Genomic DNA, 57,671 nt, shown 5'->3' with positions numbered 1-57,671 from the left:
AACTTTAGAGATGGTTTTGGTTCTGAAGGTGCTAGTACCATTACTCAACAGGTGGTTAAAAACTTTTTCTTTAATCAACCTCAAAAAACATTAAACCGTAAGGCACAAGAAGCGTGGCTTGCACTAGAATTAGAGAGAAAATACTCTAAAGAAGAAATATTTGAAATGTATGTAAATAAGATTTTCATGTCTGAAAATATGAGTGGTGTAAAAACAGCAGCAGATGTCTATTTTGGAAAACCACTTGACGAACTCACTTTACCTGAAGCTGCATTACTTGCAGGGATGCCACAAGCACCTAATGCATATAATCCATTCAACAATCCTGACAGAGCAGAGAAACGTCGAAACATTGTGTTATCTCTTATGAATCAGCATGGCTATATCACGAAAGAAGAGATGGAAGAAGCTCAACAAGTTCCAGTAGAGGATTCACTTGTCGCAGTGGAGAATCGTAAGTCAAATGATATGCCTTATGACCCATATATCAAACAAGTAATCGCTGAAATTGAAGAAAAATATCCAGATGTAAATGTATATACAGATGGACTAGAGATTTATACAAATATGGATGTAGAGGCTCAAAAATATGTAGAACAGGTAATGTATGAGGGGCAAATTGTTCCTTTCCCTGACGAGGAATTCCAAGCTGGAATTACCCTATTAGACACAAAAACTGGAGGTATTATTGCTTTAGGTGGTGATAGAGACCCGAGTGTTAAATTAGGAACAAATTATGCTACAGATGTTACAAGACAACCAGGTTCAACAGCTAAACCAATTTTAGACTATGGCCCAGCAGTTGAATACTTAAAATGGGGAACTTATCAAACCTTAGTAGATGAACCTAGTACTTACTCTAATGGAGACTCCATTGGTAACTGGGATGGAAAATATAAAGGCTCACTAACGATGCGTAAGGCTTTAGAAATGTCTAGAAATATACCAGCACTAAAAGCTTTTCAAGCAGTTGGTGGTGAAAAAGCGAAAGAATTTGCTGTAAATCTTGGTATTCCATTAGAACACGCTTATGAATCTTATTCTATCGGGGCTTTTGAAACAACAACTTTACAAATGGCAGGAGCATACAGTGCATTTGGTAATGAGGGCGTTTATAATGAACCACATGCTGTTAACTCTTTTAAACTAAATGATGGTACGAAAATTAATATGGAACCTAAATCACAAGTAGTAATGCAGGATTATACCGCCTTTTTAGTAACTGATATGTTAAAAGGTGTGCTAACAAGTAGTGATGGTACTGGAGCTCAAGCAAATATACCTGGTCTTGCTGTAGCAGGTAAAACGGGTACAACCAATTATTCAGATGAAGATCGTAAAAAGTTTGGAATTACGGACAAAAATAGTGTGCCAGATGCTTGGTTTGCTGGTTATACAACTAACTATACGATGGCTGTTTGGACTGGTTACAAAGATAGAAAAATTCCAGTTAAATCTGGAAATGATCAAAAGATTGCCCAAAAGATCTTCAAAGCTGTAATGAGTCATATTTCGGAAAATGTAGAAACAGCTGACTTTACTAAGCCAAGTAGTGTAGAAACAGTAAAAATCGAAAAAGGAACCTACCCAGCTCGCCTTGCAAGCTCCTATACACCGAGCGATCAAGTGATAACGGAATACGCTGTGAAAGGTAATAAAATAGATAAAATATCTGAAAAATACAATAAACCAGATGCTCCTACAGGTGTTCAGGCTGCATATGATGCAAATACCGATGAAGTAAACGTATCATGGAGTTATGGTGATACCGCAAATGTTAAATTTAATGTTAGTGTTAGTGTGGATGGAGCACAAGCAGAGCAGCTAACTGTGACATCAGATACTAGCTTAAAAATTGCCAAACCTAACCCAGGAAGTAGTTATACCTTTAGCATTACTGCTATTAAAGATGAACAATCAAGTGACCCAGCGTCGTCCAGTGTTACTATTCCAGAAAAAGAAGTAGAAGATCCTGCTCAAACACCTGATGAAAATGAAAACGAGGAAGAAGAGGAATCTTCTGATGAGAACACAAATCAAGGTGGAAATCAAGGCAATACTAATGGAAATAACAATGGAACACAAAATGGAAATGGCACTAACAACGGAAATAATACCGGTACTACAAATGGAAATCAAGGCAATACCGGTGGAACAGGTAATACCAATAATCAACAAAATAATAACCAATCTAATAATACAAACAATCAGAATAACAACAATACACCAACACACTAATAATAAGAAAGAAGGTAGAGCACAATTGTGCCTACCTTCTTTCTTTGTAAATACATTTAATCAGCTAGCTGATTAAATGTATTTATACCGTTTATTACGGTGATTGTTTTAATCGACTTATTCTTATTGGTTTGATAGAGTACTGTTTTTCTAATTCTTTAAATAATTCATCTAATTGACGATACGAATGATAGCCATCTAATCTTTTCATAATAAAAGAAAGCCTATCTTCCATATTAAACGGTTTTATAGCTAATTTATTTAATTGTAAACCATCTTTTATATGGACTGGCTGTTCATTCACCCAATAAATACCTTCTATAAAATACTGTACTGCTTTTGTTATACCAGCTTTAAGTCGATCCTTCTCTTTACCCTTTATATCTATTTCTAATTGTGGTTTAAGTTGCTTCCATTCTTGAAATATTTCTTCCATACTCACTTTTAAGTTCTCGCTATCCCATGGTTTAAACGTATCTAATTGGTTATAAAAATGGACTTCATGTATGAATGGAATAGAACTAACAAAATCCTTGCTCAATAAACAAGGAAATATGTCTTCTATTAATATGGATTTATTTATAAGCTCTTGAGGAATTGATAATGTACCTTTCATCAAACTACACCACGCGTTTTCATTCTTTTTTTCCCCTCTCTACATAAAGGTAATAGAGGACATTCTACACATTGAGGATTTTGGGCTTTACAATGATATCTTCCGAAAAAAATCATTCTATGATGAGTAACAGACCATTCCTCTTTTGGAACCTTTTTCATCAATGTTTTTTCAACCTCTAATACGGAATCTTTCCATCTACATATACCTAGTCTCTTACTAACTCTTTCCACATGCGTATCTACTGCAATAGCGGGAATATCATAAGCGACAGAAACTACCACATTTGCCGTTTTTCTGCCTACTCCAGGTAAATTAATTAATTCATCTCGATCCTTTGGGATTTCCCCATGATACTTTTCAAGTACCATTTGACAAAGCTTTTGAATATTTTTCGCTTTATTTCGATATAGACCAATAGATCTAATATCGTTTTGAAGTTCCTCAAGGGAGACTTGGAGATAGTCTTGTGGTGTTTTATACTTTTTGAATAAAGAACTAGTAACTTTATTAACAAGGACATCTGTACACTGAGCGGATAATGCTACTGCAATCACCAACTCAAATGGATTAGAATGAACTAGTTCACAATGAGCTTCTGGAAACATATCTGCCATTGTATCTAGACAATATCTAATTTCATCTTTCTTTAGCATCTATTTGTAGAACTCCTTATTATTTTATAGGTAAAAATAGTAATACTCTGTTGGCGAAGTCCTAAATCCTCCATTTAGGACTTGGTCAAGTAGTTTAATCATTCATACTTCTAAAAGTGATTTCCTATTATTGATCCAACCAATTATAGAATGGAACTGTCTTTTTGGGCAGTTCATCATCTGTTTCTTTATAAATGGTATTAGTTCCTTGATGTTGTCTAAATTTCTTCCCTTGATTTTTTGCTTGTTCTGTTGTTTTAATACCGTTTTTCTTCCACTCAAATAAAATTCTATCAATATAGCGAAAGTTGAGTTTTCCCGAGATGACGGATTCTCTAAGAGCAGCTTTAATTAATGCTACATCATGTTGATCATCATCTATCCACATATTTAAGGTTTCAATCTCAAATGGGGACAATGGTCTTCCAAATTCTTGTTCAAAGCAAGAGTATAAAGATTTTTCTTCTTTCTCAAAAACTGCTTCTTCTTCCTTTTTGTCTAGTAAGAATAATAAATCTATTAGCTTATTCCATAATGGCTCTAGTGAATATCGCTCAAATCGTATTCCACTATCATGATTACCATCTATAATTTCTATAAAACCATGCTTCATTAATTGTCTTAATAAATTGTGACACTCCATCATATCGATCGTCATTTGCGAAGCAAGTTCTTCTGGTGTTGGAAAGTCATTACCTTTTTCTAAGAAATAATGCACCTGCAGTAATAACACTAATTCTTTTTCATTTAATTTTAAATGTTTATAGTTAGTTAGGAGTATAGTAGGGATACTGACATTTCCTTCTTGGACCCATTTTAATAACATAGTTCTATTCATTAGTACACCTCTAATCTAGTATATCATGGGGTATATTTTGTGAGTATGATGAATATCAGCCAATACTAGTAATTGTTTACAATAAAAATTCATCATTAGAAAAGAAAGAAGGGAGAAATAAGAGGATGTTCTCGACTATTTACGAAACATCTCTTGCTTCTTCCCTTTTTCTTAGTAGATTTTAGTCTACATCATGTGTAATTAAGGATATAAACGGTTTAGTAATCTTGGGAATGGAATCGTTTCACGAACATGTTCTACTCCTGAAATCCAAGCAACCGTTCTTTCTAAACCAAGTCCAAAGCCTGAATGTGGAACTGAGCCATATTGTCTTAACTCTAAATACCATTTATAAGTCTCTGGATCTAGATTATGTTCTTCTACTCTTTTACCTAAAAGATCCATATCATGTATACGTTCAGAGCCTCCGATAATTTCTCCATAACCTTCTGGTGCAATTAAATCAGCACATAATACAACATCTTCTCTTTCTGGATGTGGCTGCATATAGAAAGGTTTTAAAGAAGTTGGATATTGCGTAATAAAGACTGGTTTGTCATAGCTTTCAGCAATTGCTGTTTCATGTGGTGCACCAAAATCGTCTCCCCACACAATATCATTGAAGCCTTTTTCATGTAAGAAAGTAATAGCATCATCATACGTAATTCTTGGGAATGGTGCTTTAATATGCTCTAGCTTTGTAACATCTCTTCCTAATGTTTTTAATTCTAATGAGCAATTTTTTAGGACAGATTGAACAACATAAGATACATATTGCTCTTGTACTTCTAAGTTTTCTTCAAATTCTACAAATGCCATTTCAGGCTCAATCATCCAAAACTCAATTAAATGACGGCGAGTTTTAGATTTTTCTGCACGGAAGGTTGGACCAAAAGAGAATACTTTTCCTAATGCCATAGCAGCAGCTTCCATATAAAGTTGTCCACTTTGTGAAAGATAAGCATCTTCATCAAAATATTTAGTAGCAAATAGTTCAGTCGTACCTTCAGGAGCACTTCCTGTTAAGATAGGTGGGTCTACTTTCACAAACCCATTCTCATTAAAGAATTCGTAAGTAGCACGTATAATCTCGTTTCTCACCTTCATCACAGCATGTTGACGTTTCGAACGTAACCATAAATGACGATTATCCATTAAGAACTCAGTTCCATGTTCTTTAGGTGTAATAGGATAATCTGTAGAAGCATGAATTAACTCTACGTTTTTCACTAATAATTCATATCCAAAAGGAGATCGCTCATCTACTTGAACGGTTCCTGTCACATATACAGATGATTCTTGTGTAACAGACTTTGCTGTTTGGAAAACTTCTTCAGGTACATCGCTTTTCACGACTACTCCTTGAACAAAGCCTGATCCATCACGAAGCTGTAAAAAAGCAATTTTTCCACTTGAACGCTTATTTGCTATCCAAGCTCCGACTTTCACTTCTTGATCAACATACTTTGATAATTCTGCTATAGTAGCTTTATTCACAATTAACTCCTCCAAAAACAAATAAAATAAATATATGTACTAACTTTAGTGATTTGTTAGCTTCACTATTCTAATAAAATAAAACGGTATAAAACCGCAATTTATCTAATCAAAAAAACCTTTAACCTACAAGTAATAAAACATGTTAGAAAAAAAACTCACTACCAAATCATTATACTCTTACATAGAAAGACAATCAATAAGATAGAGAAATTCCAACAATTAATAACACATCACATTTACTAAAACATAAAGGATGTCTTAAATAGAGTACAGAAACCTCTTTATTAGAAGACACCCTTTTCTATTATTATTGATTTACCATCATTTTCTTTTCCACAAATTGATGCATTCTTTCTACTGCTGCTTCTAGATTTTCAAGGGAAGTAGCATAAGAAAGCCTCATATAATCATCTGTGCCAAAGCCAGATCCAGGTACAACTGCTACTAATGCCTCTTCTAACAGTGCCTCTGCAAAAGAATCAACAGAAACATACCCTGTAAGTTCTGCAGCTTCTTTCACGTTAGGATATAAATAAAATGCACCTTTTGGTTTTAAGCAATGAATACCAGGGATTTTATTCAATTTTTCATGAATAATAGTCAGTCTCTCTTCGAAAGCCACTCGCATTTCTTCTACTGAATCTTGTGGTCCCGTATATGCTTCAATTGTCGCAAACTGAGCCGTAGTTGTAGGGTTAGAAGTACTGTGACTGGCAAGATTCGTCATTGCCGTAATAATTTCTTTATTACCTGCTGCATACCCAATTCTCCATCCCGTCATAGAATGGGATTTTGAAACACCATTTATAATAATGGTTGCTTCTTTTAATTCAGGAGATAAAGAAGCGATAGATACATGCTCACTATCACCATATACTAATTTTTCATATATTTCATCTGAAATAATTAATATATTATGCTCTAAACATACTTGACCAATCTCCACTAATTCTTGTTCTGTATAAATCATACCTGTTGGATTACTTGGGGTATTAAGCACAAGTGCTTTTGTCTTAGATGTAATCGCCGCTTTTAGTTGATCTGATGTTATTTTGAATTCGTTCTTCTCTGAACCTTCTACATAAACAGGAACGCCTTCAGCAAGCTTTACTTGTTCCGGGTAACTTACCCAATATGGGGTTGGAATAATTACTTCGTCCCCTTTGTTTAATATTACTTGAAATAATGTATATAAACCGTGTTTAGCACCATTAGTAACAATGATTTGATTTACATCATAGTCTAAATTTTGGTCATTCTTAAATTTAGACACAATTGCTTTTTTTAATGCTGGAATACCTGCAGAAGGAGTATATTTTGTATATCCCTCATGCATACTTCTTGTAGCAGCATCCAAAATATTTTTAGGTGTATTAAAGTCTGGTTCCCCTGCTCCAAGACCAATAACATTATGCCCTTCTGCTTTTAAAGCAGCAGCTTTTGCTGTAATAGCTAAGGTTGTTGATGGAGTTAATGCATTAACTCTTTCAGCTAATTGAATTTTCACGTTTCCCACTCCTACCCCTTAATAATTTTCAATGGTTAAAAGAATTTCACCAGTTTGAAAATCAATATAATGATAATTAATTGAATCGTTATTCGTATAAGAGTATATCTCCCATACAGGTAAATCATCATACATCCCAAGTCGAACTGAATTCACTTCTTCAGGTGACTGTTCTGATAATAATATATTAATTGCTTCTTCTTTGGTTATCCCATTTTTAGTCTGTTTGGTGGTAATTTTCTTTGATTTTTCCTCTATCCAAACGACAATGCTTTGATTTTTCGTATTTTCACCTTCAACAATATAATAGGTTTTCTTTCCATTATATATACTGAATTTACTTACACTTTCTAAATCAGCTTTGTCTGTTGCAATAGCTACCGCTTCCTCTTTTGCAGTGTTATAAGGCTTCATAGCTTGCACATAAGTATGTACGCAAAAAAAGATAATCATTACAACAAATAAACTACCGATCCATATCCATTTCTTCATAAACATCTCTTCTTTTACATCAATTTTTGTTGCTTCCGTATATTATAACAGCATTTGACATTAGATAGAAATTATTTTTCACACAAAAATATAAGTTTTAACTAGATTAATCATGCTTTACAACCATTCTTCCATAAATGCAATTAATTCATGAATATCTTTTTTTCTAACAGGAACATTCGGTATTGATTGCATGAATATGTCGCCATATGATGTAGTAACAATTCTACGATCAAATACGATTATTAACCCTCTATCATCCTCTGAACGAATTAGTCTTCCAAATCCCTGTTTAAAACGTAAAACAGCTTCTGGTAAACTATTTTCTAAAAATGGATTTCCTCCATTCATTCTTATTCTTTCATTTTTTGCTTCTGTTAAAGGCTCTTCAGGAGATGAAAATGGTAAGCGCACGATAATTAAACATGTTAAATCCTCCCCTGGAATGTCAATTCCCTCCCAAAAACTATTTGTACCTAGTAAAATGGCTTTTTCATATCGTTGGAAATTTTTTGTTAACCTCATTCTACTTCCAGTTGTGATACCTTGAGCTAAAATCGCATATTCCTCTAATTGTCCGCTATCTTTTAATAACTCATAGGATTTTCTTAGCATATCATTAGCAGTGAATAAGATTAACATTCGCCCCTTTGTTGTTTTAGCCATCTTAATAATATGCTTACAGATAGCTTCTGTGTATTCATCAAGTGTCACTGAATTAATTTCTGGAATATCATTTGGAATTAATAATTCCACTTGTTTATCATACTGGAATGGAGAGTCTATCTGTAGTTCTATATGGTTCTTATCAATTAATCCAAGTAGCTTGGCATAATACTCAAATGAATGGTTTACAGTAATAGTTGCTGAAGTAAAAATAACACTCTTCTTTTTCTGAAAAAAAGTTTCTTGTAAAATATTTGCTATAGAAAATGGCTGTGTATAGAGTGCCGCATTATTAGGAAAATTCTTCACATCTCCCTCTAGCCATGCAATATTGCTACTATCCTTAATAAACGTTTCCCGCAGTATATTTCTATATTCTTCCCATTCATTTAATAAATGCTGAATTCTTTCTATTTGCAATATTTGATAAGAGGATAACGTCTTTTTCTCTATCAGCACAGCAGATAGATTATCTTGTATCATACGACTACTATCCTTCCAACGAAACAACATTCTTTCTGCCACCATTTTTATATTGGTCCAGCTTCTACTTCCGTCGTCTACTAAGCGAGTACTTAATTTCCCATCTTTTGTCTTACTTTTATACTGCTTTACATATCGATACATGGAACGGAATAATTCTTCTAACTCCAATTGTAGCTCTAATATACTTCTACTTAATTCATTTTTATCATAAATCAAGGAATTGGCTTCCATTATTGTTTCTAATTTTGCAAATAGCTGTCTTTGATCTAGTGTTCCGAAATAGTTAAGGCTTTGTCGGACAGAAGGATAAGAAAATTGGCAACCTATATGCTTATTTGCCGTTTTTTCAAAATGATGGCCTTCATCAATTATGGCATAGTCATATGCAGGTAATACTTTTTGCTCAAGTGTAAGATCTTTCACCAGCAAAGAATGATTGGTAATTATAATATTTGCCTTTTGAGCTGCATTACGTGTTTTTCTGTAAAAGTCTTTAGCAGCCCATTCTTTAGATATTGGTAAAGAGAAGCTTCCATCGTTTTTTATCTTATTCCAAAATTGAATTCCACCATTAGTAAGATTTAATTCGTCTTTATCTCCAGTAGTTGTTTCAGTTAACCAAATTAATAATTGCATCTTAGTCATAATAACATCGTAATTATCTTCTTGTTCTCGTAGAGCTACTTCAAATTTATCTAAGCTAATATAATGATTTCTCCCTTTTAAAACTGTAAACGAAATAGGAAAAGGTAGTATCTCATTCAATAGCGGAATATCCTTTTGGATTAATTGCTCCTGCAACTGTGTCGTATGTGTACTAATGACAATTTGCTTTTGTTTTTCTATTGAGAAGTAGCTAGCAGGAATCAAGTAGCCTAATGTTTTTCCTACACCAGTTCCTGCTTCAATTAGGCCATGGACTTCCTCTGTAAATGCATCGAATATGGCTTTCATCATCTTCGTTTGACCAGATCTATTTTTATAAGAAGCTAAAACAGATCTCATCCTACTTTCTAGAAAATCCATATCAAAGGAATAGGTATCATTATCCATCAAACCATGCTTTTTTATGCTAGTCACTTTTTTTAATGTTAAGCCTCTATAGGTTTCCAAATGATCTGGTATGTATTCCGTTTTGGTTTGTTTATCTTGTATTAATGCATATAAGTAATCATCTAGATCACTTTTCAAGCTTGCGCTTAGCACTTCTAATTGCTTTAATGTTTGAAGTGGAAGGTCTTCAAGCTTATTCAATAGGATCAATAATAATTCAGCGGTAACATATGCATCACTATCTGCCTGGTGTGGCCTACTATGGACAATTCCTTGTTGTGTAGCAAGGTCTGTTAGCTTATATCCATCCGCTGTGGGAAATAGAATTCTTGATAGTTCAACTGTATCAAGGAATGGCCCCATAAAGCGACGAAATCCCGCTTGTTCTAATTCCTCATTTAAAAAGGAAAGATCAAAAAGAACATTATGTGCGACAAAATAAGCATCTTCCAAGAGATCCTTCACCTTATCTGCAATTTCGTCAAATATAGGAGCAGTGTCCACCATATCATCCGTAATTCCAGTTAATTCAGCAATAAAAGGATTAATTGTTTGTAAAGGATTCACAAAGGAAGAATACTCTTCTACAATTCTGCCCTCTTCTATGACAACTGCCGCAAACTGAATAATTCGATCACCTTTTTTTGGAGAATTACCGTTTGTTTCTAAATCAACTACTACAAATTTGTTACTCATCAAGCCCACCTCAAACTTTCAGTCAATCAAACGGTATCATAAAAAAGGAAAAAGGAAAAGACATTACTTTCAATCTGTCCGCACTAATCATGTTTATTATTATTTTTTCCAAACGGTAAGAGATCAATACAATTTCATTTTATAGAATATAGTTAGTAATATTAGGTTGAATTTAAGAAGATGATGGATTATCTTTCTTAAATTAACAGTGAGTTGAAACGAATGATAATTTTCGTCCGTATAGTTGGATAGAATGAATGAGATAAAAAGGAGATGTTAGAAGTGGATAAAAAAAGTGGGAAGAACTCAATAATACCATGGACAATAGTTGGTGCTATGCTCGGAGCTAGTTTTGGAGCCATTTTAGGTATTATTGCGTATAATTATAATTGGTTAGGCTAGATAAGTTATTTTCTTTATCTGCATAATCTTCTAAGCTTATAAGATTACTGAAAAGGCATTTATATATAGACTAATGCTAATAAAAAGCTTTAAGTAATACTTCATAGAACGAATAGGTTTACCGGTCGACTATCACAGGACATGCGAGAAAGTCCAGAAAGAAAGTGACCGGTAGCCTCGAAAAACAGCGATTAACTAGATAAAATGTGGGCATTTTCCCTTACTTTTTTAGTGCTCAAAGTAAGCAATAGAAATTTATGCATTTCCTCTGCTATCAATAGAAGCCGAGCATATTGCATATTTTTCCTTTCAAGAATCTTTTCAAAAAGTACATTATAAAATCGTTCTTTCTAGCTCTTGATGAAGAAGAGATTTGATACGGTTATTCTCATCCATTATAGCCACTTTTGGTTGATGCTTACTTAGCTCTTCATTGGAAATCATGCAATAGGAAATAATAATAACTATATCTCCTACCTGCACATGTCTTGCAGCAGCACCATTTAAACAAATGGTTCCTGTTCCTCGTTCACCAGGAATAATATACGTTTCTAGTCTTGCTCCGTTATTATTATTCACAATCTGTACTTTTTCATTTGGAACCATGCCGACTGCATCTAAAATATCTTCATCTATTGTTATACTTCCCACATAGTTTAAATTGGCTTCTGTAACAGTTGCACGATGAATCTTTCCGTTCATCATTGTACGGTACATATGCTTATCCTCCAGTTTTGATCATTCATAATAAGTCAAAAGTAATATTATCAATTAACCTAGCTTTACTAAATTGGACAGCTCCTGCAACAATGATTGATCCAGATCGTTCCACTATTTCTTCTAAGGTTGGGTATGTTAAGATCTCTAAATAATCTACACTCCCACTTGTGTTAGCCTCTATAAACTCTTTTAGATGTAGCGTAATTTCTTGGATAGGTGTATTCCCTTTAATCACTTCTTCTCTTGCACGAGCCAATGATTTATATAAAATACCTGCTTCCAGTCTTTCCAACTCTGTAAGACGAACATTTCTAGAACTCTTTGCTAAGCCATCTTCTTCGCGAACTGTATTTACTGGTACTAAATTAATCGGAAAATTAAAGTCGTTTATTAGTCCATCTACTACAGCTACTTGTTGGGCATCCTTTTTCCCAAAGTATACATTCGTCGGTTGAACTATATGGAATAATTTTGTTAATACAGTTGCAACACCATCAAAATGACCTGGTCTTGAACGTCCACAAAGGCAATCTGTTCTTCTTTCCACTTTTACTGTAACAGACATGGAAGTAGGGTACATTTCTTGAACAGAAGGATGAAAAAGAACATCTACTCCTTCGTCAATAGCCACTTGCTTATCGTGTTCAAAATCTCTTGGATATGATTCAAGGTCTTCATTTGGTCCAAATTGAAGAGGATTAACAAAAACACTCATAATTACCTTGTCATTCTCTTTCCTAGCCTCTTTCAGAAGTGCTCTATGTCCTTCATGAAGGTATCCCATAGTAGGTACAAAACCAATATTCACATCTTTTTTCAAGCTCCCTAAATAATCTTGAAGTTCCCTTGGATTTGTTAATACTTTCATGATTTTATTCCTCCATAAAGGTTCTCTAGCTCTTCTGCAGTCATTGTAAAGCTATGTTTCTCCTCCGGAAATGCACCTGATTTTACTTCTGCTATATATTCCTGCAGGGAAGGTAGAATTTGTGCATTAACATCAGTATATTGCTTAACAAACCTAGCAACACGATCAACTCCATAAGTGATCACATCATGGTAAACTAAAACTTGACCATCTGTAGCTGAACCTGCTCCAATTCCAATTGTTGGAATAGTAAGTCTTTCACTAATCTCCTTAGCTACCTGCATTGGTACACATTCTAATACTATTGCAAACGCACCCGCTTGTTCACATTTCAAAGCATTATCTAAAAGTAGCTTTGCTTCTTCAGAGCTTTTCCCTTGAACTTTATATCCTCCTAATACACCAACTGATTGTGGAGTTAAGCCAAGGTGTGCCATTACTGGAACACCAGCATTCGTTAATCGATGCATTGTGTTAATTACCTCACCTGCTCCTTCGAGCTTTACTGCGTTTGCACCTACTTCTTGCATTAATTTTGCTGCATGTAACAAGGTATCTCGGTTAGATAGGTGATAAGTCATAAAAGGCATATCTATTACGATAAAAGTATCCTTTGCTCCACGCTTAACCGCTTTTCCATGGTGAATCATGTCGTCAAGAGTGACAGGTACTGTTGAATCATATCCTAATACAACCATTCCTAGAGAATCACCTACAAGTATCATATCCATTCCTGCTTGCTCTACTGTTTTAGCAGAAGGATAATCATATGCGGTCATCATGGTGATTTTCTCCTTTTGTTGCTTCATTTTAAGAAATTGGGTAGTACTTTTCAATTTTGCTCCTCCTTAAATGGAAGAGGAATGATGATAATAAAGAAAAATCCTCTACAAAGTTATAGAAGGATTTAAGTCAATCATGATTCATTTCATCCCTCTGTCCTTGTCCGTTTTTTTGGATCTAGGCAGATATAATTATTATTTTGCACATAAATATAGGTGCAGTTCTATATAGATACTGCCCGACAAAAGCATTATATCAAAAACCCCATGGCCGTGACCATGGGTATCTTTACGATTCTATTAAAATATCCGCTGAATAAATGGAATGAACTTCTCCATGTTCGTCTTCTAGCAGAAGCACTCCATCATCTGTAATTCCTTTGGCAAAACCCTTAATGCTTCCATTTAAGGTGTTAGCAATAACGGTTGTACCTATACTAACAGAATAGCTTTCCCATAGTAGCTTAATTGGATAAAAACCTTTATCTAAATATAATAGATATAATTTCTCTAACTGTTGCATAATCTCCTGAATGATAATAGAGCGATCCCAGCTTTTGTTCGTTTCAATAAATAAAGAAGTGGCACTTTCTTGTAGTAACTGTGGATAATCCTCTATTTGTTGATTAACATTAATTCCAATTCCGATAATTAATGAATGAATCCGATCACTGTCTGCTTGTACCTCTGTTAGTATTCCAGTCATTTTCTTCCCATTAATCAACAGGTCATTTGGCCATTTTATATGTGCTTGTACACCAGTGACCTCTTGAACACCTTGTACAACTGCTACGGCCGTTAACAACGTTAATTGTGGAGCTCTCATCATGGGAATATTCGGTCTTAAAAGAAGGCTCATCCATATCCCTTTATATTTTGGAGAATGCCAGCTTCTTTCTAACCTTCCACGACCACCAACTTGTTCTTCGGCTAATACTAAAGTACCTTCTTTAGCTCCATCTAAAGCTAATTTTTGTGCTATTGTTTGGGTAGAATGTACAGAATCCTCGAAGTGGATGTTTTTTCCCATGAAGGCAGTGTTTAAACCAAAGAGAATTTTATCGGACACAATCTTTTCTGGCACACCAATAATACGATAACCTTTTTTACGAACTGCTTCTAATATAAATCCATCTTTTCTAAGTGCTTCAATATGTTTCCAAACAGCCGTTCGGGAGCAACCTAAAAGGGATGCTAGTTCTTGACCAGATAAATATTCTTCTGGATTATTAGTAAAAGCCTCCATTAACTTACCTCTTAAATCAGATGACACTTTTCTAGCCACTCCTTTATTTGTTGCTTTTCATTCACTAATTGTTGATTTACTACTGCTGTCTCTATTTGTTCTAGTAGTTGCTTTAGCCATGGTCCTGGTTTTTTTTCTGACCATTGAAGTAAATCTGAACCAGTTATATGAAGGTCTTCTTTTCTTCTTATTGCTAAATTTTCATATTGTTTTTCTAATACATCTACTTCTCTGTAACTTTCAAAATGATTTCTCCGTTGATAAATTCTTTCTGCGCTCAAAGCATGACCTAAAGTAGCATAATATAAATCTAAATTAGACCATGTTAACCTAGCTTCTCGGTGTTTAGACCAAAAGATTATTTTCTGTATCTCCTTTATTTGCTTCACTGCTAACTTCCATTTTCTTAACATTGTATCTATTTCTACTTTCTCTACTACATTGATTGATAGAAGGAGAATAGCCCAGCGCTCACCCAATTCTAAGCCACTTAAATTATAGGTAGAGAATGTTTCTAACCCGCTCTTTTGTTCAGCTAAACCTGGCAAATAAGAAAAAATACCTGTTTTAATTAAATCCTTTATTGCATCCTGAACAGCATTCCCCATTAATAGTTTCTCAAATTCATTGGAGATCCTTTCAACCGCAATATTTAGTAGGAGATGATTGTTTTCTTCCATACTTGCTCTTGTATCCTTATCAAGCTGGAATTCAAGTGTACTAATAAATCGAATGCCTCGCATCATTCTCAAGGCATCTTCTTGAAAACGCTCTGTTGCATGGCCAACGGTTTTTATTTCTTTTAATGCTAAAGAATCTTTTCCTTTAAAATAATCATATATATGACCACTTGTATCCATGGCCAGTGCATTTATCGTAAAATCTCTTCTTTTTAAATCCTCTTTAAGTTGCCGAACAAAAAAAACCTGTTCAGGTCTTCGAAAATCCACATATGCTGATTCAGTACGAAAAGTCGTCACTTCATATGTATTATTTTCCCATAACACCATAATTGTTCCATGCTCTATACCAACATCAACTGTACGAGGAAATATTTTTTTTATTTCATCTGGAGTTGCAGATGTAGCTATATCTATATCGTTAATAGTTTTATTCAATAAATAATCTCTTACTGAGCCACCAACAAAATAGGCTTCATAGCCAGCAGACTCTATTTGCTTCATCATTGGGATAGCGTCTTGAAAGGCTTTAAACATATTATTCACCTTTTTCAAGTAAGGAGTAATAGATTTCTTCATATTGACTCACAATTAAATCTGCACGGAAAAAATCTCTCACTCTATTGATAGAATTTTGGGCAAGTTGCTTATGTAATTGATCATCTGATAGAACGAGTAAAGACTGTTTAGCAATATTCTCAATATCACCAAGTTCAGAAATATAACCTGTGACACCAGGAATTATTACTTCTGGAATTCCACCTACATTTGTGCCTATAACTGGCACACCACAGGCCATTGCTTCTAAAGCTACTAAACCAAAACTTTCTTTTTCTGATAATAATAACATCAAATCACTTAAAGAATAGAGCTCTTCGACATTTTCTTGTTTGCCTAAGAATAAGACTTTATCTCGTAGTTGCAAATCATCTACTAATTTCGTCACTTTAGACATTTCCGGTCCATCTCCAACTAAGAGTAGCTTTGCAGGTATAGATGCTGTCACTTTTTCAAACGCCTTTACTACATCTAACACCCGCTTTACTGCTCGAAAATTTGATACATGGATTAGGACTTTTTCCTCTTCTTTAATAGAAAGCTCCTGCTTAAGATGATCTGTATTTACTCTTTGATAAACTCTTTCATCAATGAAATTATATACAGGCACAATTTCCTTTTTTGGTTCAATTAATTCATGTGTTTGTGCTATTAGAGAATTAGACACTGCAGTCACGATATCTGATTTTTCAATTCCAAATCGTATGCCCATTGTTAAGGATGGATCATAACCTAACACCGTTATATCTGTCCCGTGAAGAGTTGTTACAATTTTCACATCACGACCACTCATTTGGCGTGCTAAAATCGCACATACTGCATGTGGAATAGCATAATGAACATGCAATAAATCTAGTTCTTCTCGATTAATTACTTCTGCCATTTTGCTACTGAGTGCTAAATCATATGGAGGGAATTGAAAAACGGCATACTGATTAACTTCCACTTGATGATAATAAATATTGGGATACATTTTATTTAATCGAAAGGGAATGCTTGATGAAATAAAATGAATTTCATGGCCGTTCTCAGCAAGTTTTTTTCCTAATTCTGTTGCAATAACACCTGATCCTCCAACTGTTGGGTAACAAGTGATACCAATTTTTAGTTTCTTCATTTCTCTCCACCTAACAAATCTTTATGTAGTAATATCGGTTTACTTTTTATAAACCCTTCGGCATATTGTACACCAACTTCTTTACCAAATAAACGCTCTCTTGCTTCTATTGTTTCCATATACCCATTCGTTAAAGGAGTATCTACACCATCGTCATTTTTAACAAACTGACTCTTATAGCAATTTAAACTGCCTAGCTTTGTTTGCATAAAATCACTTGTATCAATAACAAAGTCCGGCTTATGGAACCCATTAATCATATAATAATAAACATTATGTACTTTATGAGGAGTAGCTATATTTCCTTGATAATTCTTTATACCTGCAGAAAAGACTGCTTCTTTTACTATTTTTGTACAATTCTCATGATCCGGATGGCGATCTTCCCAATAAGGTGTAAAAACAATTTTCGGTTGCACTAACCTAATAACGTCCACTACCTTTTGAATGGACATTTTCTCCAAAAACAACCCTCTATCAGGAAGCTTTAGTGCAATTCTTTCCTCTATCCCTAGCACTTTTCCTGCCTCAAAGGCTTCTTTTTTTCTCCGTTCTACTGTTCCATTTGATGAAAGATCACTATCTGTTAAATCACAAATAACAATCCGCTTTCCCATGCTTGCATATTTCGCAATAGTTGCACCCATGCCAATTTCTACATCGTCAGCATGGGCACCAAAAGCTAGTATATCTATAGGTTCAATTATTTTTAAGTTTTTCGTTAATATTATTTGTCTTTCCATGTACTACTTTTCTCCATTCTAGGTCACCTTGTTCTAATCCTCTAATTAATACTTCTCCTGTACCCATATTGGTTGCGAGAGGAACAGAATAAACATCACATAAACGGATTAATGCTGTTACATCTGGTTCATGTGGTTGTGCTGTTAAGGGATCACGAAAGAAGAAAACCATATCCATATTATTATTAGCAATATATGCCCCAATTTCTTGATCCCCACCTAGAGGACCAGAATGAAACCTAGTAATAGTAAGACCTGTAGCTTCATTTATCCGAGTTCCAGTAGTACCTGTTGCATATAAGGTATGCTTTGCAAAAATATTTTTATAAGCCAATACAAACGCAACCATATCATCTTTTTTCTTATCATGAGCGATTAAAGCAATATTCATTCGATTCCCTCTCCTTAATCCATTAGATTTTCAAGTCCATATACTAGTACATTTACTTTAAGTACCTCTTCAACCGCAAATTTAACCCCTGACATAAAAGAAACTCGATTAAATGAGTCATGCCTAATGATCAAGGATTCTCCTTCTGCACCAAACATTACTTGTTGGTGTGCTATAAGACCTGGAAGTCGAGTAGAGTGAATTCTCATTCCATCAAAATTAGCACCTCTTGCCCCTGAAATAGTCTCTTTTTCATTTGGATGTCCTTGTTTTTTGCTTTCTCTTACCTCTGCAATTAATTCGGCTGTTTTAACCGCTGTTCCAGAAGGTGCATCTAACTTTTGATCATGGTGCATTTCCATAATCTCCACATCTTGAAAATACTTTGCAGCTAATTTAGAGAATTTCATCATTAAAACAGCACCTATTGCAAAATTCGGGGCAATGATACAGCCTAATCCCGTGTCTTCACATAGCTTTTCTAATTCTTTCAAATTTTCGTTAGTAAATCCAGTTGTCCCAACAACTGGTCTAACACCATGATTTAATGCTGTTTTAGCATGATGCATTCCGTATTCCGGAGTTGTTAAATCAATTAGAACATCAGGTTTTTCTGTCGTAAAACACTTTTCTATATCTGTATAAATAGGTACATTATAAGCAGAAAAGCCATCGATTTGATTTAGCGTCATTCCACTATTTTTATGATCCAATACTGCCACTAATTCAATGCCTTCTGTTCTTCCTGTTAAATAAACCGCTTCTTTACCCATTCTTCCTCTTGGTCCAGCAATCACTACTTTTATTGTATTCAATTTATGTTCTCCTTAATATTATGTATTCTTTATAATAAGCTCAGTTATTGAAACTATTTATTCTTCTTTCCTTGTCCAACGATCTTTGTCTCTAGTATTAAACTTATGCATGACACGATTATGAGCTTCCTGTAAATCAATATCAAGAGAATTAGCTAAGCATGTTAAAACAAAAAGCATATCACCTATTTCATCTGTTATTTCTTTATCGGTTTCTGTCTCTTTTTTTGGCTTCTCTCCATAATAATGATTTACTTCTCTCGCTAGTTCACCTAACTCTTCCGTTAATCTAGCTAGCATAGCAAGAGGACTAAAGTAGCCTTCTTTAAATTGATTAATATATTGATCAACTTCATTTTGAATGTCTTTGACTGTTTTATCTTTTTTCACAGTAAACTCCTCCAGTCAGAAAGTGTATTATCCATATCCATGTTAGCTAATCTATTGCATTTTTACAAACAATTTTTACTGTAGACTCCTATAAATACCTGTTTTCCACCACTATTAATTGAAGTCGCTTCAATCAATGATGATTCACTAGTCTTTTCGCTTTAAAAATTGGGTAAACTATAATTAAGCACTTAAACTCGATTGCTCATCTTACTCGTATTCGTTATAATGAGTACGCTAATCAATAGTAGAATGGATAGAAGAAGGAAGGCGAATACATGTTTAAAGGAATTAAAGTTAAAAACGTTTTATTTATTCTTTTAGGTTCCGCTATTTTTTCATTTGGTATTGTTCATTTCAATATGCAAAATAAACTTGCCGAAGGTGGATTTACTGGAATCACGTTATTATTATATGCTCAATTTAAATGGGATCCTTCTATAACAAACTTAGCATTAAATATACCGTTATTTTTCATCGGATGGAAACTACTTGGAAGAAGTGTATTTATCTATACGATAATTGGGACGCTTGCTGTTTCTGTTTTCTTATGGTTCTTTCAATTACCCAACATCCAGCTACATATACCACTAAGACAAGATTTAACCTTAGCTTCTCTTTTTGCAGGTACGTTTATCGGTGTTGGTTTAGGGATAATTTTTAGATATGGTGGAACAACTGGTGGGGTGGATATCATTGCACGACTCGGTCATAAGTATTTAGGCTGGAGTATTGGAAAAACGATGTTCTTATTTGATGCATGTGTAATTACTGTATCCCTATTAACATACCTAACTTACCGGGAAGCCATGTATACATTAGTAGTCGTATTTATTGGAACTAGAGTGATTGATTTTATGCAAGAAGGTGCATATGCTGCAAGAGGTGCTATGATCATCTCAGACTTAAATGATGAAATAGCAAGTATTATCATGAGGGATATGGATAGAGGAGTGACAGTTTTAAAAGGGCATGGCTCTTTTACAAAACAAGATCGAGAAGTATTGTATTGCGTTGTTGCTAAAACAGAAATTGTTCGCTTAAAAAGTATCATAACAAGCATCGATCCCCATGCTTTTGTATCTGTTAGTGTTGTACATGATGTAATGGGAGAAGGCTTTACATTAGATGAATACAAAAGACCTATTGAAAAATAAAGTTTTTACAGTGATTGTTTATTTACGAAATAAAACACCCCAAAAGTTAGATTCTTTACTCTAACTTTTAGGGTGCAGTATATAATGGGGGTATTTCACTTAAAAAATATTTTTAACTATGCATTTCTCTAATAACTTTGTCTGTTGGAAGTAGGTAAGTGAACACTCCTAATAAAGGAAGCACACTACAAAACAGCATGATTGTATGAAGGCTATATAAATCACCAATCACTCCAAAAACTACCGCACCTAGTGCTCCCATTCCAAATGCCAAACCTACTATAAGCCCAGAAACTAATCCAATCATTCCTGGTAATAATTCTTGAGCATATACAACTGTTACGCTAAAGCTAGACTGCAAGATAAACCCAATGATAAATAATAAGGGACCAACGAACCAAGATGGAACATGAGGAAGCAACAAGGCAAAAGGAGCACAACCTATTAAAGAGAATAACAAAACTGTTCTCTTTCCAAAACGGTCAGCTAGCGGCCCGCCAAGAAATGTCCCAATAACCCCGGCTAATAAAAAAATAAAAACAAAAATTTGAGCTTTTTCAATACTAAAGCTAAACTTTTCAATTAAATAAAAATGAAAAAAATTGCTTATTCCTGCTCCGTACCACGATCGAGCAAATACAAGAAAAATTAACAAGCTAATGGCTAGTATTATTTTTTTATTAATAATAAAATCCTTTTTAGATTGTTGCTTATTTTTTGACAAACTTTGCTGTAGTTCTTTTTTATACCATTTTGATACTTGGAATAGAATAATAATCCCAATTGTTGCAAGCAATGTAAACCAAATGGTTCCAGACTGACCAGTATGTATAAAAATAAGTGCTGTAAACACTGGTGCTAATGATTGACCTGCATTACCACCCACTTGATAAATAGACTGTGCCAAACCTCTTCTATTCCCTGCTGCCATATATGATACCCTAGAGCCTTCTGGATGAAAAATAGCTGACCCAAACCCGATAAATAAAACGGACAATAATACAAAATAAAAATTAGGAGCTAATGCCAAACCAAGCATACCAATTAAACTAGAAAGCATAGCTACTGGCAATAAATAGGGTGCAGGCTTTTTATCTGCGATAATCCCAAACACTGGCTGTAAAATGGAAGAAGTAATATTTAAGGTAAATGCAATCCAGCCAACTTCTGTGTAAGATAGGTTCATAGATTGCTGTATAATTGGAAACAATGCTGGTACAACTGATTGCATACAATCATTTAAAAAATGCCCTATACTAATAGCAAATAATATTCGATAAACGGTTAACTGTTGCACTTTTTTCTCTTCAATTATTGGAGCAGTTTGCAAAAAGACCCTTCTTTCTCTACTTATTCGTTGTCATTATATGCATTGTTCATTATACACCTTGATGAAGATGTACGCTATATTATTAGAAAAGTCAAAATCCACACATTAAAAAAACTACAGTAGTAGCTTTTAGTAAGCAACCACTGTAGTTTTTTTACATATATTGATTAGTCATCTCTTTGCATACCAGTATAAATTAAAATTAGTCGTACTAATTCTAATACTGCTACTGCGGCGGCAGCTACATATGTTAACGCAGCAGCATTTAATACTTTCTTTGTTTCTCTTTCTTCATCATTGCGAATAATCCCTAAAGATACTACTTGATCCATTGCTCGATTGGAAGCATTAAATTCAACTGGTAATGTGACAAATTGAAACAGTACACCAGCAGCCATTAACACAATTCCTAACAATAGTAGTCCGGAAAGTTGAGTAAACATCCCTAATAAGATAAAAATCCAAGAAGCATTACTACCAAAGCTTGCAACTGGTACTAAAGCAGAACGGAACTTTAAAAAGGAATAACTTTGTTGATCTTGTATTGCATGACCTACTTCATGTGCAGCAATCGCTGCAGCTGCAACAGAATGACCATGATAGTTATTAGAAGACAATCTAACCACTTTTGACCTTGGATCGTAGTGATCAGATAATACTCCTCTCGTTTCTTCAATAGATACATCATAAAGACCATTTGAATCTAATATTCTTCTAGCTACTTCTCTACCTGTCATTTGTGAGGAAGTAGAAACTTTAGAATATTTCTTGTATGCACTCTTCACCTTCATTTGTGCCCAAAGAGGAACGAGAAGAATTAATATAAAATACGCAATAAACATGGTTTTCCCCCTATTTTATTCTAGTAGTATATATTTTTATTGTAAGCAGAGGAAAACTTAAAGTCAAATATTATCTCTTTTTTGCCGTGCGCGTCTTTTTTCCTCTTTATCTCCAAGGTATTTCCTAAATCCAACATAAGAGAGAGTTAGGATAATAATACTGCCTGTAGAAATAATAACCCACCAAAGAGAAGGATCTGCTTCGTCTTCATATACTTGATTAAAAACATCTTGCAGCTCTGCTTCTAAAGATTGTAATTCTTCTTGGTTTTGTTTATTTTGAAAAACTTGCAATCGATAAGTGCTAATAAATTCCACTAATGAATTTAGCTTTTGAAATTGAGCAATAGACACATCCAGCTTAAGACTAGGATAAATAATTTGATATAACGAAATAAACATATCTAGTTTTTCATTATACAGTTCTTTATCCTCCATAAGCACAGCATTTTCCATATCGCGATAGGTTGTCATTACCGTTTCTTCCATTTGCGTCCACATAGGCTCTTGGCCAGAAGAAACAGCATCAACAGCTAATCTAAATTTTTGTACAGAATGGAGTCTCTCATCCTCATTAAGAGAGGTATTTGTTATGGCTTCCACTGCTTCCTCGTGTGCCCCTGTTAAGATTCTACGCTCATCTATTGTAAAAGGACTCTCACTAACAGTAACCGAACTAAATTGATTAGAGAAATACTCTAAGATTTTCTTAGCATCATCATAGCGTTCCGAGCGAACTAGCTGTAGAACTTCATCTGATAGAGTATCTAATTCTTCTAAACCATATTTAGGCGATTGTTGGTTTGCATATACTGAAAATGTATAAGGCGTAAGCATAATTAACACTATTAATAACAAAACCAATTTTGCCTTCATTCTTGTCCCTCCTCTATATCCTAATAGAAATGTATGAGGAGTTGGACAAGGTTATACTATAAAATTATGATTTATAAGAAATCTTCCATTGCAATTCGTTCCCTTTTTTACTGGCTACGAATGCAATAAGTATGCTAATAATACTTAGCCAAAAAGTAAAATATCCTATATTATTCATATATTGATCCAATACACTATAATTAGGCATCATTTCAAAAATATAATCAATTACGTCATTATGAAGTGTCCATACAGCAGTTAAAACAATATGTATTAATTTAATTCGATAATATGGAATATAGAGTAAGCCTTGTAAAGCCATTGCTCCATGTGAGAATATAAGCATCCAGGAAGCTAACGATAGTTCACCTGTTTCTACATATACTAAAATATTCATGACAACAGCCCATATTCCGTATTTAAATAATGTTACTACAGCTAGTGCTTCTAGCAATGGCCAATTTTTATGTAATAAAAAAGCAATTAGTACAAACACAAAAAATAGACTGGCGGTTGGGCTATCTGGTACAAAAAGTAGAAATTTTGTTGGTGTTTCTGCAAGTTGAGATTTATACCAATAATATCCATAGATTGTCCCAAAGATATTAATTATTAATAATAACCATAGAAATAAGCGATTACTTAACAGTAAATAAATACTTCTCAATTTCTTCTCATCCCCCCTTCTTAATCTAGTATATTTTAGCACAGTTTATTATTTGGAGTAAAAATTCAACATCTTTTGTTTTTATAAAAAAAAGAAATCCTTCTAAATCAAAGGATTTCTTTTTTTATCTAATTTCTCTGCAAAAATTTCAATTGCTGTGTTAATGTTTGGAACATTTCTTTATCTCCGTTATCCAATGCTTCATCAATTAACTGGAGCAATCTATCTTTTTGAAACTTTTCAATGCTTGTTACTAAAAATTGCTCTGCAATAATTTTATCCTTTTCACTAATTTGGAGCTTTTTAGACATAAAAGGATTTTCTACAAGTACTGCTGCATAATGATGTGATTGGTTGGATGCATAGAAGTTCAATTGAATATATATATCTTCGTCTCTATTCAATCGAATATCATGAAAAGATTTTTCAGCATCTGTAGTCATTACATTCTCTTTATAAAATCGAAATGGCACTTCATCCACACAATGAGTGGACATAATAAGACCTCTTGGACATTTTTCCGCATTTTCCACAAAGTGAACTTTTTCCATTAGTTGATCATGGCTCATTAAGTAATTCAGAATCCAAACACATTCCCGTCTCTTTAGTTGATAATTATTTAAGAACCAACGAATGAAGTCTTTTTTTTCGTTGACAGATACAGGGGTTTTCATTTTGTTATTCCCTCCTCTGTTTACAACAGTTATAAAATTCTAAACTAACTTCTGAATTTCCCCACCATATACGTCTCATTAATAGGGTGAAAGTGTATTAATTATCTGTAAGTCGATGCATAATCTCAATATATTCTTCATTGCTTGGATCTAATTCTAAAAGCTTATTAAAAATTTCGGCAGCATCCTCTCTTTTTCCTTCTTCCAATAGAAAATAACCATAGTCATATAAAAAATCTGGGAGTTCTTTAAAGAAAGTATATGCTAACTGATATTTGTTTAATGCCTCTGAATATTTTTCCAGTCCATGAAATGCTCTTGCTGCATCCCATACAATTTGTGGTTCCTCGATATCTTGCTTTTCCATCATTTCGACAAGTTCCATAATGTCTTCAAATCTATCTTGAGTTAGAAATAGCTTATTTAATAAAGAAACAGCTTCAGTGAATTCTGGGTCTATTGCTAATGCTTCTCTAAAATTCGCTTCAGCGGATTTTTCATCTCCAAGCTTCAATCCTAATTTACCACCATAAAGAAATAAATCTTTATTAAATTCATCTTGCTTTATTCCCTCAACAACTGTATTATACGCTTCCTGCAATAATTCTTCATGCTCATATGCTCTTGCCAAATACAGGTAAAGAGAATGATAAGATGGATCCAAAGCTTTGACTTCTTCAAAACGGTTAATGGCACGAGTATATAATCCAGCTTGTAGTGCTGTTAACGCAAAATTAAATAACGTATTTATTTCCACCTTATCTTCTATTGCTTTTTCATAAAAGGTGAGTGCATCCTCAAATGCTCCGCCAGCACTTAAGTTATCAGCAATTCGTCCATTTATATTAACTCCCCCAACAACCGTTCCCTTTGGTAATACCAATTGGTAGGCTTGAATAGCATCTTTAATTCTGCCTTGCTCTGCATATAATTCTCCAAGTGCAAAATCAATAATTGGCTCCTCTGGAAGAATACTTTTGGCTTCTAATAACTTCCTTTCACTTACCTCATATAATCCATCCATTTGATACAGATCTGCAAGTAACAATAGACCTTGTGGGTAACTAGGGTCATTAGGATTCATTTTTTCTAAATAAGAGATAGCTATCTCTTCATTGCCAATTTCCATTTCTGTTTCAGCAATTAGTACTAATAGTTCTCCTTCTTCAGGGTATGCCTCTAAAAGCACAAGAAATAGATTTTTTGCTTCCTCTAAAAATCCGAGTTGTAGCAACTCTTCGCCTAACATAAAGCGCTCATCATTATTACCAGTATTTAAAATATCTTGATAATATTCTAGTGCTTTTTGTTGATCTCCATTTTCTAATAAATGTATAATTTCATTAACTCTTTCCATATTATAACCTCTCTAATCTCCTTCTAAATTCTTAGGAAAGAAGGTACTTTCACTTCTAATTGCTCCCCATATCCTGGGCGATAAAACACTTTGTCTAATGCTCGAATGCATGTCCCTTTGTGAATAGTTGCAAGAATGCTATCATAATGATAAAGAAACAATTCACTTTCATCAACAAATCTGTTTGCAGAGTCTAAGGGTAATAAATTATAAGAAACTTCTCCACCTTGGTTAATACTACCTTTAAAAGGGTAAATTCCTGTTTTCACTAAAATTTCATATGATAGTGGTATACCATTTTCAAGTTCCTGTTGAACTGATGGTATTTTAATATCTCTCATTAATCTTGACCATAAACTTTGCGCTAGCTTCTTTTTCTCTTCATTAGTTGAAGTAAAAACTGGAACTAGTGGTGCATTATAAGGAAAAAGGGAATCTTTTATCCATCCCCAAGGAATATCGTATAGTTCCTTGCCTTCTTCTACCTCTACAAAGATAACTGGAATTTTCTCTTTTTTACATAATCTCGCAAAAGAAGGAGTTAAACGTTTTAAAGCAACCTTTACACCAATTACGTAATCAATAGAACTATTAACCAATTGACTCCTCATTTTTCTTAGATTGACTAACCAATCTTTCTCCCATTTTAACTCTACATAACAAAGGATCGTTGTACAACCTTTTTTAATAATATTTTCTTCAATATATTGTTTTTGCTCTTTCCTATTCATGCATTTTACAACTTGATTGTCTAATATAACAGATGTTGGAGTCATAATAAAGGGGGAACCATCCATTCTCATATATCGATATTGCTGAAATGAATTCCTAATAAGTTCAATTCGATTATCTTCTATTAATAGCGAAGTTTTTTTTACTGTCTGTCTTTTTAAAATATGCGTGTTTTCAATAATATACTTGCACATCTCATCACCTACTACCTTTTTAAGACAAGCTATGAGAATAGGTATAAAAATATACCTCCAATTTATATGTGAGAGTATTCTTATGTGGTACCACTAATGGTTATTTGTGGTAAAATATTCAAAAAAAAGGGTAACGAGGAATGGGGATTTGCATAGCATTGCTTTTGGTTATTGGTTATTGGTTATTGGTTATTGATTCCATATTACTTGGATTTAAACTCAGTACTAATAAGTCGTCTAAAAGAAAAATAATTATTTGGGGACTACTTACTATGTTCGGAATATCCCGTTTTCTCTCATGGTTAATAAGTATTTCATATTGTTTCTATGTAGGAGATGAATTTGCAGCAGCAGGGGTATGAATTATATTATTTATTCTTCTTTTCTTAGTTGGTACAATAACGCTTCTTTATGGGGGGATTTAAAAGAAAGGAAGAAAACCTATAATTATTAATAACACTTAATAATAAGTTTAAGATATAGGAAAGCAGTGTGTATACTTAACCGAATACACACTGCTTTTCTAATTTAAAACATTTAAACATAATAATTATTTAGGATCCTACTCGTTTTCCAATTTTTTAAGATCACTAAAGAAAGTAGGATAAGACACAGAAATAGCAGCTGAATCTTCTAATTGCATTTCACCTTCGGAAATTTGAGCAGCCATTGCGAGCATCATACCAATACGGTGATCACCATGTGACTGAACAGTACTAGCTGTAAGATCTGTTCTGCCATGAATAATCATACCATCTTCTGTTGCTTCAATATTTGCTCCTAACTTTTTCAGTTCATTTACAACGGTATCAATTCTATTAGTCTCTTTTACTTTAAGCTCATGAGCATCTTTTATCACAGTTGTTCCTGATGCTTGTGTTGCCAATAGAGCGATAATAGGTATCTCATCAATTAACCTTGGTATGATATCTCCACCGATTGTTGTTGAATGTAGGGAACTTGTTGAAACAATGATTGTTCCAGTAGGTTCAAAGCTATCTTCAGAATCAGGTATCACCTCTATATTAGCTCCCATTTGCTGAAGGACATCTATAATTCCTGTACGAGTTGGATTTAATCCTACGTTATTCAATACAATTCTACTATTTGGTATGATACAACCAGCTACCAAAAAGAATGCTGCAGAAGAAATATCTCCTGGCACATGAATTTCAGCACCTTGTAAGTGTTGTCCGCCAGTTATTTCAATACCTGCATCAGATACATGAATGTCTCCACCAAATCTCTTAATCATTCTTTCGGTATGATCTCTGGTTGGTGCTTTTTCCTTTACAGTTGTTGTACCATTTGCCTGAAGTCCAGCGAATAGAATAGCTGATTTTACTTGAGCACTTGCTACAGGTAATTGATAAGTAATGCTTCTCAATTTTCCACCACGTACAGACAGAGGAGTAAAATTTCCGTTATCTCTTCCATCTATTTGAGCGCCCATTTCTTTCAATGGTTTTACTACTCTAGTCATTGGTCTTTTACCAATAGACGAATCTCCAATAAGTGTACTATGAAAATTCAAACCAGAAAGAATGCCAGTTAATAAACGGATAGTTGTGCCTGAGTTTCCAACATCTAATATTTCCTTTGGTTCCTGTAAATTCTTTAAGCCCTTACCATGTATAATTACTTGTTCCTCATTTTGCTCCATTTCAACACCTAATTTACGAAAACACGAAATAGTACTTAAGCAATCATCGCCTAATAAAAAGTTAGATACTGTAGTTGTACCTTCTGCAATGGAACCAAACATAATGGAACGATGAGAGATAGATTTATCTCCTGGTACAGATATTTCACCATTTAAACCATTCTTGTTTTTCTTTAAGGATTTCCTTTCCAATTGATTACCCTCCATCTCTTTCTAACCAATAGTACTATCATAATTAGAATAGCTAGCTATACAGTTTTGCGCTCTTTTTCTATCTTCCTCAGTTTGAAAGCTAATCACAAGAATTCCAAATATTTCTTCTCTTGTTTCTAGAATACGAATATTGGTTATACTAATATTTTCCTGTGCTAGATAGCCTGTTATTTCAGAGATAACACCTGGATAGTCTGGAACATCCACATAGAGATCGTAAAACGCAGGAATCGCCCCTTTTTGCCCCAACGGTAAACCATCTCTTACTTCTTTTGCACGATGAAAATAGTTAAAAATACCTTCTTCATCCTCTGTTTCTATCAAAGAATAAACACTATCCATTTCTTTTTTCCATATAACGAGTTGTTCTTTCAATACTTCTTTATTATGTATTAAAATGTCTCGCCACATTGCAGGACTACTTGAAGCAATACGGGTAATATCTCGGAACCCACCAGCAGCAAGTCTAGTAACAAGCTCATGTGACTCACTAGTATGATCTGCTTGATGAACAAGTGATGCCGCTACAATATGCGGGAGATGACTAATTACACCTGTAAGTAAGTCATGTTCTTCTGGGCTAATAACAATAAATTTAGCATTTGTTCCTATTAGCCAATCCTGTAGTTGATTTACTTTCTTGCTATCTATACTTACATGAGGTGTGAGTAAATAAAAAGCATTTTCGAATAGTATAGACTTCGAAGCAGACACACCGCTTTTATGTGAACCAGCCATAGGATGTCCACCAATAAATGTTATTCCTTTTGCTAATAATGCCTCAGACTTATTTGTTATCACAGTCTTTGTACTACCTACATCTGTGATAATTACATTTTCCTTTAAGTCTAGCCTTGTTAAGCTTTCTATAATAAGCTCTGTTTCTTTCACAGGTGTAGAGAGAATGATTAAATCTGCATTCTCTACACCTGCCTCAATAGAAGTAGCTATTTCGTCAATAACTCCCAGCATAGTTCCTAGTTTAAGGTTTTCTTGTGAAATATCAAATCCAATTATAGAGCTATTGGGATGTTCTTTTTTTATACATAAAGCTAATGATCCACCGATTAAACCAAGTCCTATTATGAAGACGCGACCGTTCATCCTAGCACCGCCTTCTCAAACATTATTTTCAATTTGTTACTTTCTTTTTTACTAAGAAGTCTGTCATAGCCTGCATTAGCCCATCGTTCTCTTCTTTTGATCCTACAGTAATACGAACCGAAGTAGGGAAACCAAGTGGTACTCCTGAACGAACGATGTACCCTTTACTCATTAAATATTGAAAAACTTCATTACCATCTACTTGGAAATCTACAAGGATAAAATTGGTTTGTGATGGATAGTAAGAAAGTTTGTTCTCTGTAAAGAATTGGTATAAACTTTCCAAACCTTCTCTGTTTTTCTGCTTACATGCTTCCACAAATTCCTGATCTTCTAGGGCAACCTGTGTCACAATTTGTCCTAATGTATTCACATTAAATGGCTCTCTTATAGGTTCTAAAGTTTGAAGCAACTCTTTATTTGCTACTCCATATCCAACTCGGAAGCTCGCAAGACCATAAATTTTCGAAAAAGTACGTAATACAATTAAATTATTATATTGTTTTGTTAATGCAATAGAATCATAGTAATTCTCTGCTACAACATATTCATAGTATGCTTCATCTAACACCACTAGCACATCTTCTGGAACTTGATTTAAGAAATCTACTAAATCATCGCCTGGTATATAAGTACCTGTAGGATTATTAGGACTACATAACCAAACCACACTCGTATTTTTGTCTATCGCCTTTAACATAGCAGGTAAATCATGCTCTGCTTGATCCGTAAGAGGTACTTCTCTTACCTCTGCACCATCAACAATAGCATTATGCTTATATTGACCAAAGGTATGACTTGCCATTACCGTATTTAAGCCTGGACTTAATAATGCTCTAGAAATCATCAAAATAATTTCATCAGAGCCGTTACCAAATACTAACTCTTCTTTTTCGATTTTTAAAAATTTCGCCAATTCTGCGCGTAGATTCGTAACATACCCGTCTGGATATAAAGCAAAAGAACTATCCATCTTTTGAATCGTTTCCATCACTTTAGGAGAGCTGCCGAAAGGATTTTCATTAGATGCTAATTTTACAATTTTATCTAAATTAAAAGCTTCTTTTACTTCATCGATTGTTCTTCCAGGCTGATATGGAGTTAAGTTTAGTAATTGTTTTTTCCATTTCATAATCCTTCACCTCTAATATGATTAAATTTCTATTACGTATTATTTAAAAGCAATTATTTTTGTAAATCAGGTCTTAATTGTTCTGCCTTTTCTAAATAGATATGCTGTATTTCTTGCTGTGACACGTCGGTATTCCAATGCATCATAATTCGAATACATTTATCTAACCCGTTCGGAACTGCAATTTCTTTCATGCACATTACTGGAACATATGTCCAGTTTTCCTGCATTCGAATTACTTTTGCAGGAAAAGTTGCATCTATATCATCTGTTACTGAAAGAAATACAGAGGCAACATCTTCTGCTAATATATGGTTAGATTTGATCATCTCTTCTACTAGTCTTTTGGTAGCTGTTAATATTTCTGCTTCCTCGTTATTACTAACAGTAATTGCTCCCCTAACCCCTCTAATCATTAACTTCTCTCCTTAAACCTTACTAATTCCCGCTTCAGTTCACTTTCTCCCACTTTTACTAATACTGGTTTTCCTATTTCTTCTAACAAAACGAAATTTATATTACCATTTATTGATTTCTTGTCTTGTCTCATTCTAGCAATTAAGTTTTCTACCTTTAAATGCTCAGGAACTCTAGTTGAGTAACCTAATGATACCAACCATTCTGAGAAATTATCGATAGAAAAATTCAAGTTATATTTATGTACACTCATCGATAAAGCAAATACCATGCCTATCACTACTGCTTCGCCATGTGTAACTTTTCCGTATCCCATTTCTGCTTCTATCGCATGTCCTAAGGTATGACCAAAGTTTAAAAATGCACGTACACTGTATTCTTTTTCATCTTGCTGTACGATTTTCCTTTTCACCATTATTCCTTTTTCAAGTAACTCTGACCAATACTCCTCTTTTACTTGATTCAGGTCTGAAATGGTATTACTTAATTGTTGATAAAAACCTAAATCACTAATAAGAGCATGTTTAATTACTTCACCAAAGCCTGATTTAAGCTCTTGAAATGGTAAGGAAGTAAGTAGAGCGGTTTGGTAAAATACTGCTTCTGGTTGATTAAAAACACCAATCATATTTTTTCCAAGCGGATGATTTATTGCCACCTTTCCACCAACTGCACTATCGTGAGCTAATATAGTGGTTGGAAGCTGTATAAACGGAATACCTCTCATAAAGGATGCTGCAACAAAGCCAGCTAAATCTCCGACAGCACCACCACCCAATGCTAAAAGGAGAGATTTTCTATCTAGTTGTTTTTCTAACGCATAAGATAAGCAATTATAGTATACTTCAAAGGTTTTCGCTTTTTCCCCTGAAGGAACCGTGTAGACTTCTACTGGAAATCCTTTGATACTATCCAAAACAGTTCCTAAATGTAATTTAGCAACTGTTTGGTCTGTGATAATAAGTATTTTCGAGCAACTCTTAAAGTTTTCAAGGATATATGGATTTAGCTTATCAAGGACATTTGTACCAATATATACTGGATAGCTTTTAGAGGTTGTCTCCACTAATACTTTTCTCATTAAAACTCCCTCGCATATTCATTATGTTTAGCAATATTGTTTACTAAACCTTCAAAGCGATCTGAATAAAATTGTTCAACAATTGCAGATGCCAACTCCCATGCAACGACACTTTCAGCTACAACAGCTGCTGCTGGTACTGCACAACTATCACTTCTCTCAATGCTAGCTGAAAATTCTTCCTTTGTATCAATATCCACACTTTTTAATGGTTTATATAAAGTGGGAATTGGCTTCATAACGCCTCTAACTACGATTGGCATTCCAGTAGTCATTCCACCTTCTAATCCACCTAGTCGATTTGTTCTTCTTGTATAGCCTTCTTCCTTATCCCAAATAATTTCGTCATGAACCTCACTACCTGGTTTTCTAGCAGCTTCAAAACCAATTCCGAATTCTACCCCTTTAAATGCATTAATACTCATAATAGCGCCCGCAAGTTTAGCATCTAATTTTCGGTCATAGTGTACATAGCTACCTACACCTATTGGCATTCCTTCAACTACTACTTCGACAATTCCACCAATGGAATCACCATTCGTTTTAGCATCATCAATTGCTTTCATCATCACTTTTTCAGCAATAGGATCTAAACAACGAACCGGCGAGTTTTCCGTTACTTCTTTTAACTCCTCTATAGAGCCGTATGTATTTACATTGGATTTAATCCCACCAATTTCTACTACATGAGAAGCAACTTTTATTCCGAGTTGAGATAATAGTTTTCTCCCAACAGCTCCTGCTGCCACTCTAACCGTTGTTTCTCTTGCAGAAGATCGCTCAAGAACATTACGCATATCTCGATGACCATATTTGATTGCTCCATTAAGATCTGCATGACCTGGTCTAGGACGAGAAATTTTCCGTTTAATATCTGCTGCTTCTTCCTCAAGTAGAGGTTCTTGTCCCATAATTTTTGTCCAATGCTTCCAATCATTATTGTCAACAATTAAGGAAACAGGTGAACCTAATGTATAACCATGCCTGATGCCTCCGCCTATTTCGACTGTATCTGTCTCAATTTGCATGCGTCTTCCCCGACCATGACCTTTTTGTCTTCTAGCTAAATCTTCATTTATATCTTCAGCTAATAAAGGCATTCCAGCAGGAAGTCCTTCAATTATAGTAATAAGTTTGGGACCATGTGATTCCCCAGATGTTAAGTATCTCATTTCCGACCCTTTCTCCCTTCAACGCTTTAAAGTAATTATGTTCCAATATAACATACTCGCTACTTATTGAATAGTATTTATAGAAAATTAGATTAGAAAATACTCATTTAATTCCTATGTTAGTGTTGTTTTTTATAGAAAAAAGTATCCTCTGTCTCAAGGCCATATTGACTTGGTGTAAATATTTGTTCTGTGCTACCTACAAATAAAATGCCACCAGGTCTTAGTGCATCTGCAAATTTTTGATATAAAATATCTTTTGCCTCTTCTGTAAAGTAAATCATAACATTTCTACAAACAATCAAGTCATAAGGTCCACCAAAAGAATCAGACAGCAAATTTTGTTGCTTAAAGGTTACATTTTTCTTCACTTCATCTACTACTTTATACATGCTTCCTGAAGACTGAAAATACTTCTTTTTTTGAGCTAAAGGAACCTCATTTAATGCCCTCTCCAAATATGTGCCATTTTTAGCCTTTTCAATAGCTTTAGTATCTAGATCTGTTGCAAGTATTTGAAAATCCATTGGTCGTAGTTTATTGGACAGAATCATGGACAAAGTGTAAGGCTCTTCTCCTGTTGAACATGCAGCACTCCATACTTTTAATGGCGTTCTATGTTTAATTAAAGTTGGTAAAATCTTATTCTCTAAAATTTCCCACCTTTTATAATTTCTATAAAATTCCGACACATTAATAGTCATTCTATCTAATAATTCATCTAACAGCTCTTTATCTTTGTTGATTGCTTGAAAATAATCTTTAAAGGAGTGAAACCCCCTTTTTTCAAATAATGAGGTTAATCTTCTTTTCATCTGTGCTTCTTTATAAAGAGAAAGGTCAATTCCTGACAATCTATAAAAGCTTTTAATAAAATCCTGAAAATCATTATCCATATATTAATTCCTCACAAATTCATCATGATGTAGTGACTTCTTTTTTATAGTATAAACGATTTATCCAAAAAAAGGCGAAAAAAATGGAAATGCAAAAAAGTTCTGTTTATTGTAGGGTTTTCGTTAAGTGGAGTGCAAATTAACGAGTGATTATAAAAAAAACAAGCAGCTGCTGCTTCTGCTTGTTGGTGATATGTATATTTACTGTAGCCAGTTTTGGCCAACTTTTTGGTATTCTACTAATTCTATTTCTTTAAAAAAGATAGAAATTTCTCTCGTTGCACTTTCCAAACCATCTGATCCATGAATAATATTTTTGTTTTTAACCATTCCAAAGTCTCCTCGAATAGTTCCAGGCATAGCATCTAATGGATCAGTTTTCCCCATCATTTGTCTTGCTTTCACAATAACACCTTCACCTTCCCATACCATTGCAAAAACAGGACCTGAAGTGATAAATTCAACTAATTCGGAGAAAAAAGGTTTTTCTACATGCTCTTGATAATGAGCTTTAGCTTGCTCTTCTGTTATCAGCATTAATTTCGCACCAACAAGCTGAAATCCTTTTTGTTCAAAACGTTGTACTATATTACCTATTAAGTTCCTTTGTACACCATCTGGTTTCACCATAAGAAATGTTCTTTCCATAAGAGTTCACTCCTACATTATGTATTGGTAAATATGATAGGTTGCTTAAAGGTAACATTAACATAGGCTATACAAATTTACAAACAATATAAAACGCTTTCACAGTTTGTTCATAATATGTTCACTTATTTTGAAAATGAAGGAAAATACATTCGACTCTTATTCAAGTAGAAAGCAGAAATAGTTAGTTATACAAACTGCCTTCTACTTAGTAAAATAGCCTTCTTATTTATATTTAGTATAAAAATACTAGCTTAGAATTTTCTTTTCCCCAGATATTTAGCAATATTTATAAGGGCAGATTTAGCTCTACCATTTGGTAGGTCTTTTATAGATTCTAGCGCTTTTTTCAAATATAAGTCACTTACTCTTAATGACCGTTCAATAGCATCAGAATTTTTTATTAAATCAATAATAACATTTAACTCCTCTTTATCCATTTTCTCATGGACTGTTAGGATTTTCCTTTTAATTTCTTCTTGCTCCATCGCATAAAATGCAGGCAAGGTTATGTTTCCTTGCAGCAAGTCACCACCAGCTGGTTTTCCTAATTCTTTCTCTGTACCAATAAAGTCAAGTACATCATCAATAATTTGATAAGACATCCCTACATAATAGCCAAAATCAAACAATTTTTTTTGATGTTTTACATCAACATCTGACACTATTGCACCTACTAAAGAACTCGCAGAAATTAACAAGGCTGTTTTTCTTTTAATACGTCTAAAATAATCCCGCAGTGATTGATCAAAACGGTATTTATCTTTAATTTGTTGTATTTCTCCTATGCATACTTCCACAATTGTATTTGCAAGCACACGATGAGCTTCTGGTTTGTTTATTTCGCTCATTATTTCCATAGATCGAGCAAAAATATAATCACCAGTATACATGGCAATCTTATTATCCCATCTTGCCTTAATGGTAGGTTGCCCTCTTCTCAAATCAGCATCATCTATTACATCGTCGTGCACGAGAGAAGCCATATGAATTAATTCTAATGAAACGGCTGCTTTTTTTATTTGATGTATATCATAATCCCCAAACTGACCAGCTAATAAAACAAATATAGGTCTAATTCTTTTCCCACCTGCTTTTAGTAGGTGTAAGGATGATTCTTTTAATAGTGATGAATTTGCTTGTACAGTTTCTTCTAATGTTTTTTCAATTACTTCTATATCCGAATTCAAAAATGAATACATCATTTTTAACTTCACTACGAACTCACCCAACTTTGAAATCAATATTTAAATTTTTTTACTGCCTCTTTTTATCTAGAAATAAAGAAGCTTATTTATAGCCCATATGAACGGCAGCCACTCCTCCAAAAAACGACTTGTAGCTTACCTTATTCAATCCAGCGACTTTGAACATTTCAGCAAGTTCGTTCATTCCTGGAAAATCCCTTGCAGACTCTTGTAACCACGAATACTCTTTATAGCTTTTCGCAAATAGCTTACCGAATAGTGGCATAATATATCGAAAATAAAAGTAATAACCTTGTTTAAACACTGGCATAGTAGGTTGAGATGTTTCGAGACATACAACCATCCCACCTGGCTTTACAACTCTCCTCATTTCTTTTAAGACAGTTAAATAATCAGGAACATTTCTTAAGCCAAATCCAATTGTAATATAATCAAAACTATTATCCTCAAAAGGTAACTCCATTGCATTTCCGTGAATAAGCTCGATATTTTCGTATTTTTTTGTTTTTTGTTTTCCGATACTTAACATATTTTCACTAAAGTCTAAACCTATAACTTTACCTGTTGAGCCAACCTTTTCTGCTAAACTGATTGTCCAATCTGCAGTACCACAGCATACATCTAGACATTTAGATCCTTTTGGAACATTCATTTTTTTCATTGTTTCTTTACGCCACAATTTGTGTTGTTGAAAGCTAATAACAGAATTCATTTTGTCATAGTTTCCATAGATCTTTTCAAAAACATTATGTACTTTTTCTTCCTTTGATTGCTGTTCTTGCATACTAATGATTACCCTTCTTCCACATACATTTGTTGTTGTCTACTACCAAATAGGAGTTGATTAATACTTTCTTTTAATTGTAGGTTGAGAGTAGGCAATTTGATCATTGTTTTCTCAAGTTGCATGTACGCCCATTTAGCATATTTGTCTAATATGTAGAGGTATCCGTTAGTTGTTTCCTGTTTTATCTCTTCGTATTGAACAAATGCATCTACCATTACGGATTTACCTGTATTCTTAAACTGTTCTCTTTCTAGCTCAATTCTATTTAATAATAAGTAATCTTCTAAAAATCCATTCCACTCTTCTAAATGGAAATAGTTTGTTACTTTTCTTAAGAGACTTGCTTCTATATTTATCAAACTACTCATTAATTGGGAGGAGTCAGTAGTATTTTCTTGATAGAAATAAATTTTACTTTCATTTACTTCTTTAATACCTTCAGCTAAGTTTTTTAGCATTTTTAAATCTTCTATTTCTGCAAGAATTTTATAGTATTGACCACTATATAAGTCTCCAGCTAATACAGTTAACTGCCTCTTTGTTTCATTTCCTGAATGCATGCGTTCATTTGTTATGAGTTCATGGGTATCAAGGGCAATCTGGATTAAGGTAATCGTTGTAGCATATGTAATAATATCTGTTTTGTTTAGCTTTGCTTCTGATAGCAAAGTAACGGTTAAAAGCAATTTATTGTCATCTAATATCGGATTTGATAGATGCTTTTGTAAATATGTATGAGAGGTTTTTTCTGTTATCTTTCTTTTTACCATTTCCATGATTTCGTATATAGCCATAAACATCACCCTTGTTCCCCAATAATTACTTTGTATGTATATTTCCATTTATCTTCATATTCTATTTATTATAACATAATAGGCATTAAAGAGATACAGAAGAACTCAAGTAGCCTACTACAATCATTTCATCAAGTTTTTTATGTATAAATCCAGATACTTCTCGCCATGTTTACTTTTGCCAGCATTTATATCTTTTAAACCTTTTTATACAAAATTCTGGTAGAATTCCTCATTCAAGCCGTTTTCAGATGTATTATTCACAATACTATTTAAAACATCTCTTGGAATAGAGCTGCATATATTCGACTCCTGTCGGGGTTTGAAGAGGATTAATTAAGTTATATCCATTCTCAAAATAAAAAAACCGCGAAACATTCGCGGTTTTAGTGAAATACTATTAATTTATGTAATTATTTCACTGCATCTTTAAGAGCTTTACCTGGTTTAAAAGCAGGAACTTTGCTAGCTGCGATTTCGATTTCCTCGCCAGTTTGTGGATTACGACCTTTACGAGCCGCACGCTCACGTACTTCAAAGTTACCAAAACCGATTAATTGTACTTTATCCCCATCTTTTAAAGCATTTAAGATTGTATCAAAAACAGCGTCAACTGCTTTAGTAGCGTCCTTTTTAGAAAGTTCACTTGCTTCTGCAACTGCGTTAATTAATTCTGTCTTGTTCATGCCTTTCACCTCCTCCCGAGTGTTTCAAATAAATCGCAAAATTCGTTTCTTATCATTATTTGTAAACAAATTATTGGAATTATATACGTCCTACTGAACTTTTTCTTAAAACTGACTTTATACTAGACCAAGTTAGACAAATATTCAAGTAATAAGCATTTAGTAACCTTTTATTAGGTTTAGAAAACCTTATGTGACGCTAATTCCTTTAAAAGATTATCATAATCAATTCTCCATATCAAGAAATTTTATGTGTTGATAGCAATATTTTCTTAATTTGAAATATTAGCGTAATAATTCTTTTATTAATTTAATTTATTGGTTGACTTATTTACCTCTCATTCGATATAGTTTAATAATTATTAACTTGTTTATCCATCTTTCTTTTAGAAGACTCTGCTGTTTTCATTCATTTTGTTGACAAACTCCATATAGTAAATGGAAAAATCTTCTTATAAGAACTTGTAATAGAGAGTTGTTTTTCTTAGTACTTACTATAAGTAACGAGTAGATTAAGTCATACAAAAAGGATTACTAGTAGTATTAAACCAACTTAACATGGTTAATCTGTGTTTCCAGAGACTTACTTGTCGCTTTCCACTTGGCTCATTTAGAAATTGTGATCTGCGCTTATGCTCCTGCTTTTTTTCGTTCACGTAGGAGTCAACCGGGTGCCTCTCCAAACTAAGATGAAATGGCTACTTATAATCCTTACAGATCCATAGGAGTATCATCCCTGTAAACATAAAAATAACCTAAAAAAAAAGAACCCTCGAGAGAGTTCTATAGAATGATGGCGATAAGGCCGCCTGACCCTTCATTGATGATTCTTTCTAATGTTTCTTTTAATTTATATCGTGCATTTTCTGGCATTAAAGATAATTTTGCTTGAATTCCTTCTCGAACGATAGAGCTTAGGCTTCTACCAAAAATATCAGAATTCCAAATGGATAATGGATCATCCTCGAAATCTTGCATCAAATATCTAACTAATTCTTCGCTTTGCTTTTCTGACCCAATGATAGGCGCAAATTCACTTTCTACATCTACTTTAATCATGTGAATAGAAGGAGCAACAGCCTTTAACCTTACGCCAAATCTGGAGCCCTGACGAATGATTTCTGGTTCATCTAAGCTCATATCAACTAAGGACGGAGCAGCTATTCCATATCCAGTTTGTTTGACCATTTTTAAGGCGTCTGATATTTGATCATATTCTGTTTTAGCATGTGCAAAATCCTGCATTAACTCTAGTAAGTGATCTTTCCCTCTAATCTCCACACCTACTATTTCTTTTAGAATATCATCATATAATTCGTCAGGAGCGAATAAGTCAATTTCAGCAACCCCTTGACCCATTTCAATACCTGCTAGGCCAGCTTTGTCAATAAAATCATATTCACTGAACTGAGAAACAACTCGATCGACATCTCTCAATCTTTTTATGTCTTTCACTGTTTCCTTTACAGCTTCCTGATAATTATCTCTTAACCAATGATTTTCTCTTAATACCATTACCCAGCTCGGTAAATTTACATTAACCTCAAGTACCGGGAATTCAAACAACGCTTCTCTCATCACATTTAAGACATCTGTTTCTCTCATGCTTTCTACACTCATTGCAATGACAGGAATATCATATTTCTCTGATAGCTCCACACGAAGTGCTTCTGTATTTGGATGAAAAGGTTGAGCACTATTAATAATCATGATAAATGGTTTTCCAACCTCTTTTAGCTCTTCAATCACTCTATTTTCTGCTTCTAAATAATTACTTCTTGGAATGTCACCTATTGTACCATCTGTAGTAATTACTACTCCAATCGTACTATGTTCTTGGATAACCTTTCTTGTACCTATTTCAGCTGCTTCATGAAAGGGGATTGGCTCCTCATACCATGGTGTATTAATCATTCTAGGGCCATTTTCATCCTCATATCCTTGAGCACCTGGAATTGTGTATCCTACACAATCTACTAGTCTAATATTTACATCTAATCCATCATCTACCTTAACAGATGCTGCTTGATTAGGAACGAACTTCGGTTCAGTTGTCATAATCGTTTTTCCAGCAGCACTTTGAGGTAACTCATCTTTTGTACGTGCTCTTTCCCCTTCATTTTCCATATTAGGGATAACTACTAGCTCCATAAATTTCTTAATAAATGTTGATTTACCAGTTCTTACTGCACCAACAACTCCAAAATAAATATCACCGCCCGTTCTTTCGGCAATATCTTTAAAAATATTTACCTTTTCCAAGTGATCCCCTCCTGAACTTTTCCTAGTACATGGGATAAAATCATCCATATAATACTATTAGACAATATATACTTATGATGTTGTCCTATCTTTTTATGACTTCTTTTTTTATTTCGTCCTCCTTTTTTTCTTGTTCTTCTATTTACATAGCAATGTTGTTTCTAGGAGTCTAATAGAATACATCATTACCTATTTTTTTTGCCTTTTCAATCAAGACACCAATATGTATCTAGATAGGAAAGCATGATAAAAACAAAAAAGTAACCCTTCTCTTCAATATATACAAGAAGAGAAGGGTTATGACATTTTCATATAAATTAAAGAGAAATTCTTTTCCCCTTTTTATTATGTATTAAACCATTGCTACATAAAAATACAGAGTAAAAGATGAAATACCTTTTACTCTGCTTAATTGACTATTCACCCATCCCCTGTTCAATCCACCAGGTTGCTTCAAGACATTTTATGTAAAAGCAAAGTTTTGCGAACCAATAAAAACGCCTAATTTGCTTAAAAATGTATAAACACTTAAAAAATAATCTTATTCTGTGTATTTAGAGGCAAGGATATTTACTAAATCTTCCATTTCATTTGTTTTTCCTCTAGCCATTAAAGAATATACTGCTACTTTCGCATCTTCATTATTAAAGAGAATGTTATATAAGGCATTTGTAATAGGCATACTTACATCAAATTTCTCAGAAAGTTGTTGAGCAGCCTTTGTCGTTCTTATCCCTTCTACAGCCATCCCCATGTTATCTAGTACTTCTTCAAGGGCATGGCCTTTACCTAGGAGGTTACCTGCTCTCCAATTCCTTGAGTGCACACTTGTACAAGTTACAATCAAATCACCAATTCCAGTAAGACCAGCAAAAGTGAGTGGGTTAGCTCCCATTTTTGTTCCGAGCCTTGCTATCTCAGCTAGACCTCTAGTGATTAAAGCAGCTTTAGCATTATCTCCAAATCCTAAGCCATCCGCAATACCGGCACACACGGCAATTATATTTTTTAATGCTCCTCCAATTTCCACACCAACAATATCTGGATTTGTATATACACGAAAATTATTGTTAATAAATAAGTCTTGAACTAATTCAGCTTCTCCCATATTAGCAGAGGAGACCGTAACAGTAGTTGGGTGTCTTAGGCTAACCTCTTCAGCATGACTTGGTCCAGATAACACCACAATACTTTTTCTCTTTGAACTTGGAATTTCTTCTTCCATAATTTCAGAAATTCTCATTAAAGTACCTGGTTCAATTCCTTTACTTACATGAACAAAGGTCTTTGGTTCTTCTATAAACGGCAGTAGCCTTGGAATAACCTCTCTCATCGCCTTTGTAGGAACGGCAAGGATAATAAAGTCAGCATCCTTTAATGTTGCTTCTAAGTCTGTATAACCTACTACTTTCTCAGGAAGTAAAATACCTGGTAAATATCGCTTGTTTTGATGAGAGGTATTGATATCTGAAATAGTTTGTACATCTTTTCCCCAAACTCGAACATTATGACCATTATCACCTAGTACCAATGAAAGTGCGGTTCCCCAACTACCAGCACCAATCATTGCTACTGTTTTAGTTCCATATTTCATGCACACACCCCATTATTTTCTCTCTCTTGCAAATATCTTAATTGGTGTACCCTCAAAACCAAATGCATCACGAATTCGATTTTCTAAAAATCTTTCATAAGAGAAATGAAGCAGTTCTGGATCATTGACAAATACCACAAATGTAGGAGGTCCAACTGCTACTTGTGTAGTATAGTAAATTTTTAATCTTTTGCCTTTATCAGTTGGCGTTGGATTCATGGCTACTGCATCCATAATTACATCATTTAGTACACTAGTTTCTACTCTTCTAGTATGTGATTCACTAGCCATATTAATCATTGGGATTAATGTATGAATTCGTTTTTTTGTTAATGCCGATAAGAATACAACTGGCGCATAATCCAAGAATAAGAAATGCTCTCTTATTGTTTGTTCAAATGTTTTCATTGTTCTTTCATCTTTTTCAACAGCGTCCCATTTGTTCACAACGATAATAACAGCTCTACCAGCTTCATGCGCATAACCCGCGATCTTTTTATCATGATCAATAATACCCTTTTCGCCATCAATTACGACTAAGACTACGTCTGATCTTTCTATTGCACGCAATGCTCTTAATACACTATATTTTTCTGTTGATTCGTAGACTTTCCCTTTTTTCCTCATACCTGCTGTATCGATAATAACGTATTTATCTCCATTAACTGTTACTTCTGAGTCAATGGCATCTCTAGTTGTTCCTGCTACATCACTAACAATAACTCTATCTTCTCCTAGAATAGCATTTACTAAGGAAGATTTCCCTACATTTGGTCTTCCAATTAGAGAGAACTTAATCGTATCACTATCATACTCTTTAGATTTCCCAGTTGGAAAATGCTCAGCTGCTTCATCTAATAAATCACCCAATCCTAAACCATGAGAACCAGAGATAGGGAATGGCTCACCAAATCCTAATGCATAGAAATCATAAATTTGCTCTCTCATTTCTGGATTATCGATTTTGTTAACAGCAAGTACTACAGGTTTCTTTGCCTTATACAGAATTTTTGCAACCTCTTCATCTGCAGAAGTTACTCCTTCACGACCATTTGTTAAAAAGATAATAACATCAGCTTCATCAATAGCAATTTCTGCTTGAAGTCTTATTTGGTCTAGAAATGGTTCATCACCAATATCAATACCACCTGTATCTATTAAATTAAAGTCATGATTTAACCACTCTGCAGAGCTATATATACGATCTCTTGTTACTCCAGGAATATCTTCTACAATTGATATTCTTTCTCCCACAATTCTATTAAATATAGTGGACTTTCCTACATTAGGACGCCCTACAATTGCTATAACAGGTTTTGCCACAGCTATCAATCCTTTCTAGTACGTAATAACCATTTATCACTTATTATATTTATTCCCATTATCTTAAATTTTTCACCAAAAGAATCGATACATTTTCCACTTTGTATAACAAAGAATCATCTTCTTTCACTTAAGATAAAAGCATGATTTAAAATGAAGTAACAAATAAGAGGGGCTGATTCCCCATATGAGGCAGCCCCCTAACTAAAATATTTTATCAAAGAGATACCATACTAGCAAGAACATTCTAATACCAAAGTGAATTCAACCCTTTTATTCTACATATTTTTCGTTCTTTCTTTCTCGAGAAATGAGACATGTTTCTCTAGTTTACTTAGTAAATCTTTCATATAAGAAATGGTTATGATCACCATCATACTAGTCAGTAGACTATCCAAGAAAAGAAAGGATCCTATCTCTGCGTTCATGCTGAAATATCGTGTAATTAGTCCGAATGTAACTTCCCCTATTATATTGCCTGTTAAAAGAGTGAGTATCTGGCTATAAATGTCTTTATGTAGGAACAAAACGAGTACTACCATTACTATTGCTTTCAACCATTCTTTGGGTAACAAGAGCCATATGGGATCTAAAATAGCCATTAACTCGAAAACTACATATGCCATCATTGAAAAAAAAGAACAAGCACTAACATATATCCTACTTTTCCAATTCAATTTACTAATATAATAAAAACTAAAGAATAATGTAATAAATAAACCTACAGAAATTCTTCGATTTCCCCAATGTAGCCCGTAAGGCATGACTATTATAAAAAGCAGTAAAAATGCTGAAAGCTTTGTTCGAACTTTGTTATGTTTATTCATAAAAAAAGTTGAAATAATCCATATAATCCAGGAAAACAAAAAAAATAATGAACCTTCCATAAATGACACTCTCCTCGAATACATTATGGCTCTGTATTCGATAATTTAAACCATTAGATAAGAATGATAGTCATAAATAATTTTATCAATTAGTGAAATAATAAAATGAATGCATGTAAGATGGGAGGAATATTGATGGGCAAGGATCGTCAGGAAAAAAAGTTGAAAAAAAGTAAAAGAGTGGAATCTGATAGAGATCAGGCTATTCATTATAACGGGGCAACTGAGCTTCAAAGTCCTGAAGAAGGACGACTATTAAATGATAATAAACAAACTGACTAAGATAAAAAAATAAGATCAGACCACATCCTATTAGATGTGGTCTGATCTTATTCATAAAGTAGGCAAATTATTTTAGTTTTTTCAATTGATCACCAATCATATCGCCTAACTGAAAGCCTTTAGACTCTTCTGGAAGTTCATAAGCTTCCTCTTCGTCAAATTCCTTTTCTGTTAATTCCTTAATACTTAGAGATAATCTTTGATCCGCTTCATTTACCTCTAATACTTTCACTTGAACTTCTTGTCCCTCTTTTAAGATTTCATGAGGAGTACCAATATGTTTGTGAGCTATTTGTGAAATGTGAACAAGGCCTTCTACACCTGGTAATACTTCTACAAATGCACCATATGACACAATACGTTTTACGTTACCATTTAGAACAGCACCTTTTGCAGCTTTTGTTGCAATATCCGACCATGGTCCAGGTAATGTATCTTTAATAGATAAGGAAATACGGTCATTATTTCTGTCTACTCCTAAGACTTTAACCGTTACTTCTTGCCCTTCTTGTACTACTTCCGTTGGGCTAGAAATATGATTATGTGAAAGTTGAGAAATATGAACTAAACCGTCGATTCCACCTAAATCAACAAATGCACCAAAGTCAGTAATTCTCTGTACCGTTCCTGTTAACGTTTGTCCTGCTTCTAGTGAATCTAACAGATTTTGCTTTTGTTTACTTTTTTCCTCTTCGACAACAGCTCGGTGTGATAAAATGAGACGACTTTTATCTTTTTCTAGTTCAACAATTTTAAAAGTAAGAGTTTTCCCCTTATAGTCTGAGAAGTCTTCTACATAATGAGCTTCTACTAATGATGCTGGAACAAAGCCACGAACGCCTAAATCAACAACTAGTCCACCCTTTACAACATCTTTTACTTCTGCTTCAAACACTACGCCAGACTGAAACTTTTCTTCTAACTGATCCCAAGCTTTTTCTGCGTCCACTTTTTTCTTTGAAAGTACAAGTGCATCTTCTTCTACTTTAATTACCTCTAATTCTAGCTTGTCACCTTCTGCTACTACATCACTAGCTTGTTCAATATGCAAGCTCGATAATTCGCTAATCGGAATAATTCCATCAAGCTTACTATCCTTAATTGCAACAATCACTTGTTTTTCTTCTACTTTCGTAATTTGCCCTTCTACTACATCCCCTACAGTATAATTGTTCACTACTACATCATTTAATTCTTCAGACATATGTACTCCTCCTTATACTAGTGCTAGATTTGATTTTCATAAATCATCTAGCTTTGGATAAATTAATTATGATAACAAATTAATTTTATTTCTACTCCTTTTAACTTCTTACATTCTTGTTTTTTTGTCAAGTAAGATACATTATAGAAAGCATTATTTATTCACTCTAAAGGTAAAAAGGAATGACATTTGTTCTTATAGAGTCTTTTGGTGTGTTAACTCCATAATTCTTTCTACCACATCTGTAATAGATAAAGAGGTTGTATCGATTTCTATCGCATCTTCCGCCTTCTTTAATGGAGCGACTTCCCGTTCAGAATCAATTTTATCTCTTGTTGCAATTTCTTGTTTTAGCTTTTCTAAATCAGACTCAAACCCTTTTTGAACATTCTCAGTGTGCCTTCTTACTGCTCTTTCTTCAACTGATGCAAGTAAAAATACCTTTACCTCAGCATGTGGAATAACATGTGTACCAATATCTCTGCCATCCATTACCACTCCACCATTTGTAGCAAACATCTGTTGTCTATGTACCATTTCTTCGCGTACTAATTTATGCTTAGAGACAATTGAAACAGAGTTAGTAACATCACTTAAACGAATTTCATCTGTTACATTTTGTTTATCAAGATAAACCAATTGCCCCTTATCTCCAGGCAATAATTCAATAATCGTATTATTAAGCATAGCAATAAGGGATGCTTCGTCTTCTAAATCAAGGTGATTTTCTAGTGCTTTATAAGTTAACGCTCTATACATGGCACCCGTGTCTATATATATATATCCTAAATTTTCAGCAACTATTTTAGCAACTGTGCTTTTTCCTGCAGCTGCTGGACCATCTATTGCAATACTAATTTTCTTGTTCATAAATCCTCCTGAATAACTGGTGAAGAAGTACCACCCAATAATAATCTAAATAAAGAACAAAACTTCACTATATTAGTTTAACATATTTTACAATTAATACATCTGCTAAATAAACAGATACTAGAAAAACTAGCACAGGAAGAATAAATAACCTTTCTTCTAAACCTGAGAAAAATAGGCTAATTCTATCTTGAAATCGTTTCTAGCATTTCCACAAAGTTGGAATCCATAACTCCTTCATATTGAGTAATTTGGTTTATAGTAGGTATAACGTTAAAATGATGAAGAAATATTCCTATTGCTAAAAAAAACACTTGTATGCCTATTATTTTTAGAATAATTCTTTCTACTGTACGCAAATTTAGCACTCCTTTTCTAATATGACTTTTATAAATTTAGATCATATTATAGTATCGGAGTTTCTATTTCGCTTTATTCAAATCTCTAAGCCTTTCTTACGCAAGGATAATTGACGATCAAAACTAAATCTTAGCATAGCTTGTCTATTAAATGGACTTACCTCCACAAATTCTAATGTAACTTTATAGGAGTTTTGGTTATAATCTAGAATTCTTTTTATTTCCACATCTAATTGTAAATAGGTATATTCTCCATTTTGTAATGGTAACACTACATATCCTTTTACTTTTGTATTTTCTTCTAGTAAGGTTGTTTTAGGTACTAGGATTGCCGCTCCACCTGCACTAAAATCTAAACAAACGGTTGTAAAAGGTTTAAATTCCTCGTTATATGCATGAATAGCTATATCTACACTTGTTTCTACACGTACATATCTTCTTCTTTGTATTTTAATCATTTGTTCATAATTAGGAAAAGATAATATAAGCATAGGTATATTATTCTCTTTTTTTCTTCCTAATACTTCGGAATGAAACATATACGCTACTCCATCATTTGTTACAAAATTGATTTTGACCTGTGTACCATTCATTAAAAAAATCAGTTTATTTGTTTTTAAATGAATCGGATACTCTATATACATTTCGTTGTTTTCTGTTTCAAGTATTCGACTTTTATATTGTTCAATATTTTCTTCATTAAAAAGCTCAAGAATTAATGTATCTCCTATTGTAATCATGTATGTATCACACTTTCTTTCAAGATGATGGTAGATTTTCTTTCATTATTGCATGAAAGTTTTTAACTTGGCAATACAATCTAAGAAGAAAATAAGATACCTGCCACCTCGTAAACTGCTAAATACATTTCAATAAAAACAAATTTGATGAAAAAGACAGTTGTCCCTGAGATCAACTGTCTTTTCATCACTTATACTACTTCTTCATATAACGGTTCAGCATTTTTTAGCTTTTCCACTTTTTCTTCTATTCCATTACTTGCATTTATATAGATTCGATACGTATCATCATCTAATGTTCCAATAAACTCATAACATAGTACTTCTTCATTTAAGTCATTAATGATAACTGCTAGTCCATCATCCATAACATTCACTTGTTGATTAATTTTTTTCCTTGCATCCTCTTTCGAGACAACAGGATCACTTATTTCTCTTTCCTTGCTTGCTTTTAAATAATCATCTGCTGCAAAACCTATAATATTCCCGTTATCTAGTGCCACTTTCATCTTAATGCTGTCTGGATAGATTTTAATACCATCTATCTCTGTCACAAAATTAAATACACCAATATTCTCATATTGAGTACTTTCAAATAAAGCTAAATCCTTAAAATTATGTTCTTTTAAAAATCTTACTGCCTCATTACTTGCATCATTAAGACTAATATTATTTTCTTTTACATCTCTTGAAACTATGGACCATATAGGATAACCACCTTTTTTGGTAATATCCATACTTGCTTCCGCACCTGAATCTTTATCCTTTAAGGATACACTATAAAAGCCATAGTCAGAGCCTTTTCCATTTTCAGTGACTTTTATTTCAACAGGATTTTTAAACTCAGCATAATTTTTTGCGATTTTCTCTGCTTCTGACTTGGATATATTGCTTCCTTTTAAATTACTATAGTTTTCTTTTTTCTTTTCTAAATTCACATTAGTAACACCTAAGCTAGTTTCTGCATATCCTTCTACTTTTTCTTCTACTGTTTTTAAACCATCAATAATAGTGTTATCCATTTGCTTATCTGTTGCTAATGCCATTTCTACGTCCATCCAACGCAAATTATTTTCTAACACTAAATGCTGAACATTTCGTAATTCATCTTGAATTTCAGCTGCTTCTTTATATAAACTCTTTAAACTGTTATATTCATCTTCTGATAAAGGTTTACTATTTAAATCTCGTACTGCCGTTTTATAACTAAAATCTCCTATATTAGCGAGAAATTCTTCTGTTTTATTAAAAGGCATTAAAGTTAATGGTAGTTGACCAACATCTGTATGTGCTAGAGATGTAATTCTCCATACCTCTGCTAAGCTAGGGGAAAGAGATTCTTGTGAACTCATAGCAAGTGTTGTACCAATTTGGTCATGTAATAGATCTACCTGATAGGTTAAATCATGGAATGCTCTTTGATAATTATTCTCTGCATTAAGTAATATCGCGTTTTTTTCTTTATGTTCTTGGTAACCATAAAAGGCTGCACCTGCAACTCCAATTGTTAATACTCCAATTAATATACCTCTTAACATACTAATTCACCCCACTATTTACAGAATATGTGTTTACCAATTTGCTTTATTTGTGGTCGTGTCCAAATCCATGGGCTTGTTGCTGTGTTTGGATTGAAATAATATAATGCTTGCCCAGTTGGATCCCATCCATTTATTGCATCTAATACTGCCTCTTTTGCACGTTCATTTGGTGTAAGCCAAATTTGACCATCAGCTACTGCTGTAAATGCTCTTGGCTCAAATATAACCCCTGAAACGGTATTAGGGAATGAAGCACTGCTTACACGATTAAGAATAACTGCAGCCACAGCAACTTGACCTACATAAGGTTCCCCTCTAGATTCGCCATATACGGCATTTGCCATAAGCTGTATGTCATTTTGCGAAAACCCATTAGGGACATTTGCTGCTGTTGCACTTTTCCCTGTCACATTTTCTCCACCACCAGCCTTATTTGTATTATTTGTTTGAGGTGTAGCGTTATTATTCGGTGCTGTATTATTGTTTTGAGTTGCATTATTGTTCTGTGCTGTATTATTGTTTTGAGTTTCGTTATTATTGGGTGCTGCATTATTGTTTTGTGCTGTATTATTCTGTGGTGCTTCGTTTTTTTGCGTTGTATTATTATTTTCACTTGTATTTTGTTTTGGTGTTTCTTTTGGCTTATTTGCCGTATTATTGTTCTGACTTTGTTTTGGTTGCTGCTTCGGTTGTTGCTTTGGTTGTTCTTGTGGTTTTTCGTTAGCTGAAGGGGTCTTTTGCTTATTTAAATCAACACCTCCGTAATGACTAAACTTTGTCCCTCGATTTATTTGTTCTTTTACAAACTTTTCATTGTACTGTGTTGCTTTAGCCAACTTTTCTTTTGTTTTACTTCCAGCTAATCCATCGATTGGAAGTCCAAACTCATATTGAAAGTTCCTTAAAGCCCAATAGGTGCGCCATCCAAACACACCATCAATCTTTCCATTGTAAAAACCTACGTATTGGAGCCTTGATTGTAGTTCAATGACATCATCTCCTACCGCTCCATGTTGGATAACCTGTCCGGAAAAAGCATATGCTTTTTTCTCAAAAGAAGGAACGTAAATTAATCCAATCGATAAGGATAAGATGACTGAGATTTTTACAAGTAAAAACTTTTTATTCATGCTTATTCCCCCCATTTTAAAATACTTTTAACATTACCTGTATTTTTTGTAGCAAATGGTTTTTTATACAAAAAAAAAGCAAAGTGTGAATGAACACTTTGCTAAATAATTCTATGGAAGGATAAAAATACTTCTATACGAAGGAGGAGAGCTCTCTGATTACCTCAATGGTAAATATCCCCTTCTCTGGTTCCTGTGCTTTCTATTCTGCTTTGCAAATGCAAGTGACTTAATTCTCTTGCACTTTTTACTTTTTTAAGTCCTAACCACCATAGGAAAAACATAAATGGAGTAATGATGATCAGCCAGTTTTCCTTCAATGTAAGAATATAATCGTATACACCATGTAATACGAATGGTACAAGTAAAGAATATACTAACCATTTCCCCTTTGGTACGATAAATTTCCCTTTTCCAAAATAATAGCCCATTATTACACCGAATAATGCATGACTGGAAACTGGTAATAAGGCTCTACCAATTGCATACTCTACTCCATTTGCAACTAAATATAGAATATTTTCCACTGTTGCAAATCCTAAAGAAACAGCTACACCATATACAATGCCATCATACGGTTCATCAAAATCAGCATGTTTTACTGCTGTAAAAAATAAAATGAACCATTTAAAAAATTCTTCTAATAAACTAGTTGATAATAAGGACTGCCATATATTATAAGTAAATACATTTTCGGTTTGAAGAACATATTGTATAAACATTATGGGAAAAACCAAAAGTGCTCCAGCTATAAATGATCGAAAAACAAGTGAAATTGGTTCCGTATCGTATTGATCTTTGAGATAAAAATAGCTCATTAATGCTAATCCAGGTGCTATTCCGGCTGAGAGTATCGCCAACATTATAGGTATCCTCTTTTCTCCTATCTAGAGTATGTCACTACTATTTGGATAAGCGTAAAGCGATCGTTTTAGCTATTTGTTCGCCATGAAATCTTCCATTTTCAATAAATATTTCGTTTGCATTATTTCCTGCTGCAATAACTCCTGCGATGAATATTCCTCTCACATTTGTCTCCATTGTATCAGGATTAAAAACAGGTCTACCTGTTTCTTCCTCAATAATAACTCCCATTTTTTTTAAGAATTTATGATCAGGATGGTAACCTGTCATTGCAAACACGAAATCATTTGGAATTTCTTTTGTTTTTCCATCCACCTCATATAAAAGGGTATTGTCTGTAATTTCTACTACATTTGCATGAAACTCCATATTAATCGTTCCATTTCTGACTAAAGAATCAAATTCTGGCAGAATCCACGGTTTTATACTAGTAGAATATTCAGTACCTCTGTAAAGGACGGTGACATTAGCTCCTGCTTTAACCAGTTCTATAGCAGCATCCACACTTGAATTTTTCCCGCCAATAACAGTTACATCATGATTGAAATAGGGATGTGCTTCTTTAAAATAATGCATGACCTTTTGCTTATCTTCACCAGGTACATTCATGTAATTTGGATGATCATAATAACCTGTAGCAATAATTAAATAAGGGGTTATGTAAGTGTATTTACTTGTCTTAACAATAAATTCATGCTCACTTGTTTCTTGGACTTCTAACACTTCTTCATATGCATGTATGTTTAAGTTTTTTCTTTTTACTACTTCTCTGTAATAAACCAATGCTTGATTACGATTTGGCTTATATTGCTCTGTCAAGAATGGCACGCCGCCAATTTCTAACTTTTCACTTGTACTAAAGAAGGTTTGATGAGTAGGATAGCCATGAATGGCATTAACTACGTTCCCTTTTTCTATAATTAATGGCTTGATATCGATTTCTTTTAGAGCAATTCCAGCTGCAAGACCACAAGGACCTGCTCCAACAATAATCGCTTCTTCTCTTATCATTTATTTCACTCCTCCATCTATATACAAAAGGAAGACTTTTATTTAAGTTGTTATCATATAAGACAAAAACTAAAAAGCATTCATTTATAGGGTAAATCTTCACATGAAATCATTATAACATAATAAAAAATCTCCTACTTATAGGATAGGAGATTTTTGTCAATTCATCAATAGTAATCTTGTTTCCATTTAGAATAATCTTATTACATTTTCTTTAACATTCCATTAAATCCAACCACGGAATCTAGAAGCTTCTGCCATCTTGCGAACTCCAACCATGTAGGCTGCAAGTCTCATGTCAATTCGACGTGTTTCTGCTGTTTCATAGATATTTTCAAATGATTTGCTCATCATTTTTTCTAAACGCTCTTCTACTTCCTCTTCAGTCCAGTAATATCCTTGATTATTTTGAACCCACTCAAAGTAAGAAACGGTAACTCCACCAGCAGATGCTAATACATCCGGAACCAATAGAATCCCTCTTTCGGTAAGAATACGAGTTGCTTCTAAAGTAGTTGGTCCATTAGCAGCTTCTACCACAATACTTGCTTTTATTTCATAAGCATTATTTTCTGTAATTTGGTTTTCTATTGCTGCAGGAACTAATATATCACAATCTAATTCCAATAATTCCTTGTTAGTAATGGTATTATTGAATAAGTTTGTCACTGTACCAAAGCTATCACGTCGATCTAATAAATAATCAATATCTAAGCCATTTGGATCATGCAAGGCCCCATATGCATCAGAAATACCAATTACTTTTGCACCTGCATCATGCATAAACTTAGCTAAAAAGCTTCCGGCATTACCAAAACCTTGGACTACAACACGTGCTCCTTCTATTGCTATTCCCTTTCTTTTTGCAGCTTCTCTTATACAAATGGTTACCCCTTTAGCTGTAGCTGTTTCTCTACCTTGCGATCCTCCTAATACAAGAGGTTTTCCTGTTATAAATCCTGGTGAATTAAATTCGTCAATACGACTATACTCGTCCATCATCCAAGCCATTATTTGCGAATTTGTAAACACATCTGGTGCAGGAATATCTTTTGTAGGACCTACTATTTGACTAATAGCACGTACATATCCACGACTCAATCTTTCTAATTCACGAAAAGACATATCTCGAGGATCACACACAATTCCACCTTTACCTCCACCGTAAGGAAGGTCTACAATCCCACACTTTAGGCTCATCCAAATAGATAGAGCTTTTACTTCCGTTTCAGTAACATTTGGATGAAATCTAATTCCACCTTTTGTAGGTCCTACTGCGTCGTTATGCTGTGCCCGGTAGCCAGTGAAGATTTTGACAGTTCCATCATCCATTCTTACTGGAATCTTAACTGTCATCATTCGAATCGGTTCTTTTAGCAATTCATAAACTTCTTCTGAATATCCAAGTTTCATTAAAGCTTTATGAATGATAGTCTGAGTTGACTTTAAAACATCGTGTTGCTCTTCTACATGATTCTTCTCATTAGACTTTTTGGCTACCATTAATAAATCCTCCTAAAAAACTACCTTCTCTTTGTAGTAGTTCTTCTTATTAAGAATAATTACTTTAATCTGATCATAATACCTTAAAAATAACGTTTTCAATGGTTAGTATACACTGAAATGATTTAGATGCAAGAAGTTTCCTCTTATAGGTGTTAGAATTCCAACTTAAATACTATGATTACCTTTAATACCAGTAACTGTTTCTACTATAAGTATATTCAATTCCTTAGTCTTTGTACTACTTCAATCACATTAGTTTTCGTTTCCTTGATTACAAATAACTAAATTAAGTTTCATTATCAATCCTGATTGAATAAAATCATTAAACTTAATTTTATAAACCAACATCTTATCATTAGTCTAACCATTTTAAAGCCATTAACATATGTTACTACTATGTAAAAAAATATGGAATTACTACTTATTATTTTATCTATGTTAAACAAAAAATACAAAAGGAAAGTACAACTAAATGAAAAAACTTTCCTTTTATTTGTATGTTATGATGAAAAAAAATGAGTAAGCATTTGAATGGCTTTATTTTTTTGAATTAGCTTTCCATATTCTTCAATTAAATGGATACTAGTTAAGCTGGATTCCGCATATTCACTTAATACAGCCACCATCTTTTCTTCCCAATTGGTAGAAATAGGAGAAAAATATAAGTAATAATAATCATTAAAACTGTATAGAGTACCACCTTCTATACCGATTATTTTTAATTGTTTTGCAGAAGAAATGACGTCCTCAATATCTTTAAATTCATATAGCAAATCAATTGTTTCTTCCACAGTTACCTGCATATCGAGAAACCCTTCTGATAATAGAAAATCATCATCACTTGATTCCTGATCACTTATTGTTAATATCATAATCATACCTTGTGCTTTCATCGAAAAAATTTCTACAGATACCGATCCATGTATCTCTATATCAAATATATCATTTGCCTCTTCAAGCATTTCGTGGAAGAAATATTGCCATTTAATCGAGTCTTTCCATATATCTTCCTTTGTCAAACCTCGTTCATATAAATCATCAAAGGTTAAATGAATCTTAATTCGGTTACTATTCACTCTTTCTAAGCGCATGACTATGCCTCCTGCTCCTTGAAAAAACTCTTACTGTAGCTTATGAAAAGAAACAATAATCGGTGAGTCTTAAAAAAGGATTGAAGCCTAAAGTATGCATTTAAATTATTTCAGACTGTAGACAAACATCAGAGAGATGCAGTAGTTAATTGGATAGTATATTAGATTATTACGTAGAACAGGGCTCTAATTTCCGTTTTAGGGGTGCAATTTCCTGCAGGTTCTCGAACTGTCTCGCTAATCCCGTAGGAATAAGCTGATTTATTTATCTTCTAAATGCTTCATCTTTATTACATGAGTTTCTGGTTTTGCTCCAAGTCTTAAAGGAATAGACGTTGTTCCATATCCATTACTCACTAATAAAGTTGTTTGATTAATAAGCTTCGTTCTGCCAATTTCATAAGGACCAAATCCCAAAAAACGTATTTGCCCACCATGTGTATGGCCACTTAAAACAAGAGAAATATGATCCTGTTGTTTTATTTCCTTTATTATCTTAGGGTTGTGGCTTATTAAAATTTTAAAATGCTCACCAACTGCATGAGATAATGCAGCTTCTAAATCATCATGCTTTAATGAAAAATCCTCTATTCCCATTAAAGACCATTTTTCTCCCTGATCAGATTTAAATGAAATGGCGGTATTACTTATTATATTTACTTCTTCTTCTTGTAATAACGCAATCAACTTCTGCCTATCAACCTCATAGTCATTGTTGCCCCAGACGAAGTAGACTGGACCGATTTTTCTAAGTTTTCTGATATTTCCTCTTACCTGATCTAAGCTTACCCCTTTTTCTAAAAGGTCACCACCGATGATGACAAGATCTGCAACATCTTTTACTTCTTCTATAATGACATCAGCTACTATTCTTTTATGTATATCAGAAATAAAAAATAGGGTAATTTCCTTAAACGATCTGGGGAAATTAGGGAAATATATTATTTCGTACTTTACATTATTTTCCTTAGCAACATTTTTCATGTGCAAAAAAAGAATCAAGCTTAGTAAAATCAATAGTATAAAAATAAGTATTATCATACGTTTTCTCCTTCTATCTAACGACTCGAATTCAAATTCCTTCTGAATGTTCTTCCATTTTAATATAAGTACCTCTTTCTTTACCAATTTAAAACAAAGAATGCTTTGATTTGTTTCATCATATGATGTAAAGATGTTAATGAAGGAGGGATAATCCTTGAGTTCAAATTATAAAGAATATCAACCTTATATTGGACCCAATGATCCATGTGAGCCCATTGGAACAAAAATTTATTCTACTCCACCTAATTTATATATGGGATTTCAACCACCACACCTACCACAGTTTACACCGATGGAAGCATTAAAGGCGGGTACATTATGGAAAGCATTTTATGACCCTTATTACAGTCCTTATGAGAATAAAAGCTAATGTAGAGGGAGGATTACTTACATGAAACAACTTCCACCTGAATACTATCAGTTATTAGAACAGCTGCAAGCAGTTGATTTTGTTCTGGTAGAATTAACGCTTTACTTAGATACTCATCATTTTGATCAGGATGCTATTCATCAATTTAATCATTATGTAAAAGAACGAGAAAAATTCAAAAAAATCTATGAAAGTAAGTATGGCCCTTTATTACAATATGGAAACAGCCCTTCTGGTTCCCCTTGGGATTGGGATTCCTCCCCATGGCCATGGCAAGTATAAAGCAGAAAAGATTTTAATAAGGAGTGTGGAGAGAAATGTGGCTATATGAAAAAAAATTACAATATCCTGTTAAAGTAAGTACATGTAATCCCATGCTTGCTAAATTCCTTATAGAACAATATGGAGGAGCAGATGGAGAATTAGCTGCTGCTCTTCGATACTTAAATCAAAGATACTCCATTCCAGATAAAGTGATTGGACTATTAACAGATATCGGTACA

The 57,671-nt window shown here is 33.7% G+C and carries 58 protein-coding genes (2 of these 58 running past the window's edge); 7 read left to right on the top strand and 51 right to left on the bottom strand.

Features of this window, described 5'->3' with window-relative positions:
• A protein-coding gene (locus F9279_RS00615; protein WP_152110699.1) for a penicillin-binding protein 1A crosses the window boundary here: on the top strand, positions 1–2,238 show its 3' portion. 411 nt of this gene lie to the left of the window's left edge; 2,238 of the gene's 2,649 nt are visible here — the last part of the coding sequence; its start codon lies beyond the left edge, outside the window; its stop codon occupies positions 2,236–2,238.
• A gap of 94 nt (positions 2,239–2,332) precedes the next feature.
• On the opposite strand, the gene F9279_RS00610 is transcribed toward F9279_RS00615, so the two are convergent.
• From F9279_RS00610 to F9279_RS00530, 17 genes are all read right to left on the bottom strand, one after another.
• The gene (locus F9279_RS00610; protein ID WP_152110698.1) at positions 2,333–2,854 is read right to left on the bottom strand and encodes a YpoC family protein; all 522 of its coding nucleotides are present in this window, start codon (positions 2,852–2,854) and stop codon (positions 2,333–2,335) included.
• Entirely contained in the window at positions 2,854–3,510 is a 657-nt protein-coding gene (nth, locus tag F9279_RS00605; protein WP_152110697.1) for an endonuclease III, read from the bottom strand. The genes F9279_RS00610 and nth overlap by 1 nt, the downstream gene beginning before the upstream one ends.
• Positions 3,511–3,637: 127 nt before the next feature.
• Positions 3,638–4,348: a DnaD domain-containing protein gene (locus F9279_RS00600; protein WP_152110696.1), complete on the bottom strand. Its 711-nt coding sequence runs from the start codon at positions 4,346–4,348 to the stop codon at positions 3,638–3,640.
• Positions 4,349–4,549: 201 nt separating this feature from the next.
• Positions 4,550–5,830, bottom strand: a complete 1,281-nt coding sequence (asnS, locus tag F9279_RS00595; protein ID WP_413463181.1) for an asparagine--tRNA ligase — start codon at positions 5,828–5,830, stop codon at positions 4,550–4,552.
• 325 nt (positions 5,831–6,155) lie between these two features.
• Positions 6,156–7,355 (bottom strand): pyridoxal phosphate-dependent aminotransferase, encoded by a 1,200-nt coding sequence (locus tag F9279_RS00590; RefSeq protein ID WP_319020732.1) that lies wholly within the window; start codon positions 7,353–7,355, stop codon positions 6,156–6,158.
• A gap of 18 nt (positions 7,356–7,373) precedes the next feature.
• Positions 7,374–7,847, bottom strand: a complete 474-nt coding sequence (locus F9279_RS00585) for a DUF5590 domain-containing protein (RefSeq protein WP_152110694.1) — start codon at positions 7,845–7,847, stop codon at positions 7,374–7,376.
• Positions 7,848–7,964: 117 nt separating this feature from the next.
• Positions 7,965–10,748: an ATP-dependent DNA helicase DinG gene (gene dinG, locus F9279_RS00580; protein ID WP_152110693.1), complete on the bottom strand. Its 2,784-nt coding sequence runs from the start codon at positions 10,746–10,748 to the stop codon at positions 7,965–7,967.
• Positions 10,749–11,483: 735 nt separating this feature from the next.
• Positions 11,484–11,867 (bottom strand): aspartate 1-decarboxylase, encoded by a 384-nt coding sequence (gene panD, locus F9279_RS00575; protein WP_152110692.1) that lies wholly within the window; start codon positions 11,865–11,867, stop codon positions 11,484–11,486.
• A 25-nt stretch (positions 11,868–11,892) separates the two neighbouring features.
• On the bottom strand, positions 11,893–12,738 hold the full coding sequence (panC, locus tag F9279_RS00570) for a pantoate--beta-alanine ligase (protein WP_152110691.1): 846 nt from the start codon (positions 12,736–12,738) through the stop codon (positions 11,893–11,895).
• Positions 12,735–13,574, bottom strand: coding sequence for a 3-methyl-2-oxobutanoate hydroxymethyltransferase (gene panB / locus F9279_RS00565; protein WP_152110690.1), 840 nt, complete (start codon positions 13,572–13,574; stop codon positions 12,735–12,737). Before panB ends, panC begins: the two co-directional genes overlap by 4 nt.
• A gap of 235 nt (positions 13,575–13,809) precedes the next feature.
• Complete coding sequence (locus tag F9279_RS00560) at positions 13,810–14,793, bottom strand: biotin--[acetyl-CoA-carboxylase] ligase (RefSeq protein ID WP_152110689.1); 984 nt, start codon at positions 14,791–14,793, stop codon at positions 13,810–13,812.
• A complete protein-coding gene (locus tag F9279_RS00555; RefSeq protein WP_226793070.1) occupies positions 14,778–16,025 on the bottom strand; it encodes a CCA tRNA nucleotidyltransferase in 1,248 nt (415 codons plus the stop codon). The genes F9279_RS00560 and F9279_RS00555 overlap by 16 nt, the downstream gene beginning before the upstream one ends.
• Positions 15,985–17,121, bottom strand: coding sequence for an N-acetyl-alpha-D-glucosaminyl L-malate synthase BshA (bshA, locus tag F9279_RS00550; protein ID WP_152110687.1), 1,137 nt, complete (start codon positions 17,119–17,121; stop codon positions 15,985–15,987). Before bshA ends, F9279_RS00555 begins: the two co-directional genes overlap by 41 nt.
• A complete protein-coding gene (gene bshB1 / locus F9279_RS00545; RefSeq protein WP_193224369.1) occupies positions 17,118–17,864 on the bottom strand; it encodes a bacillithiol biosynthesis deacetylase BshB1 in 747 nt (248 codons plus the stop codon). Before bshB1 ends, bshA begins: the two co-directional genes overlap by 4 nt.
• Entirely contained in the window at positions 17,821–18,255 is a 435-nt protein-coding gene (gene mgsA / locus F9279_RS00540; protein ID WP_152110686.1) for a methylglyoxal synthase, read from the bottom strand. Before mgsA ends, bshB1 begins: the two co-directional genes overlap by 44 nt.
• Positions 18,256–18,269: 14 nt before the next feature.
• Positions 18,270–19,070, bottom strand: a complete 801-nt coding sequence (gene dapB, locus F9279_RS00535; protein WP_152110685.1) for a 4-hydroxy-tetrahydrodipicolinate reductase — start codon at positions 19,068–19,070, stop codon at positions 18,270–18,272.
• Between the two features lie 57 nt (positions 19,071–19,127).
• On the bottom strand, positions 19,128–19,460 hold the full coding sequence (locus tag F9279_RS00530; protein WP_152110684.1) for a nucleotide pyrophosphohydrolase: 333 nt from the start codon (positions 19,458–19,460) through the stop codon (positions 19,128–19,130).
• A gap of 278 nt (positions 19,461–19,738) precedes the next feature.
• On the opposite strand from F9279_RS00530, the gene F9279_RS00525 reads away from it, so the two are divergent.
• The gene (locus tag F9279_RS00525; RefSeq protein ID WP_152110683.1) at positions 19,739–20,617 is read left to right on the top strand and encodes a YitT family protein; all 879 of its coding nucleotides are present in this window, start codon (positions 19,739–19,741) and stop codon (positions 20,615–20,617) included.
• A gap of 112 nt (positions 20,618–20,729) precedes the next feature.
• On the opposite strand, the gene F9279_RS00520 is transcribed toward F9279_RS00525, so the two are convergent.
• The 7 genes from F9279_RS00520 to F9279_RS00490 all read right to left on the bottom strand — a co-directional run bounded on the left by F9279_RS00520 (position 20,730) and on the right by F9279_RS00490 (position 27,289).
• Complete coding sequence (locus F9279_RS00520) at positions 20,730–21,947, bottom strand: MFS transporter (RefSeq protein WP_152110682.1); 1,218 nt, start codon at positions 21,945–21,947, stop codon at positions 20,730–20,732.
• A 167-nt stretch (positions 21,948–22,114) separates the two neighbouring features.
• Positions 22,115–22,789, bottom strand: a complete 675-nt coding sequence (locus F9279_RS00515; protein WP_152110681.1) for a zinc metallopeptidase — start codon at positions 22,787–22,789, stop codon at positions 22,115–22,117.
• A gap of 63 nt (positions 22,790–22,852) precedes the next feature.
• The gene (ypjB, locus tag F9279_RS00510) at positions 22,853–23,665 is read right to left on the bottom strand and encodes a sporulation protein YpjB (RefSeq protein ID WP_152110680.1); all 813 of its coding nucleotides are present in this window, start codon (positions 23,663–23,665) and stop codon (positions 22,853–22,855) included.
• 64 nt (positions 23,666–23,729) lie between these two features.
• Positions 23,730–24,332, bottom strand: coding sequence for a DUF1405 domain-containing protein (locus F9279_RS00505; RefSeq protein WP_152110679.1), 603 nt, complete (start codon positions 24,330–24,332; stop codon positions 23,730–23,732).
• Positions 24,333–24,460: 128 nt separating this feature from the next.
• Positions 24,461–25,006, bottom strand: coding sequence for a ReoY family proteolytic degradation factor (locus F9279_RS00500; protein ID WP_152110678.1), 546 nt, complete (start codon positions 25,004–25,006; stop codon positions 24,461–24,463).
• A 97-nt stretch (positions 25,007–25,103) separates the two neighbouring features.
• Entirely contained in the window at positions 25,104–26,363 is a 1,260-nt protein-coding gene (locus F9279_RS00495; RefSeq protein WP_152110677.1) for a tetratricopeptide repeat protein, read from the bottom strand.
• Between the two features lie 23 nt (positions 26,364–26,386).
• Positions 26,387–27,289 carry a hypothetical protein gene (locus F9279_RS00490; RefSeq protein WP_152110676.1) on the bottom strand — a complete coding sequence of 301 codons (903 nt, stop codon included), beginning with the start codon at positions 27,287–27,289 and terminating at the stop codon, positions 26,387–26,389.
• A gap of 140 nt (positions 27,290–27,429) precedes the next feature.
• On the opposite strand from F9279_RS00490, the gene F9279_RS00485 reads away from it, so the two are divergent.
• On the top strand, positions 27,430–27,651 hold the full coding sequence (locus F9279_RS00485; RefSeq protein WP_152110675.1) for a hypothetical protein: 222 nt from the start codon (positions 27,430–27,432) through the stop codon (positions 27,649–27,651).
• A 200-nt stretch (positions 27,652–27,851) separates the two neighbouring features.
• Here the strand turns inward: F9279_RS00485 and aroA are convergent, their stop codons facing one another.
• The 16 genes from aroA to F9279_RS24790 form a co-directional block, all read right to left on the bottom strand.
• Positions 27,852–29,144, bottom strand: coding sequence for a 3-phosphoshikimate 1-carboxyvinyltransferase (aroA, locus tag F9279_RS00480; RefSeq protein ID WP_152110674.1), 1,293 nt, complete (start codon positions 29,142–29,144; stop codon positions 27,852–27,854).
• Between the two features lie 21 nt (positions 29,145–29,165).
• Positions 29,166–30,269: a prephenate dehydrogenase gene (locus F9279_RS00475; protein WP_152110673.1), complete on the bottom strand. Its 1,104-nt coding sequence runs from the start codon at positions 30,267–30,269 to the stop codon at positions 29,166–29,168.
• 28 nt (positions 30,270–30,297) lie between these two features.
• Complete coding sequence (hisC, locus tag F9279_RS00470; protein WP_152110672.1) at positions 30,298–31,401, bottom strand: histidinol-phosphate transaminase; 1,104 nt, start codon at positions 31,399–31,401, stop codon at positions 30,298–30,300.
• A 53-nt stretch (positions 31,402–31,454) separates the two neighbouring features.
• The gene (gene aroH / locus F9279_RS00465) at positions 31,455–31,817 is read right to left on the bottom strand and encodes a chorismate mutase (protein WP_152110671.1); all 363 of its coding nucleotides are present in this window, start codon (positions 31,815–31,817) and stop codon (positions 31,455–31,457) included.
• Positions 31,817–32,899 carry a 3-dehydroquinate synthase gene (aroB, locus tag F9279_RS00460; protein WP_152110670.1) on the bottom strand — a complete coding sequence of 361 codons (1,083 nt, stop codon included), beginning with the start codon at positions 32,897–32,899 and terminating at the stop codon, positions 31,817–31,819. Before aroB ends, aroH begins: the two co-directional genes overlap by 1 nt.
• The gene (aroC, locus tag F9279_RS00455) at positions 32,899–34,071 is read right to left on the bottom strand and encodes a chorismate synthase (protein ID WP_152110669.1); all 1,173 of its coding nucleotides are present in this window, start codon (positions 34,069–34,071) and stop codon (positions 32,899–32,901) included. The genes aroB and aroC overlap by 1 nt, the downstream gene beginning before the upstream one ends.
• Before the next feature lie 119 nt (positions 34,072–34,190).
• Positions 34,191–34,967, bottom strand: coding sequence for a CheR family methyltransferase (locus F9279_RS00450; protein ID WP_152110668.1), 777 nt, complete (start codon positions 34,965–34,967; stop codon positions 34,191–34,193).
• 201 nt (positions 34,968–35,168) lie between these two features.
• Entirely contained in the window at positions 35,169–35,615 is a 447-nt protein-coding gene (ndk, locus tag F9279_RS00445; protein ID WP_152110667.1) for a nucleoside-diphosphate kinase, read from the bottom strand.
• A gap of 254 nt (positions 35,616–35,869) precedes the next feature.
• On the bottom strand, positions 35,870–36,832 hold the full coding sequence (gene hepT / locus F9279_RS00440) for a heptaprenyl diphosphate synthase component II (RefSeq protein ID WP_152110666.1): 963 nt from the start codon (positions 36,830–36,832) through the stop codon (positions 35,870–35,872).
• 73 nt (positions 36,833–36,905) lie between these two features.
• Positions 36,906–37,607, bottom strand: a complete 702-nt coding sequence (locus tag F9279_RS00435; protein WP_152110665.1) for a demethylmenaquinone methyltransferase — start codon at positions 37,605–37,607, stop codon at positions 36,906–36,908.
• Positions 37,608–37,615: 8 nt separating this feature from the next.
• Positions 37,616–38,386 carry a heptaprenyl diphosphate synthase component 1 gene (locus F9279_RS00430; protein WP_193224367.1) on the bottom strand — a complete coding sequence of 257 codons (771 nt, stop codon included), beginning with the start codon at positions 38,384–38,386 and terminating at the stop codon, positions 37,616–37,618.
• 431 nt (positions 38,387–38,817) lie between these two features.
• Positions 38,818–39,090, bottom strand: a complete 273-nt coding sequence (locus tag F9279_RS00425) for an HU family DNA-binding protein (RefSeq protein WP_016203034.1) — start codon at positions 39,088–39,090, stop codon at positions 38,818–38,820.
• Positions 39,091–39,873: 783 nt separating this feature from the next.
• Entirely contained in the window at positions 39,874–41,352 is a 1,479-nt protein-coding gene (gene spoIVA / locus F9279_RS00420) for a stage IV sporulation protein A (RefSeq protein ID WP_152110663.1), read from the bottom strand.
• Between the two features lie 541 nt (positions 41,353–41,893).
• Positions 41,894–42,946 carry an NAD(P)H-dependent glycerol-3-phosphate dehydrogenase gene (locus tag F9279_RS00415; protein ID WP_152110662.1) on the bottom strand — a complete coding sequence of 351 codons (1,053 nt, stop codon included), beginning with the start codon at positions 42,944–42,946 and terminating at the stop codon, positions 41,894–41,896.
• A gap of 12 nt (positions 42,947–42,958) precedes the next feature.
• Positions 42,959–44,269 (bottom strand): ribosome biogenesis GTPase Der, encoded by a 1,311-nt coding sequence (der, locus tag F9279_RS00410; protein ID WP_152110661.1) that lies wholly within the window; start codon positions 44,267–44,269, stop codon positions 42,959–42,961.
• 278 nt (positions 44,270–44,547) lie between these two features.
• Positions 44,548–44,898, bottom strand: coding sequence for a hypothetical protein (locus F9279_RS24790; RefSeq protein ID WP_193224366.1), 351 nt, complete (start codon positions 44,896–44,898; stop codon positions 44,548–44,550).
• Between the two features lie 393 nt (positions 44,899–45,291).
• Here F9279_RS24790 and F9279_RS00400 point away from each other — a divergent pair, with 393 nt between their 5' ends.
• Positions 45,292–45,438 (top strand): YpzI family protein, encoded by a 147-nt coding sequence (locus tag F9279_RS00400; RefSeq protein ID WP_152110659.1) that lies wholly within the window; start codon positions 45,292–45,294, stop codon positions 45,436–45,438.
• 67 nt (positions 45,439–45,505) lie between these two features.
• On the opposite strand, the gene rpsA is transcribed toward F9279_RS00400, so the two are convergent.
• The 11 genes from rpsA to F9279_RS00350 form a co-directional block, all read right to left on the bottom strand.
• Entirely contained in the window at positions 45,506–46,642 is a 1,137-nt protein-coding gene (gene rpsA, locus F9279_RS00395) for a 30S ribosomal protein S1 (protein ID WP_152110658.1), read from the bottom strand.
• A gap of 195 nt (positions 46,643–46,837) precedes the next feature.
• Positions 46,838–47,512, bottom strand: a complete 675-nt coding sequence (gene cmk, locus F9279_RS00390; protein ID WP_152110657.1) for a (d)CMP kinase — start codon at positions 47,510–47,512, stop codon at positions 46,838–46,840.
• 185 nt (positions 47,513–47,697) lie between these two features.
• A complete protein-coding gene (locus F9279_RS24785; protein WP_193224365.1) occupies positions 47,698–47,871 on the bottom strand; it encodes a DUF5359 family protein in 174 nt (57 codons plus the stop codon).
• Positions 47,872–47,948: 77 nt separating this feature from the next.
• A complete protein-coding gene (locus F9279_RS00385) occupies positions 47,949–48,611 on the bottom strand; it encodes a flagellar brake protein (RefSeq protein ID WP_152110656.1) in 663 nt (220 codons plus the stop codon).
• 191 nt (positions 48,612–48,802) lie between these two features.
• A complete protein-coding gene (gene ypeB, locus F9279_RS00380; RefSeq protein ID WP_152110655.1) occupies positions 48,803–50,149 on the bottom strand; it encodes a germination protein YpeB in 1,347 nt (448 codons plus the stop codon).
• A 14-nt stretch (positions 50,150–50,163) separates the two neighbouring features.
• Entirely contained in the window at positions 50,164–51,282 is a 1,119-nt protein-coding gene (sleB, locus tag F9279_RS00375; protein WP_152110654.1) for a spore cortex-lytic enzyme, read from the bottom strand.
• A gap of 164 nt (positions 51,283–51,446) precedes the next feature.
• Entirely contained in the window at positions 51,447–52,145 is a 699-nt protein-coding gene (prsW, locus tag F9279_RS00370; protein ID WP_152110653.1) for a glutamic-type intramembrane protease PrsW, read from the bottom strand.
• A 40-nt stretch (positions 52,146–52,185) separates the two neighbouring features.
• Positions 52,186–53,157, bottom strand: a complete 972-nt coding sequence (locus F9279_RS00365) for a YpdA family putative bacillithiol disulfide reductase (RefSeq protein WP_152110652.1) — start codon at positions 53,155–53,157, stop codon at positions 52,186–52,188.
• 225 nt (positions 53,158–53,382) lie between these two features.
• Positions 53,383–54,660 carry a Glu/Leu/Phe/Val family dehydrogenase gene (locus F9279_RS00360; RefSeq protein ID WP_152110651.1) on the bottom strand — a complete coding sequence of 426 codons (1,278 nt, stop codon included), beginning with the start codon at positions 54,658–54,660 and terminating at the stop codon, positions 53,383–53,385.
• 503 nt (positions 54,661–55,163) lie between these two features.
• The gene (locus F9279_RS00355; RefSeq protein WP_152110650.1) at positions 55,164–55,754 is read right to left on the bottom strand and encodes an adaptor protein MecA; all 591 of its coding nucleotides are present in this window, start codon (positions 55,752–55,754) and stop codon (positions 55,164–55,166) included.
• A 261-nt stretch (positions 55,755–56,015) separates the two neighbouring features.
• Positions 56,016–56,795 (bottom strand): metallophosphoesterase, encoded by a 780-nt coding sequence (locus tag F9279_RS00350; protein ID WP_226793068.1) that lies wholly within the window; start codon positions 56,793–56,795, stop codon positions 56,016–56,018.
• Positions 56,796–56,952: 157 nt separating this feature from the next.
• Between F9279_RS00350 and F9279_RS00345 the strand changes: the two genes are divergently transcribed.
• The 3 genes in view from F9279_RS00345 to F9279_RS00335 are tightly spaced (at most 35 nt apart) and all read left to right on the top strand, a layout consistent with a single transcriptional unit that may run on beyond the window.
• Positions 56,953–57,168: a spore coat associated protein CotJA gene (locus F9279_RS00345; RefSeq protein ID WP_152110649.1), complete on the top strand. Its 216-nt coding sequence runs from the start codon at positions 56,953–56,955 to the stop codon at positions 57,166–57,168.
• A 21-nt stretch (positions 57,169–57,189) separates the two neighbouring features.
• Positions 57,190–57,450 carry a spore coat protein CotJB gene (locus tag F9279_RS00340; protein WP_152110648.1) on the top strand — a complete coding sequence of 87 codons (261 nt, stop codon included), beginning with the start codon at positions 57,190–57,192 and terminating at the stop codon, positions 57,448–57,450.
• 35 nt (positions 57,451–57,485) lie between these two features.
• A protein-coding gene (locus tag F9279_RS00335) for a manganese catalase family protein (protein ID WP_152110647.1) crosses the window boundary here: on the top strand, positions 57,486–57,671 show its start. It continues 384 nt past the right edge of the window; only the first 186 of its 570 coding nucleotides appear in the window; the start codon lies at positions 57,486–57,488; the stop codon falls past the right edge of the window.

The organism is Bacillus sp. B1-b2 (assembly GCF_009183415.1).
Lineage (GTDB): Bacteria > Bacillota > Bacilli > Bacillales > Cytobacillaceae > Niallia.
The sequence above is the reverse complement of the archived record's forward strand: the minus strand, read 5'-3'. Positions and strand labels throughout refer to the sequence as shown.

What these genes read in the sequence shown, in the direction of transcription:
- F9279_RS00610 (WP_152110698.1), bottom strand. Translation starts at nt 2,854, where the DNA reads ATGAAAGGTACATTATCAATTCCTCAAGAGCTTATAAATAAATCCATA.
- nth (WP_152110697.1), bottom strand. Translation starts at nt 3,510, where the DNA reads ATGCTAAAGAAAGATGAAATTAGATATTGTCTAGATACAATGGCAGAT.
- F9279_RS00600 (WP_152110696.1), bottom strand. Translation starts at nt 4,348, where the DNA reads ATGAATAGAACTATGTTATTAAAATGGGTCCAAGAAGGAAATGTCAGT.
- F9279_RS00585 (WP_152110694.1), bottom strand. Translation starts at nt 7,847, where the DNA reads ATGAAGAAATGGATATGGATCGGTAGTTTATTTGTTGTAATGATTATC.
- dinG (WP_152110693.1), bottom strand. Translation starts at nt 10,748, where the DNA reads ATGAGTAACAAATTTGTAGTAGTTGATTTAGAAACAAACGGTAATTCT.
- panD (WP_152110692.1), bottom strand. Translation starts at nt 11,867, where the DNA reads ATGTACCGTACAATGATGAACGGAAAGATTCATCGTGCAACTGTTACA.
- panC (WP_152110691.1), bottom strand. Translation starts at nt 12,738, where the DNA reads ATGAAAGTATTAACAAATCCAAGGGAACTTCAAGATTATTTAGGGAGC.
- F9279_RS00555 (WP_226793070.1), bottom strand. Translation starts at nt 16,025, where the DNA reads ATGAAGAAATCTATTACTCCTTACTTGAAAAAGGTGAATAATATGTTT.
- bshA (WP_152110687.1), bottom strand. Translation starts at nt 17,121, where the DNA reads ATGAAGAAACTAAAAATTGGTATCACTTGTTACCCAACAGTTGGAGGA.
- bshB1 (WP_193224369.1), bottom strand. Translation starts at nt 17,864, where the DNA reads ATGGAAAGACAAATAATATTAACGAAAAACTTAAAAATAATTGAACCT.
- mgsA (WP_152110686.1), bottom strand. Translation starts at nt 18,255, where the DNA reads ATGAATATTGCTTTAATCGCTCATGATAAGAAAAAAGATGATATGGTT.
- F9279_RS00525 (WP_152110683.1), top strand. Translation starts at nt 19,739, where the DNA reads ATGTTTAAAGGAATTAAAGTTAAAAACGTTTTATTTATTCTTTTAGGT.
- F9279_RS00515 (WP_152110681.1), bottom strand. Translation starts at nt 22,789, where the DNA reads ATGTTTATTGCGTATTTTATATTAATTCTTCTCGTTCCTCTTTGGGCA.
- ypjB (WP_152110680.1), bottom strand. Translation starts at nt 23,665, where the DNA reads ATGAAGGCAAAATTGGTTTTGTTATTAATAGTGTTAATTATGCTTACG.
- F9279_RS00500 (WP_152110678.1), bottom strand. Translation starts at nt 25,006, where the DNA reads ATGAAAACCCCTGTATCTGTCAACGAAAAAAAAGACTTCATTCGTTGG.
- F9279_RS00495 (WP_152110677.1), bottom strand. Translation starts at nt 26,363, where the DNA reads ATGGAAAGAGTTAATGAAATTATACATTTATTAGAAAATGGAGATCAA.
- F9279_RS00490 (WP_152110676.1), bottom strand. Translation starts at nt 27,289, where the DNA reads ATGTGCAAGTATATTATTGAAAACACGCATATTTTAAAAAGACAGACA.
- F9279_RS00485 (WP_152110675.1), top strand. Translation starts at nt 27,430, where the DNA reads ATGGGGATTTGCATAGCATTGCTTTTGGTTATTGGTTATTGGTTATTG.
- F9279_RS00475 (WP_152110673.1), bottom strand. Translation starts at nt 30,269, where the DNA reads ATGAACGGTCGCGTCTTCATAATAGGACTTGGTTTAATCGGTGGATCA.
- hisC (WP_152110672.1), bottom strand. Translation starts at nt 31,401, where the DNA reads ATGAAATGGAAAAAACAATTACTAAACTTAACTCCATATCAGCCTGGA.
- aroH (WP_152110671.1), bottom strand. Translation starts at nt 31,817, where the DNA reads ATGATTAGAGGGGTTAGGGGAGCAATTACTGTTAGTAATAACGAGGAA.
- aroB (WP_152110670.1), bottom strand. Translation starts at nt 32,899, where the DNA reads ATGAGAAAAGTATTAGTGGAGACAACCTCTAAAAGCTATCCAGTATAT.
- aroC (WP_152110669.1), bottom strand. Translation starts at nt 34,071, where the DNA reads ATGAGATACTTAACATCTGGGGAATCACATGGTCCCAAACTTATTACT.
- F9279_RS00450 (WP_152110668.1), bottom strand. Translation starts at nt 34,967, where the DNA reads ATGGATAATGATTTTCAGGATTTTATTAAAAGCTTTTATAGATTGTCA.
- ndk (WP_152110667.1), bottom strand. Translation starts at nt 35,615, where the DNA reads ATGGAAAGAACATTTCTTATGGTGAAACCAGATGGTGTACAAAGGAAC.
- F9279_RS00435 (WP_152110665.1), bottom strand. Translation starts at nt 37,607, where the DNA reads ATGCAAGAACAGCAATCAAAGGAAGAAAAAGTACATAATGTTTTTGAA.
- F9279_RS00430 (WP_193224367.1), bottom strand. Translation starts at nt 38,386, where the DNA reads ATGGAAATGGTAAAAAGAAAGATAACAGAAAAAACCTCTCATACATAT.
- F9279_RS00425 (WP_016203034.1), bottom strand. Translation starts at nt 39,090, where the DNA reads ATGAACAAGACAGAATTAATTAACGCAGTTGCAGAAGCAAGTGAACTT.
- F9279_RS00415 (WP_152110662.1), bottom strand. Translation starts at nt 42,946, where the DNA reads ATGAAATATGGAACTAAAACAGTAGCAATGATTGGTGCTGGTAGTTGG.
- F9279_RS24790 (WP_193224366.1), bottom strand. Translation starts at nt 44,898, where the DNA reads ATGATGGCATATGTAGTTTTCGAGTTAATGGCTATTTTAGATCCCATA.
- F9279_RS00400 (WP_152110659.1), top strand. Translation starts at nt 45,292, where the DNA reads ATGGGCAAGGATCGTCAGGAAAAAAAGTTGAAAAAAAGTAAAAGAGTG.
- rpsA (WP_152110658.1), bottom strand. Translation starts at nt 46,642, where the DNA reads ATGTCTGAAGAATTAAATGATGTAGTAGTGAACAATTATACTGTAGGG.
- cmk (WP_152110657.1), bottom strand. Translation starts at nt 47,512, where the DNA reads ATGAACAAGAAAATTAGTATTGCAATAGATGGTCCAGCAGCTGCAGGA.
- F9279_RS00385 (WP_152110656.1), bottom strand. Translation starts at nt 48,611, where the DNA reads ATGATTACAATAGGAGATACATTAATTCTTGAGCTTTTTAATGAAGAA.
- ypeB (WP_152110655.1), bottom strand. Translation starts at nt 50,149, where the DNA reads ATGTTAAGAGGTATATTAATTGGAGTATTAACAATTGGAGTTGCAGGT.
- sleB (WP_152110654.1), bottom strand. Translation starts at nt 51,282, where the DNA reads ATGAATAAAAAGTTTTTACTTGTAAAAATCTCAGTCATCTTATCCTTA.
- prsW (WP_152110653.1), bottom strand. Translation starts at nt 52,145, where the DNA reads ATGTTGGCGATACTCTCAGCCGGAATAGCACCTGGATTAGCATTAATG.
- F9279_RS00365 (WP_152110652.1), bottom strand. Translation starts at nt 53,157, where the DNA reads ATGATAAGAGAAGAAGCGATTATTGTTGGAGCAGGTCCTTGTGGTCTT.
- F9279_RS00360 (WP_152110651.1), bottom strand. Translation starts at nt 54,660, where the DNA reads ATGGTAGCCAAAAAGTCTAATGAGAAGAATCATGTAGAAGAGCAACAC.
- F9279_RS00355 (WP_152110650.1), bottom strand. Translation starts at nt 55,754, where the DNA reads ATGCGCTTAGAAAGAGTGAATAGTAACCGAATTAAGATTCATTTAACC.
- F9279_RS00350 (WP_226793068.1), bottom strand. Translation starts at nt 56,795, where the DNA reads ATGATAATACTTATTTTTATACTATTGATTTTACTAAGCTTGATTCTT.
- F9279_RS00340 (WP_152110648.1), top strand. Translation starts at nt 57,190, where the DNA reads ATGAAACAACTTCCACCTGAATACTATCAGTTATTAGAACAGCTGCAA.